Source organism: Streptomyces sp. NPDC046977 (assembly GCF_040644455.1).
Lineage (GTDB): Bacteria > Actinomycetota > Actinomycetes > Streptomycetales > Streptomycetaceae > Actinacidiphila.
This window is the reverse complement of the sequence record NZ_JBEYWO010000004.1, coordinates 223,072-279,992: the sequence shown is the minus strand read 5'-3', so window position 1 is coordinate 279,992 and position 56,921 is coordinate 223,072. Positions and strand designations below refer to the sequence as shown.

The 56,921-nt window shown below is 71.6% G+C and carries 46 protein-coding genes and 1 pseudogene (2 of these 47 only partly in view); 22 read left to right on the top strand and 25 right to left on the bottom strand.

All coding sequences use genetic code 11. The features are described from left to right. Together ABZ883_RS08665 and ABZ883_RS08660 are read right to left on the bottom strand one after the other, a co-directional pair. A protein-coding gene (locus ABZ883_RS08665; protein WP_360903707.1) for an LLM class flavin-dependent oxidoreductase crosses the window boundary here: on the bottom strand, nt 1-572 show its 5' portion. 457 nt of this gene lie to the left of the window's left edge; the window shows 572 of its 1,029 coding nt (coding positions 1-572); its start codon is at nt 570-572; its stop codon lies beyond the left edge, outside the window. An 85-nt stretch (nt 573-657) separates the two neighbouring features. After that, the gene (locus tag ABZ883_RS08660; protein ID WP_360903704.1) at nt 658-1,164 is read right to left on the bottom strand and encodes a molybdenum cofactor biosysynthesis protein; all 507 of its coding nucleotides are present in this window, start codon (nt 1,162-1,164) and stop codon (nt 658-660) included. 163 nt (nt 1,165-1,327) lie between these two features. Between ABZ883_RS08660 and ABZ883_RS08655 the strand changes: the two genes are divergently transcribed. Beyond that, nucleotides 1,328-2,089 carry a polysaccharide lyase family 7 protein gene (locus tag ABZ883_RS08655; RefSeq protein WP_360903701.1) on the top strand — a complete coding sequence of 254 codons (762 nt, stop codon included), beginning with the start codon at nt 1,328-1,330 and terminating at the stop codon, nt 2,087-2,089. Nucleotides 2,090-2,131: 42 nt separating this feature from the next. Here the strand turns inward: ABZ883_RS08655 and ABZ883_RS08650 are convergent, their stop codons facing one another. Both ABZ883_RS08650 and ABZ883_RS08645 read right to left on the bottom strand, forming a co-directional pair. After that, nucleotides 2,132-2,797: a maleylpyruvate isomerase family mycothiol-dependent enzyme gene (locus ABZ883_RS08650; RefSeq protein ID WP_360903698.1), complete on the bottom strand. Its 666-nt coding sequence runs from the start codon at nt 2,795-2,797 to the stop codon at nt 2,132-2,134. Between the two features lie 108 nt (nt 2,798-2,905). Further along, a complete protein-coding gene (locus ABZ883_RS08645) occupies nt 2,906-3,367 on the bottom strand; it encodes a GNAT family N-acetyltransferase (protein WP_360903695.1) in 462 nt (153 codons plus the stop codon). Nucleotides 3,368-3,745: 378 nt separating this feature from the next. Here ABZ883_RS08645 and ABZ883_RS08640 point away from each other — a divergent pair, with 378 nt between their 5' ends. After that, nucleotides 3,746-5,650 (top strand): hypothetical protein, encoded by a 1,905-nt coding sequence (locus tag ABZ883_RS08640; RefSeq protein ID WP_360903692.1) that lies wholly within the window; start codon nt 3,746-3,748, stop codon nt 5,648-5,650. Between the two features lie 55 nt (nt 5,651-5,705). Here ABZ883_RS08640 and ABZ883_RS08635 read toward each other — a convergent pair whose 3' ends face one another. Beyond that, nucleotides 5,706-6,329, bottom strand: a complete 624-nt coding sequence (locus tag ABZ883_RS08635) for a TetR/AcrR family transcriptional regulator (RefSeq protein ID WP_360903689.1) — start codon at nt 6,327-6,329, stop codon at nt 5,706-5,708. A gap of 55 nt (nt 6,330-6,384) precedes the next feature. Next, complete coding sequence (locus ABZ883_RS08630) at nt 6,385-6,873, bottom strand: carboxymuconolactone decarboxylase family protein (protein WP_360903686.1); 489 nt, start codon at nt 6,871-6,873, stop codon at nt 6,385-6,387. A gap of 91 nt (nt 6,874-6,964) precedes the next feature. On the opposite strand from ABZ883_RS08630, the gene ABZ883_RS08625 reads away from it, so the two are divergent. Beyond that, the gene (locus tag ABZ883_RS08625; protein ID WP_360903683.1) at nt 6,965-7,960 is read left to right on the top strand and encodes a pirin family protein; all 996 of its coding nucleotides are present in this window, start codon (nt 6,965-6,967) and stop codon (nt 7,958-7,960) included. A 61-nt stretch (nt 7,961-8,021) separates the two neighbouring features. Here ABZ883_RS08625 and ABZ883_RS08620 read toward each other — a convergent pair whose 3' ends face one another. From ABZ883_RS08620 to ABZ883_RS08605, 4 genes are all read right to left on the bottom strand, one after another. Then, nucleotides 8,022-10,898, bottom strand: coding sequence for an FAD-binding and (Fe-S)-binding domain-containing protein (locus ABZ883_RS08620; protein ID WP_360903680.1), 2,877 nt, complete (start codon nt 10,896-10,898; stop codon nt 8,022-8,024). A gap of 61 nt (nt 10,899-10,959) precedes the next feature. Then, entirely contained in the window at nt 10,960-12,144 is a 1,185-nt protein-coding gene (locus ABZ883_RS08615; protein ID WP_360903678.1) for an anhydro-N-acetylmuramic acid kinase, read from the bottom strand. A gap of 131 nt (nt 12,145-12,275) precedes the next feature. Then, nucleotides 12,276-13,850, bottom strand: a complete 1,575-nt coding sequence (locus ABZ883_RS08610) for a sodium:solute symporter (RefSeq protein WP_360903675.1) — start codon at nt 13,848-13,850, stop codon at nt 12,276-12,278. A gap of 2 nt (nt 13,851-13,852) precedes the next feature. Further along, a complete protein-coding gene (locus ABZ883_RS08605) occupies nt 13,853-14,881 on the bottom strand; it encodes a BadF/BadG/BcrA/BcrD ATPase family protein (RefSeq protein WP_360903672.1) in 1,029 nt (342 codons plus the stop codon). A gap of 215 nt (nt 14,882-15,096) precedes the next feature. On the opposite strand from ABZ883_RS08605, the gene ABZ883_RS08600 reads away from it, so the two are divergent. Together ABZ883_RS08600 and murQ are read left to right on the top strand one after the other, a co-directional pair. Beyond that, nucleotides 15,097-16,056, top strand: a complete 960-nt coding sequence (locus ABZ883_RS08600; protein ID WP_360903669.1) for a MurR/RpiR family transcriptional regulator — start codon at nt 15,097-15,099, stop codon at nt 16,054-16,056. A 58-nt stretch (nt 16,057-16,114) separates the two neighbouring features. Next, on the top strand, nt 16,115-17,020 hold the full coding sequence (gene murQ, locus ABZ883_RS08595) for an N-acetylmuramic acid 6-phosphate etherase (protein ID WP_360903666.1): 906 nt from the start codon (nt 16,115-16,117) through the stop codon (nt 17,018-17,020). A 97-nt stretch (nt 17,021-17,117) separates the two neighbouring features. On the opposite strand, the gene ABZ883_RS08590 is transcribed toward murQ, so the two are convergent. After that, the gene (locus tag ABZ883_RS08590) at nt 17,118-17,972 is read right to left on the bottom strand and encodes a hypothetical protein (protein ID WP_360903663.1); all 855 of its coding nucleotides are present in this window, start codon (nt 17,970-17,972) and stop codon (nt 17,118-17,120) included. Nucleotides 17,973-18,110: 138 nt separating this feature from the next. Further along, entirely contained in the window at nt 18,111-19,082 is a 972-nt protein-coding gene (locus tag ABZ883_RS08585; protein ID WP_360903660.1) for a TIGR03557 family F420-dependent LLM class oxidoreductase, read from the bottom strand. A gap of 285 nt (nt 19,083-19,367) precedes the next feature. Between ABZ883_RS08585 and ABZ883_RS08580 the strand changes: the two genes are divergently transcribed. Next, nucleotides 19,368-19,541 (top strand): CsbD family protein, encoded by a 174-nt coding sequence (locus tag ABZ883_RS08580; protein WP_360903657.1) that lies wholly within the window; start codon nt 19,368-19,370, stop codon nt 19,539-19,541. Between the two features lie 627 nt (nt 19,542-20,168). Continuing rightward, nucleotides 20,169-22,799, top strand: a complete 2,631-nt coding sequence (gene rph, locus ABZ883_RS08575; protein WP_360903654.1) for a rifamycin-inactivating phosphotransferase — start codon at nt 20,169-20,171, stop codon at nt 22,797-22,799. Between the two features lie 46 nt (nt 22,800-22,845). Here rph and ABZ883_RS08570 read toward each other — a convergent pair whose 3' ends face one another. Beyond that, nucleotides 22,846-23,943 carry a hypothetical protein gene (locus ABZ883_RS08570; RefSeq protein ID WP_360903651.1) on the bottom strand — a complete coding sequence of 366 codons (1,098 nt, stop codon included), beginning with the start codon at nt 23,941-23,943 and terminating at the stop codon, nt 22,846-22,848. 77 nt (nt 23,944-24,020) lie between these two features. Between ABZ883_RS08570 and ABZ883_RS08565 the strand changes: the two genes are divergently transcribed. Then, on the top strand, nt 24,021-24,443 hold the full coding sequence (locus tag ABZ883_RS08565) for a MarR family transcriptional regulator (RefSeq protein ID WP_360903648.1): 423 nt from the start codon (nt 24,021-24,023) through the stop codon (nt 24,441-24,443). Nucleotides 24,444-24,573: 130 nt separating this feature from the next. Here ABZ883_RS08565 and ABZ883_RS08560 read toward each other — a convergent pair whose 3' ends face one another. Next, complete coding sequence (locus ABZ883_RS08560) at nt 24,574-25,200, bottom strand: methyltransferase domain-containing protein (protein ID WP_360903645.1); 627 nt, start codon at nt 25,198-25,200, stop codon at nt 24,574-24,576. 62 nt (nt 25,201-25,262) lie between these two features. On the opposite strand from ABZ883_RS08560, the gene ABZ883_RS08555 reads away from it, so the two are divergent. After that, nucleotides 25,263-25,925, top strand: a complete 663-nt coding sequence (locus ABZ883_RS08555; protein ID WP_360903642.1) for a helix-turn-helix domain-containing protein — start codon at nt 25,263-25,265, stop codon at nt 25,923-25,925. 228 nt (nt 25,926-26,153) lie between these two features. Next, nucleotides 26,154-28,517 (top strand): glycoside hydrolase N-terminal domain-containing protein, encoded by a 2,364-nt coding sequence (locus ABZ883_RS08550; protein WP_360903639.1) that lies wholly within the window; start codon nt 26,154-26,156, stop codon nt 28,515-28,517. Nucleotides 28,518-28,623: 106 nt separating this feature from the next. On the opposite strand, the gene ABZ883_RS08545 is transcribed toward ABZ883_RS08550, so the two are convergent. From ABZ883_RS08545 to ABZ883_RS08530, 4 genes are all read right to left on the bottom strand, one after another. After that, complete coding sequence (locus ABZ883_RS08545; RefSeq protein WP_360904060.1) at nt 28,624-29,223, bottom strand: hypothetical protein; 600 nt, start codon at nt 29,221-29,223, stop codon at nt 28,624-28,626. Nucleotides 29,224-29,322: 99 nt separating this feature from the next. Then, entirely contained in the window at nt 29,323-29,781 is a 459-nt protein-coding gene (locus ABZ883_RS08540; protein WP_360903636.1) for a hypothetical protein, read from the bottom strand. A gap of 334 nt (nt 29,782-30,115) precedes the next feature. After that, nucleotides 30,116-31,042: a phosphotransferase gene (locus tag ABZ883_RS08535; protein ID WP_360904056.1), complete on the bottom strand. Its 927-nt coding sequence runs from the start codon at nt 31,040-31,042 to the stop codon at nt 30,116-30,118. Nucleotides 31,043-31,428: 386 nt separating this feature from the next. Next, nucleotides 31,429-32,148, bottom strand: a complete 720-nt coding sequence (locus ABZ883_RS08530; RefSeq protein ID WP_360903633.1) for a DinB family protein — start codon at nt 32,146-32,148, stop codon at nt 31,429-31,431. 1,408 nt (nt 32,149-33,556) lie between these two features. Between ABZ883_RS08530 and ABZ883_RS08525 the strand changes: the two genes are divergently transcribed. The 6 genes from ABZ883_RS08525 (at nt 33,557) to ABZ883_RS08500 (ending at nt 40,002) form a co-directional block, all read left to right on the top strand. Next, nucleotides 33,557-34,693, top strand: a complete 1,137-nt coding sequence (locus ABZ883_RS08525; protein ID WP_360903630.1) for an FAD-binding oxidoreductase — start codon at nt 33,557-33,559, stop codon at nt 34,691-34,693. Nucleotides 34,694-34,720: 27 nt separating this feature from the next. Further along, nucleotides 34,721-34,894: a BBE domain-containing protein gene (locus tag ABZ883_RS08520; RefSeq protein WP_360903627.1), complete on the top strand. Its 174-nt coding sequence runs from the start codon at nt 34,721-34,723 to the stop codon at nt 34,892-34,894. 361 nt (nt 34,895-35,255) lie between these two features. After that, nucleotides 35,256-36,797: an alkaline phosphatase D family protein gene (locus tag ABZ883_RS08515; RefSeq protein WP_360903625.1), complete on the top strand. Its 1,542-nt coding sequence runs from the start codon at nt 35,256-35,258 to the stop codon at nt 36,795-36,797. Beyond that, nucleotides 36,790-38,052: a hypothetical protein gene (locus ABZ883_RS08510; RefSeq protein WP_360903622.1), complete on the top strand. Its 1,263-nt coding sequence runs from the start codon at nt 36,790-36,792 to the stop codon at nt 38,050-38,052. The genes ABZ883_RS08515 and ABZ883_RS08510 overlap by 8 nt, the downstream gene beginning before the upstream one ends. 180 nt (nt 38,053-38,232) lie before the next feature. Then, nucleotides 38,233-39,015 carry a maleylpyruvate isomerase family mycothiol-dependent enzyme gene (locus ABZ883_RS08505; RefSeq protein ID WP_360904053.1) on the top strand — a complete coding sequence of 261 codons (783 nt, stop codon included), beginning with the start codon at nt 38,233-38,235 and terminating at the stop codon, nt 39,013-39,015. A gap of 327 nt (nt 39,016-39,342) precedes the next feature. Further along, entirely contained in the window at nt 39,343-40,002 is a 660-nt protein-coding gene (locus tag ABZ883_RS08500) for a hemerythrin domain-containing protein (protein WP_360903619.1), read from the top strand. Between the two features lie 114 nt (nt 40,003-40,116). Here ABZ883_RS08500 and ABZ883_RS08495 read toward each other — a convergent pair. Together ABZ883_RS08495 and ABZ883_RS08490 are read right to left on the bottom strand one after the other, a co-directional pair. Continuing rightward, a pseudogene (locus ABZ883_RS08495) lies at nt 40,117-40,467 on the bottom strand (transposase); the annotation flags it as partial. Beyond that, complete coding sequence (locus ABZ883_RS08490) at nt 40,455-40,694, bottom strand: hypothetical protein (protein WP_360903616.1); 240 nt, start codon at nt 40,692-40,694, stop codon at nt 40,455-40,457. The gene ABZ883_RS08490 and the pseudogene ABZ883_RS08495, both read right to left, overlap by 13 nt. Before the next feature lie 499 nt (nt 40,695-41,193). Here ABZ883_RS08490 and ABZ883_RS08485 point away from each other — a divergent pair, with 499 nt between their 5' ends. After that, nucleotides 41,194-41,976: an IclR family transcriptional regulator gene (locus tag ABZ883_RS08485; protein WP_360903613.1), complete on the top strand. Its 783-nt coding sequence runs from the start codon at nt 41,194-41,196 to the stop codon at nt 41,974-41,976. 108 nt (nt 41,977-42,084) lie between these two features. On the opposite strand, the gene ABZ883_RS08480 is transcribed toward ABZ883_RS08485, so the two are convergent. The 3 genes from ABZ883_RS08480 to ABZ883_RS08470 all read right to left on the bottom strand — a co-directional run bounded on the left by ABZ883_RS08480 (nt 42,085) and on the right by ABZ883_RS08470 (nt 46,867). After that, a complete protein-coding gene (locus ABZ883_RS08480) occupies nt 42,085-43,164 on the bottom strand; it encodes a PP2C family protein-serine/threonine phosphatase (protein WP_360903610.1) in 1,080 nt (359 codons plus the stop codon). 180 nt (nt 43,165-43,344) lie between these two features. Continuing rightward, nucleotides 43,345-46,125 carry an AAA family ATPase gene (locus tag ABZ883_RS08475; protein ID WP_360903607.1) on the bottom strand — a complete coding sequence of 927 codons (2,781 nt, stop codon included), beginning with the start codon at nt 46,123-46,125 and terminating at the stop codon, nt 43,345-43,347. Nucleotides 46,126-46,255: 130 nt separating this feature from the next. Further along, a complete protein-coding gene (locus tag ABZ883_RS08470; protein WP_360903604.1) occupies nt 46,256-46,867 on the bottom strand; it encodes a PadR family transcriptional regulator in 612 nt (203 codons plus the stop codon). Nucleotides 46,868-46,937: 70 nt separating this feature from the next. Here ABZ883_RS08470 and ABZ883_RS08465 point away from each other — a divergent pair, with 70 nt between their 5' ends. From ABZ883_RS08465 to lepB, 3 genes are all read left to right on the top strand, one after another. Next, on the top strand, nt 46,938-47,636 hold the full coding sequence (locus ABZ883_RS08465; protein WP_360903601.1) for an ABC transporter ATP-binding protein: 699 nt from the start codon (nt 46,938-46,940) through the stop codon (nt 47,634-47,636). Nucleotides 47,637-47,641: 5 nt separating this feature from the next. Then, nucleotides 47,642-50,443 carry an FtsX-like permease family protein gene (locus tag ABZ883_RS08460; protein ID WP_360903598.1) on the top strand — a complete coding sequence of 934 codons (2,802 nt, stop codon included), beginning with the start codon at nt 47,642-47,644 and terminating at the stop codon, nt 50,441-50,443. Nucleotides 50,444-50,532: 89 nt separating this feature from the next. Then, a complete protein-coding gene (gene lepB, locus ABZ883_RS08455; RefSeq protein ID WP_360903595.1) occupies nt 50,533-51,285 on the top strand; it encodes a signal peptidase I in 753 nt (250 codons plus the stop codon). Nucleotides 51,286-51,306: 21 nt separating this feature from the next. Here the strand turns inward: lepB and ABZ883_RS08450 are convergent, their stop codons facing one another. Continuing rightward, on the bottom strand, nt 51,307-53,751 hold the full coding sequence (locus ABZ883_RS08450) for a SpoIIE family protein phosphatase (protein WP_360903592.1): 2,445 nt from the start codon (nt 53,749-53,751) through the stop codon (nt 51,307-51,309). Between the two features lie 469 nt (nt 53,752-54,220). Here ABZ883_RS08450 and ABZ883_RS08445 point away from each other — a divergent pair, with 469 nt between their 5' ends. Continuing rightward, nucleotides 54,221-54,904: a hemerythrin domain-containing protein gene (locus ABZ883_RS08445; RefSeq protein ID WP_360903589.1), complete on the top strand. Its 684-nt coding sequence runs from the start codon at nt 54,221-54,223 to the stop codon at nt 54,902-54,904. 229 nt (nt 54,905-55,133) lie between these two features. Continuing rightward, nucleotides 55,134-56,129, top strand: coding sequence for a helix-turn-helix domain-containing protein (locus ABZ883_RS08440; RefSeq protein ID WP_360903586.1), 996 nt, complete (start codon nt 55,134-55,136; stop codon nt 56,127-56,129). A gap of 7 nt (nt 56,130-56,136) precedes the next feature. Here ABZ883_RS08440 and ABZ883_RS08435 read toward each other — a convergent pair whose 3' ends face one another. Beyond that, nucleotides 56,137-56,921 carry the 3' portion of an alpha/beta hydrolase gene (locus ABZ883_RS08435; RefSeq protein WP_360903583.1) on the bottom strand. The gene runs 4 nt beyond the window's last position, so only the last 785 of its 789 coding nucleotides appear in the window; its start codon lies off the right edge, out of view; its stop codon occupies nt 56,137-56,139.

Genomic DNA, 56,921 nt, shown 5'->3' with positions numbered 1-56,921 from the left:
CACTGGGCCGACCGCAGGCTGCCGCCGCCGTACCACATGCGGCCACCGAGCCCCGGGGAGTGCGGCTGGACCCGGTCGGAGAAGACCTCGATGCCCTCGACACCGCTGAAGTCGGTGGCGGGCTTGCCCCGGACGAAGTCCAGCAGGCGTTCCACGCGGCGGTAGCCAAAATCCTCGTGCTCCGCCGTGTCGGGGTACAGGGCCTGCTTGACCTCGTCGTAGTGCATGGGCGGGCCGACGCTGACGCCCGGGTTGAGGCGGCCGCCGGACAGCAGGTCCACCGTGGCCAGGTCCTCGGCCAGCCGCAGCGGGTTCTCCCAGCCCAGCGGGATGACGGCGGTGCCGAGTTCGATGCGGCTGGTGCGCTGCGAGGCGGCCGCCAGGACGGCGACGGGCGAGGAGATGCCGTACTGGAGGTGGCGGTGGCGCACCCAGGCGCTGTCGAAGCCCAGCCGCTCCCCCAGTTCGATGATCTCCAGCGTGGACTGGTGGCCGCGGCGGGGATCCGCCTCGTCGAACAGCCCGATGGTCAGGAAGCCCAGCTTGCGCAGCGGCCTGGACGTCGGCGGCACGGCGTTTCCTCCCTCGTACGCGATGTCCGCGGCACCCGAGGCCGCGACTCCGTGATTGTGCCCGCCGCAGCGCGCGGGCGGGAGGTCACCCCTGCGCGGATGGTGCCACGACCGTGAACTCGGCGGGCCCGACGGCGAGTTCGCCGTCGGTCAGCGGGGTGCACCGGACACCGCCCTTGCCGCGCAGGGCGCGTTGCGCACCGGGGCCGATGACGGCGTCCATCCACGCGCACGGCCGGGCCGGGCGCCGTACCGCCAGCAGGACCGGGCCGGCGCCGGTGTCGAGCGACACCGTCGCGCCCACGAGCGCGTCGATGTCGACGCCCCGGAGCAGGACGTTGCGGCGCGTCTGACGGAGGTCGACCGCCGGGTCGATGTCCACGGGAAGGTTCTCCGCGGCCATGAGTGTGACCGCGGCGTCGCGATGGGCGGGACGCCCGTAGTAGCGGTCCCCCACCAGGCCGAGGTTCGCCCGCACCTGGGCACGGAGGACGATCTCGCCGTCGTGCGCCGGGGACGGCCCGTCGGACGGCCGCCCCATGTACCGGTGCGCGGGCGAGACCAGGAGCTGGACGACTTCCACCGCGGACATGATGGCCACCAGCCTACGGCCGGCCGGGCCCGGACGGTACGGCCATTGGTACAGACCTTGACGCGACCACGCCACGAGCCTACCGTCTCGACGTGACCCGGCGTTCACGTCCACACACATCGTTCATTTACGTGAACGCCCCGATCCCGCAGGAGGTCCCCCCATGCGCACGCGTACGCTGCTCGCCTCCCTCGCCGTCGCCACCGTCGTCCTCGGCGCCGGCCCCGCCTTCGCCGCCGACCCCAAGGTCGCGCCCGGCGGGAACTTCGACCTCTCGGTGTGGCAGCTCCAGGAGCCGGTCGGCTCCCCGGGCTCGCCGACCACCATCTCCTCGTCCCGGCTCCAGGGCCCGAACGGCTACCAGGACGCCTACTTCTACACCGACACCCGCGACGGCGCGATGACCTTCTGGGCGCCGGAGAAGGGCGTCACCACGCCCAACTCCAACTATGCCCGCTCCGAGCTGCGCGAGATGAACCGCAGCGGCAGCGCCGCGGACTGGGCGCTCAGCGGCACCCACCGCATGAACGCGACCCTGCGCGTGGTCTCGGTGACCTCCAACGTCTGCGTCGGGCAGATCCACCTCGGCTCCGGCGGCTCGTCCACCAAGCCGCTGCTGGAGCTGTACTACCGCTCCAGCGGCGACATCGTGCTCGGCACGGAGAACTCGCCCTCCGGCGGCCAGACGCTGCACACCGTCGGCCACGTGTCCGTCGGCAAGACGTGGACGTACACCATCGGCGTCTCGGGCGGCCACACCATCGACCTCACCGTCAACGGCAGCACGACGCACTACGCGATCCCGTCGTCGTTCAACCCGTACAAGCAGTACTTCAAGGCCGGCTCGTACAACCAGTCGTCCTCCGACAGCACCACCCGCGGCGCGCGCGTCGCCTTCTACGGCCTCACCGTCTCCCACAGCTGAACTCCCGCTCCCGCCGCGGGCCGCGCGCCCGCGGCGGGGCGCTCACCCCTGCGGGCAGCGCTCACGCAGGACCGCGACCCCGTCGCCCGTGAGGTCGTCGCAGTACGCCGCGCGTCCGGTCATGGCCATCACGAGCGCGAGCGTCGGGCCCGACACCAGCGCCCCGGAGCCGCAGGTGAACGGGCCGTCGTCCGCGACGAGCCGCAGGCCGCCGATGCGGCCCTTGGCGAGCACCACCAGGTCCGAGCCCCCGTAGTAGCCGGCGACGTGGGTGAGCGTCCCGACCGGATGGTCGCGGCGCAGCCCCAAGGGGCGCCGGATGTCCTCCCCGTGCACGATCACCTCACCGAGCAGGGCGACCACGGGCAACGGCGGCTTGGTCCTGCTCGGCACCGTCCCCCGGAACCGCTCCAGCGTCTCCGCCGGGGTCGCGCCCAACTGCTCCGCGAGCCGGACGGCGACCATCCGGTCGAAGTCGAAGCGGCAGCGGATCACCCCGGCCATCCACCGGGCGGGGTTGAGCCGCGCCGACGCGGTGAGGTGCGCCAGCACCTCCCGCACGGTCAGCCCTTCGCACAGGGACGGCGTCGCCCACCCCTTCTCGTCCAGGCCGGCCAGATCGGCCGCCAGCGCCGCCCGTTCGGCCTCGACCAGGGGCCACAGCCCAGCGCCCCTGCCCCGCTCCGCGGTCGCGTCCTTGCCGCTCATCGTGTTGAGGTCTCCCGTCAGGCCGCCGCTCGCGGTGACCGGCCGGACGCCGGTCCCGTACGAGAGTAGGACCGGCGGCAGGCGGCGAACTCATCGCGGTCCAGCCCGTCACCTCACCAGCTCCGCGATGTCCCCCGTCATCCAGATCAGCCGCTCGCCCTTGTGAACCGTCTCGTTCCGGCCGACCATGCCCATCCGCAGGTAGAAGCCCTCGGCGCGCGGCTCCGCGCCGACGCCGAGCACGCGCGCGCCGAGCGCGGCGGCCCGCCGGACCAGATCGCCCCACAGCAGGCGCCCGACACCCGTGCCGATGAACGGCCGGTCGACGAAGAACAGCCCGATCCCCAGGTAGTCCTCGTGTTCGTTGAGGGTGTAGAGGCCGATGGGGGCGCCGCCCCTGTCGGCGACCGTGGCGTGCCGGGTCGCGATGTCGGCCTGCGTGAGCTTCGGCGTCACGGCCGGAACGTCCTCCGCGCGGCCGCCCGTCCAGTGCGACTTCGACCGCAGGATCAGCGCGTCGAGGAACGGCAGTTCCGCGGGCCGGGCCGGGCGGATCGAGACACCCTCCATGCCACGAGGGTGGCACGGACCGGCCCTGGCGTCAGCCTGCCGGCCACGCTCCGGGAGCGCGTCACACGGTACGGCGCCGCCGACCGCGGAGGCGGCTCCGGACCCTCAACGTCCGCTATTGGTACGAACCTTGGGCCGCACAACCGTAGCGCGAGCACCCGTTCGCACAGTAGAAACTTCAAGCACGCTCGGCTTGCCGCGGACCGGGCGATCCCGGGCGATCCGTCGCCCGCGGTGTCCGGTCCCGGCGTCCCTGGGGAGGGGTGTCGCGATGACAGGGGGTCGGTCGTACCCGCCGAGAGAGCGCTCTCACCTCCCCATGGACCCGCCCGCCCCACCCACTTCGCTCCGCGCCGCCCAGCGGAAAGGACGAACTCCATGACGACCCTGCCTCCCGGCACCGCGGGTCACCCGTCCCAGCGCCCCGCCCGCCGCCGCCTCGGCCGGGTGTTCGCGCTCGCCGTCGTCCTGGCCACCTGTGTCATGACGACCGGAACAGCCGCCGTCGCCGGGCCTCCGGGCCCCGGCGCGGCGGACGCCGGCACGTCGGAACTCGGGCCCAATGTCACCGTCTTCGACCCGAGCATGCCGGTCGGCGACATCCAGGCGACCCTCGATGCCGCGAACGCCGCGCAGGTCGGCAACGAGATGGGCACGACGCGTCACGCGTACCTCTTCAAGCCCGGCACGTACGGCACGGCGCAGCACCCGCTCCAGGTCAAGGTCGGCTACTACACCGAGATCGCCGGCCTGGGCGCCTCGCCCACCGATGTCGTCATCAACGGCAAGGTGGAGGTCTACAACCGCTGCCTGGACGGCGGCGGAACGAGCAACTGCATCGCGCTGACCAACTTCTGGCGCACCCTGTCCAATCTGTCGATCAAGATCAACGCGACCGGTCAGGGCGGCTGCCAGGCGTCGGCGAACTTCTGGGCCGTCTCCCAGGCCGTGTCCATGCGCCGGCTGGACATCAGCGGGGGCAACCTCTCGCTGATGGACTACTGCAGCGCCGGTCCCCAGTACGCCAGCGGCGGCTTCATCGCCGACTCCAAGCTGCCCTCCGTCACCAGCGGATCGCAGCAGCAGTGGCTCACCCGCAACACCGAGATCGCCGGCTGGTCCAACGGCGTGTGGAACCAGGTCTTCTCCGGTGTCGTCGGCGCCCCGGCGGAGACCGGCTTCCCGAACCCGCCCTACACCACGCTCGACACCACCCCGGTGAGCCGCGAGAAGCCGTACCTGTTCGTCGGCACGGACGGGACGTACAACGTCCGCGTGCCGTCCGCCCAGAAGAACAGCCGTGGCGTCTCGTGGTCCGGCGGCCTCACGCCGGGCCGCACGATCCCGCTCGGCGACTTCTTCGTCGCGACCCCGTCGGACTCCGTGCACGACATGAACAAGGCGCTGTCGCAGGGCAGGAACCTGCTGCTCACACCCGGCGTGTACGACATCGCCTCGACCATCAGGATCAAGCGCGCCGACACCGTGGTCCTCGGCCTCGGGCACGCGACGCTCACCGCGGTCGACGGCGCGACCCCGATCCAGGTCTCCGACGTCCCCGGAACGGTCATCGCCGGTGTCACGATCGACGCGGGGACGAAGGAGTCCCCGGTGCTCCTGCAGGTGGGCAAGAAGCCCGGCAACAACCACAAGAGCTCGCCGGACGACCCGACGACCCTGTCCGACGTCTACTTCCGCGTCGGCGGTCCGCACGTGGGCAAGGCCGACGTCGCGCTCCAGGTCAACAGTGACGACGTCCTCATCGACCACACCTGGGTCTGGCGTGCCGACCACGGGGTGGAGGGCCTGACCGACACCCAGCGCTGGAACACCAACACCGGCCTCAACGGCGTCGTCGTCAACGGCGACCACGTGACCGCGACGGGCCTGTTCGTCGAGCACTTCCAGCAGCACAACACCGTCTGGAACGGCGACGACGGCACGACGGTCCTGTACCAGAACGAGTTGCCGTACGACCCGCCGACGCAGGCCGACTGGATGAACGGCGACACCGAGGGCTGGGCGGCCTACAAGGTCGACGACAGCGTCAGGACGCACCGCCTGTACGGCGGCGGCGCCTACGTCTACAACCCGAACAACCCGGCCGTCCACACCGAGAACGGCTTCGAGGTCCCCCAGACCCCGGGGGTCAGGCTGCACCACATCATGACCGTCAACCTCGGCGCCGGGACGCTCGACCACGTGGTCAACGGCCTGGGCGGTCCGGCGGACACGACGAGAGTCGGTTCGCCGGTGTACGTGACGGACTACCCCGCCCCGTAGGGCACCGCACAGGGGACCGCCCGCTCCGGTCGGCACCGGGGCGGGCGGTCCCTTCTCACGTCCCGTACGGGACGGAGGGCGACGACAGCTCCGTGCGCAGCTGCGCGATGCCCAGGTCGAGGACGGCCTCCAGGTGCGTGAGCGAGCCGGTGGCCATGAGGATCGAGACCCCGCCCTGGATGCCGGCGAGCAGGGCCGCGGCCGCCTGCTCGGCGTCCAGCGAGGCCGGGATCTCCCCCTGGTCCTGCATGCTGCGGATGCCGGCGGTGATGTCGGCCTGCCAGGCGGACAGCAGTTCCCGGGTCACGGCCTGCGCGCCGGGGGTCGTGCGGCTCAGTTCGGACGTGAGCACTCCCAGCGGGCAGCGCGGTCCCTGCTCGCGATAGCGGTCGACGACGGCGTCGCGCCACCGCTGCCAGGCCTGCCAGGAGCTGAGGTCGCCCAGGTGCGGCTGCTGGTCGGAGAGCACCCGGGCCGCCTCGTGGGACGCCACCGCGAGCAGCAGGTCCTCCCGGCCCCCGGGGAAGTAGTGGAAGAGCTGGCTCTTGCTGGTGGCGGTGTGCGCCCGGATGTCGTCCAGGGTCGTGTCGACGAGGCCCCGCTCGCGGATCACCGTGGCCGCCCCCTCGATGATCCGCTGCCGGGTGGCGGCGCCCTTGGCCGTGAGTCGTGACGTCATGGCGTCATTCTCCGCCCGGCTTTTTGGACACGCCAGTCCAATCCGCGGCGGGGGATCACTGCCCGCGCGGGGCGCGGACCGGGTGCTTGCTCATGATGGACACGCGGTTGAACGCGTTGATGGTGATGGCCACCCAGATCACCGCGGAGATCTCGTCGTCGGTCAGCACCTCGCGGGCACCGGCATAGGCCTCGTCCGCGGCGGCGGTGTCCGCCGGGGTGGTGGTCGCCTCGGCGAGTGCCAGCGCGGCGCGTTCCCGGGGGGTGAAGAGCTCCGTGTCCCGCCAGGCGGGCAGCACGCCCAGCCGCTGCGGGTCCTCGCCGGCGTGCAGCGCGGCCCTGGTGTGGGTGTGCAGGCAGTAGGCGCAGGCGTTGATCTGGGAGACGCGCAGATTGACCAGTTCCACGAGAGAGCGCTCGAGTCCGGCGTCCGTCGCGGCGCCCCGGATCGTCTCGGCGGCGTCCCGCATGGCGCGGTAGGACTGCGGTGTCTGCTTGTCGATGTATATCCGCCGGCCCTCGGTGGCCTGCGTCACCTCGCTCACCTGGGCTCCTTAGGGGTGCTCTGCGCGTTGTCCTCTACGATCGAGGATGATAGTTGAACGTGGAACTTTGCGCCGAGAGGGGCGTCACACAATGAGCAGTACCGAGGCCGACCTCACCGCACCGCACCCCGAGCCCGGTGCGGAGGGGAACGGGCAGTCGGCGTCGCCGATCGACGTCCTCACCCCGAGGAACGTCCCCCTCGGCGGCCCGCGCGCGATGACCGTGCGCCGGACGCTCCCGCAGCGGGCCCGGTCCTTCATCGGCGCCTGGTGCTTCGCCGACCACTACGGCCCGGACAACGTCGCCGACAGCGGCGGCATGGACGTGGCACCGCACCCCCACACCGGTCTGCAGACCGTCAGCTGGCTCTTCAGCGGCGAGATCGAGCACCGGGACAGCCTGGGCACCCTCGCGTACGTGCGCCCGGGCGAGCTCAACCTGATGACCGGCGGCCACGGCATCTGCCACTCCGAGGTCTCGACGCCCTCGACCACCGTCCTGCACGGCGTCCAGCTGTGGGTGGCGCTGCCCGAGGCCGACCGGAACGCGCCCAGCGCCTTCCAGCACCATGTCCCGCGTCCCGTCGCCCTCGACGGCGGCGAGGTGCGGGTCTTCCTCGGCTCCCTGGCCGGCGACACCTCGCCCGTTCCCACCCACACCCCGCTGCTCGGCGCCGAACTCACGCTGCTCCCGCACGCGACCGTCACCCTCGCCGTCGACCCCGCCTTCGAGCACGGCGTGCTCGTGGACCGGGGCGAGGTGCTGATGGCCGGAACGGCGCTGCGCCGTGCCGAACTGGGCTACCTCGAACCCGGCCACGCGACGCTGACCCTGACCAACACCGGCGACACCCCGGCCCGGACGGTGCTGCTCGGCGGGACCCCGTTCGGGGAGCAGATCGTGATGTGGTGGAACTTCATCGGGCGTTCGCACCAGGACATCGCGGAGGCGCGCGAGGCGTGGGAGAACGCCGACGGCCGCTTCGGCGCGGTCGAGGGCTACCCCGGTGACCGCCTCCCGGCCCCCGTACTCCCCAACGCCACCCTGGCACCGCGCGGCAACCCGCCCCTCAGGCAAGGCGCCTGACGAGGCCTCACGCAACGCGGCGGGGCCTGGCAGGCCCCGGCGCGTGCGTTCCGCAGCACGCTCAGGCGGTGGCCTCGTCGAGGAGTTCCAGCACGTGCCGGTAGGGGCGGCCGGTGGCTTGGCTCATGCCCATCTCGCAGGTGCGGTTGCAGGAGGCGTACGCGTCGTACGTGCCCGCGGTGATCTCGGCGGCCTGTGCGGCGGTGGCCGACGCGGTGATCTCCGGGTGCAGCAGGCCGCGGTCGCCCGCGAACGCGCAGCAGCCCCAGTTGTCCGCCACCGTGACCTCGTCGCTCACGGCGGCCGCGACGGTGCGCAGGGCGCCGTCGATGCCCAGGTGCGCGGTGGAGCAGGTCGGGTGCAGGGCGAGGCTGCCCAGGCGCCGCGGCTCGGGCAGGGCCGGGAGCAGGTGTTCGGCGGTGAAGGCCACGCTGTCCACGAAGCGCAGCGCTGAGAAGCGGGCCCGGTCGGACTCCGGCAGGGCGCCGGGCAGTTGCTCCAGTCCGTGCGTGCAGGACGAGGCGTCGCTGACCACGGGCAGCCGGCCGTGGTCGCTCGCCTCCCAGAGCACGTCCAGGGTCCGCTCGGCCATGGTGCGGTGCCCGTCGGTGTAGCCCTTGGACTGCCAGGGGGTGCCGCAGCACAGGCCCGCCAGCCGGTCGGGGACGGTCACGGCGACACCCGCGCGCTCGCACAGCCGCAGGAAGGCCGCCGCGGAGCCCGCCGACCCGTCGGAGGGCCCCTCCGGGGCGAAGACGCTGCCGATGCACGCGGCGAAGAACACCGCCCGGGCGCCTTCGGGCCGCCGCCCCGCGGGACGGGCCGGTCCGCCCTTGGGGATGTCGCCGGCCCAGGCGGGGACGAGCTCGGCCGCGCCGAGCCGCCGGATCGCGCCGGTGGCGGCGCGCAGGGCCGGGTCGGGCAGGACGTGGGCGGTGTTCAGCGCGGCCCGCACGCCCTTGACCGCGGTCCCCCAGTGCCGGGCCGTGGCAGCCCCGGCCCGCTGCGCGGCGGGCCCGTGGCGTTCGGAGCGCAGGCGCTTCATGACCGCGCCGGTGTCGATGGTGACGGGGCAGGCCGTGACGCACAGGCTGTCGGCGGCGCAGCTGTCGACGGCGGCGTAGGCGTAGTCGGCCTCCAGGGCGCGGCGGCGTTCCTCGTCGCCGGCCGCGGTGGCGAGCGCGATCTCCCGGCTCAGCGCGATGCGCTGCCGGGGCGTCGTGGTCGCGTCGGCGGTGGGGCAGACGGGCTCGCAGTAGCCGCACTCCACGCAGGCGTCCACGGCGGGGTCGACCTGCGGGACGCTCTTGAGGCTGCGCAGGTGCGCGGCCGGGTCGTCCTCCAGGAGAACGCCGGGGTTGAGCACGTTGTGCGGGTCGCACAGGCGCTTGACCTCGCGCATGACGTCGTACAGTTCGTCGCCGTACTGGCGGCGCACGAAGGGCGCCATGGCGCGGCCGGTGCCGTGCTCGGCCTTGAGGGTGCCGCCGGCGTCCAGGACGAGGTCGACCATGGCGTCGGTGAACCGGGCGTAGCGCTCGGTCTCCGCGGCGGAGTCGAAGTCCTGGGTGAGCATGAAGTGCAGGTTGCCGTCGCGCGCGTGGCCGAAGATCACCGCGTCCTGGTAGCCGTGCCGGTCGAACAGGCCGATCAGTCCCTCGCAGGTGCCGGTCAGCCGCTCCATGGGCACCGCGATGTCCTCCAGCAGGGCCGTGGTGCCGGGGCGGCGGGCGCCCGCGACCGCGGTGTACAGGCCCTTGCGCAGGTGCCACAGCCGGGCCCTGACCCGGGGGTCGCGGACGAGCGCCGTCCCGGTGACGGCGGGCAGGCGGTCCAGGACCGGCTGCGCGTCCGCCACCCGCGCATCCAGCAGTTCCGCGCTGTCCTCCGCGAACTCGACCAGCAGGGCGGCGTGTCCCTCCACCCGCAGTCCGCGCAGTTCCTCCACGGGATCCGGGGACTGCTGGGCGACGCGCAGCGACGCCGCGTCGAGGAGTTCGGCGGTACGGGCACCGGCGGCCAGCAGCGCGGGCAGGGCGTCGGTGGCCTCCGCGAGCCCGGGCAGCACCAGCAGGCCGGTGGCGGCGTGCGGCAGGAGGGGCACGGTACGGAAGACCGCCTCCCCGACGAAGCCGAGGGTGCCCTCGCTGCCGATCATCAGGTGGGCGAGGATGTCGGCCGCGCCGGAGTGGTCGAGGAACGAGTTGAGCCCGTATCCCATGGTGTTCTTCATCGCGAACAGCCGCTCGACGGTGGCGCGCGAGGCCGCCGAGGCGCGGACGCGGTCGCGCAGCCGCAGCAGCCCCGCGTGGAGTTCGGGCTCCCGGGCGCGCAGCGCCTCGTCCGCGTCGGGGGCCGCGGTGTCGACCACGGTGCCGGAGGGCAGCACGAACTGCAGGGACTCCATGGTGCGGTAGGCGTTGTCCCGCGTACCGCAGTTCATGCCGCTGGAATTGTTGGCGACGAGCCCGCCGATGGTGCAGGCGCTCTCGCTGGCCGGGTCGGGGCCGAGCCTGCGGCCGTACCGGGCAAGCCGCGCATTGGCCTGACGTACCGTCAGACCCGGTTGCAGCCGGATGCGTTGCCCCTCGTCCAGCACCTCCGCGCTGCGCCAGTGGCTGCGGACGTCCACCAGGATCCCGTCGCCGCCCGCCTGCCCCGCCAGGCTGGTGCCGCCCGAGCGCAGCGTCAGCGGCAGGCCCGCCGCCCGCGCCCCGGCCATCAGCGCGCCCACCTCGGCGGCGGACGCGGCCCGGACGACGGCCTGCGGGGTGAACAGGTACGGCGACGCGTCGTGGGCGGCCGCGACCCTGCGGGGCACGTCGGTGGTGACCCTGGCCGGGTCGCCGACGCACGAGGCCAGGAGCCCGGCCAGATCGGGGGCCCGGTCCGCGGTGGACGGCGCGGTGGAGGGTGCGGCAGCGGCGGAGTGGCTCATGGGTCCTCGGGGGCTCGGGTCCTCGGGTGCGGGGACGGACGGCGGTGGCGCGACCGGGCGGTCAGTGGGCGGGGCCGGTGACGCGCATCAGGCGGGGCGCCCGCTCGGCGGGCTCGGGCAGGCGCAGCGGCGACAGCCCGGGGGTGATACTGCCGAGCAGCGTGGCCCGGCGGGCGCCGGTGCCCGAGGGCAGGGCGCCGGGCAGGCCGTTGACGGTCAGGAAGCCCAGCACCGCGAACGCCAGGGCCTCCTTGGCGTCCGACGGTATGCCCAGGTCGTCACTGGGGCGCAGCGGCACGCCCGGCAGCTCCCCGGCGATCATGTCCATCAGGACCGGGTTGCGGACGCCGCCGCCGGAGACGACCAGTTCGGTGACGCCGTGGGCGCGGCAGGCGTCGGCCACGGTGACGGCGGTCAGCCGGGTCAGGGTGGCCAGGACGTCCTCGGGTCCGGGGGCGGCGACAGGCAGCGCATCGAGGGCCCGCAGCAGATAGGGCAGGTGGAAGAGTTCCTTGCCGGTGCTCTTCGGGGCGGGCCTGCGGTAGTAGGGGTCGTCCAGGAGCAGGGCGAGGAGTTCGGGGCTGGTGCGGCCGGCGGCGGCCCGGCGCCCGTCCTCGTCGTAGGCCGCCGCCCCGTCGGTGAAGTGCCGCACGGCGGCGTCCAGCAGCGCGTTGGCGGGCCCGGTGTCGAAGGCCAGTGGCTCGGCGCCGGGCGCGACGACGGTCACATTGGCGATACCGCCGAGGTTCAGCGCGGCGGGGGTGCCGGGCAGCCCGCGCAGCAGCAGGGTGTCCGTCATGCCGACCAGCGGGGCGCCCTGGCCGCCCGCGGCGACGTCGCGGCTGCGCAGGTCGGAGACGACCGGGAGGCCCGTGGCCTCGGCGATCCAGGCGGGTTGGCCGAGTTGGAGGGTGCCGCGGACGGTGCCCTCCTCGACCCAGTGGTGCACGGTCTGGCCGTGCGAGACCACGAGGTCGGCCGCGCCGTCGCACAGTTCGCGCAGGGCGCGCCCGGCGGCGCCGGCGAAGGCCTGGCCGATGCCGGTGTCGAGGGCGCAGATGTCCTGCGTGGTCGTGGACGCGGGGGGCAGGGTGGCGGCGATGAGGTCGCGCAGGTCTTCGGGGTAGTCGGCGGAGAGGTGCCCGAGCGGCCGCAGCAGCAGGGTGTCGCCGTCCAGGTCGAGGTCGGCGGCGGCCGCCTCGATGGCGTCGTAGGAGGTGCCTGACATGAGGCCGATCACACGCACGGTGCCTCCTGACGCGGGTGCCGCGGGCCGGGCCGGTTCGGCATGACTGACTTCTCCCTGTGCTGGTCCTGAACGGGGGCGGTGCGGGGCCGCCGCGGTGGGCGGCCCCGCACCTCATGGGTGGTGCGTGCTCACTCCCGGCCGGCGACCGCCGCGACGCGGTCCGGGCCCGGGCCGGACTCGCCGTCGTCGCCCGCGGGCAGCGCGGCGGTCTCGGGGGCCCGGTGGAACAGGCTCATCAGGCCGCCGACCACCAGGGTGACCACCACGCCGATGGGCACCAGCCACTGGGCGGCGATCGCCGTCGGCACGGTCGCGCCGGCCACGGTGACGTCGATCTTCACCCCGCGCACGATGTACGTCATCACACCCACCGTGACCAGGAACGCCACGATGGAGTCGATCTCGTTGGCCCGCCGGACGAGCCGTCCGAGCAGGAACGCTCCGAGCAGGGCGCCGTAGGTGTAGCCCGCGATGGTCAGACCGGTGAGGTAGACGTTGCCCGTGTTCGCGCTGAAGGCGCAGGCGAAGACGGCCATGAGCACCGCCCACACCAGGGTCATCACCCGGGCGAGCTTGAGCAGGTTCTCCTCGGAGGGCGAGCTGCGGAAGAAGCTGTGGATGATGTCCGACACCGTCGAGTTCGACATCGAGTTCAGCGCGGAGGACAGCGAGCCCATCGCGGCGCCGAGGATGCCGGCCACGAGCAGACCGGAGATCACCACGGGCAGGCCGTGCAGGATGAAGTTCGGGTAGAGGTTGTCGGAGCTGGCCAGACCCAGGTCCGCGAAGCCCTTGCCCTTGTTGTAGGACCACAGGAGCGCGCCGACCAGCGAGAAGGCCGCGAACTGGACGGTGACGAAGACACCGGAGGCGATCATGGCCTTCTGGCCGTCGCGCAGGGTGCGGGTGGTCAGGATGCGCTGGACGATCAGCTGGTCCGAGCCGTGGCTCGCCATCGCGAAGATCGCGCCGCCGATGATCGCCGTCGGAAGGGCGAACGGGCTGGTGAGGATGTGCGCGAAGTCGAAGTTGGTGTCGAAGAGCTTGAAGTGGCCCGAGTGCAGGGCGTCGGAGAAGCCGGAGCCGCCGACGTGGCCGGAGAGCACGGCGATGGCGAGGATCGCACCGCCCAGGTACAGGCCCATCTGGATGGCGTCGGTCCAGATGACCGCCTTGATGCCGCCCAGGTAGGTGTAGATCACGGTGATCACCGTGAGCACGACGATGATGACGCGGTAGTCGGCGTGCACACCGAACTCGTCCAGCAGCAGCTTGATCGGGATCGCCGAGGCGAACAGCCGGACGCCCTCGGCCAGGAGCCGGGTGAAGACGAACGTCACCGAGGCGAGGCCCTGCAGTTTCAGCCCGAATCTGCTGCCCAGGTACTGGTAGGCGCTGACGAATCCACCGCGCTTGTACAGGGGGATCAGCACGGTGGCCACGATCACGCGGCCGATCACGTAGCCGAGGGCGAGCTCGACGTTGCCGAAGCCCTGTCCGCTGTAGGCGCCGCCGGGCACGCTGATGACGGTGAGCACGCTGGTCTCGGTCGCCACCACGGAGAACGAGACGGTCCACCACGGCATGTGGCCTTCGCCGACGAAGTAGTCCTTCGACGTTTTCTGCCGTCCGGCCTTCCGCAGTCCGATCACGGCGATCGCGATCAGATAGACAACGACCACCACAAGGTCGAGTTGGCGCACGCTCACTCCTGAATAACGGCCGGCGAGGTCACCGGCAGGGTGGGGACAGTGGGGAGGTCGGTCGTCCGCCGTACACGGGCGACGTGGGGTTCGTGCGGTGCCGAGGCGTCGAGCGCCAGCAGGCGCGCGCCGTCCAGCGGATCCCCGAGCGGGGGGCGCACGAGGAGGGGGCGCGGGGAACCGCCGAGTGCCGCGGTGAGCGGCCCGGTGAGCGGTTCGCCGAGACCGGTCAGGCCGCCGGTGACGGTGACCGGGAGTGCGTCGTCGCCGGCGATCCGGCGTGCGGCCGTGAGCACGGCCTCGCCGAGCGCGGCGGCGGCGTCCGTGATGATCGTCGCGGCGATGCCGTCGCCCGCGGCGGCGGCGCGGGCCACCTCCGGGGCGAAGGACGCGGCGGTACGGGCCGGGTTGCCGTCCCTGCCGAGGGCCGCGGGCAGCCGGTCGGGGTCGCCGAAGCGTCCGACGGCGGCGGCCAGCAGCGCGGTGTGCGGTCCGCGTCCGTCGTGGGCGCGGAGCGCGGCGCGCAGTCCCGCGGCGCCGATCCAGGCGCCGCTGCCCTCGTCGCCGAGCCAGGGTCCCCAGCCGTCGACACGGGCGAACGATCCGTCGTCCCCGATGCCGATGGCGACGGAACCGGTGCCGATCGCCAGCACCACGCCGGTGCGGCCGCCCAGGGCGCCCGCGTGAGCGGTCACGGCGTCGCTGGTGACGGCCACCTCGTCGGTGGGCAGGTCGTCGAGGAGCAGTCCTGCCAGGGCGCGGGCCGCCTCGGGGGCGGTGGCCGCCCCGGCGGCGCCGACGCAGACCGCGTCGAGCCGGCCGCCATGTCCGTCCTCGAGGAGCGGGAGGAGCGGGAGGACGGCGGCACGCACCGCCGCGCGGGCCGCGGCCACGCCGTTCTCGGCGGCGAGTCCGGGGGCCCCGGGCACCTCGTGGACGTCGTGGGCGACTCCGGTGTCACTGGTACCGCCGGTCCACAGCACGGCACGGCAACCGGTCTTGCCCAGGTCCACCGCCACTGCTGCTGTCATTCGGCACGCCTTCGTGTCTGCAGGGATCCGACGCGTCGGGCGGTCACGGGACAGCCGGAGGGCCGGGTGACCGGCGCGGATCGCGGTGCAGCGAGTATCGGAAGGCCGACCTCCGTATGTCAATAAGTAACTTCGCGTAATGACTTTCGTAAGTTTTTGACGCACCACTGATGCAGGGTTAATGTGGCGCCCACCCCACAGGAGGGACCGCCCCCATGGCCCGCCAGGAACCACCCCGCGCACCGGCTCAGCAGCCGGCACCCCCGGCGGACGACGCCTCCGCCGTCGGCACCCTGGCGCGCATCCGTGCGGCCCTTCCGTCGCTGGCTCCTTCGGAACGCCGGGTGGCGGACGCGGTCCTGGCCGACCCGGCGCAGGCGAGCGAGCTGTCCATCAGCGCCCTGGGCGAGCGGGCGAACACCTCCGTCGCCACCGTGATGCGCTTCTGCCGGGCGATAGGCATCACGAACTACCCGCAGCTGCGCCTGGCGCTGGCCGCGGCCGCCGCCCGCGAGGACGCGCTCGGCGGCGAGCGCCCGGCACCGGGCACCGACATCAGCGCCACCGACACGCTCGACCAGATCGTCAGCAAGATCGTCTACAACGAGATCCGCGCCCTGGAGGACTCCGGCGCCGAACTCGACATCGAGGTGCTGGCCCGCGCGGTCGACGCCGTCGCGGGCGCCCGCCGGGTCGACATCTTCGGCATCGGCGCCAGCGCGTTCGTCGGCCAGGACCTGCACCAGAAGCTGCACCGCATCGGCCACATGGCCTTCATCTGGACCGACCGGCACGCCGCCCTCACCGCGACCGCCCTGCTCGGCCCCGGTGACGTGGCCCTGGCCATCTCCCACTCCGGGGAGACCGAGGACACCGTCGAGCCGCTCCAGGCCGCCGCCGAACGCGGTGCCACCACCATCGCCCTCACCAACGTCGCGCGCTCCTCCCTCGCGGAGAGCGCCGACCTCGTGCTGACGACATGCGCCCGGGAGACCCCCTTCCGGTCCGGCGCGACCGTCAGCCGCATCGCCCAACTCGCGCTCATCGACTGCCTGTTCGTCGGCGTGGCCCAGCGTTCCTACGACGCCACGACCGCCGCGCTGCAGAAGACCTACGGGGCGGTCCAGCGCCGCAAACGCCCTCAGCCGCCGCGCCGCACCCCGGCCGCCGACTGACCGCCGGCCCTCCCCCAGCACCACCCCTGAGCACCACCCCTGAAAGGACGACCGCGCCGTGGACCTCAGCACACTCGGCACCCTCGGTACCGAGATCCGTAACGACCGGACCGCCGAACTGGACCGCATGCCGGTCTCCGAACTGCTCTCGGTCATGAACGCCGAGGACCAGACCGTCGCCCTCGCGGTGCGGGACGCGCTCCCGCAGATCGGCGACGCCGTCGAGGCGATCACGCACTCCCTGCGGCGCGGCGGCCGGCTGATCTACATCGGCGCCGGCACCAGCGGCCGGATCGGCCTGCTCGACGCGGTCGAGTGCCCGCCCACCTTCGGCACCCCGCCGGAGCAGGTCGTGGGTCTGCTCGCGGGTGGCCCGGGGGCGTTCATCGTCGCCGTCGAAGGTGCCGAGGACGAGCCGGCGCGGGCGGTCGCGGACCTCGACGAGATCGGCGTGAACGAGCGGGACACGGTCGTCGGCCTCGCCGCGAGCGGCCGCACGCCGTACGTGGTCGGCGGACTGCAGCACGCCGCCGCCGCGGGCGCCGTCACGGTGTCGGTGGCCTGCAACCGCGACGCTCTCGTCAGCCGCTACGCCGACATCCCCATCGAGGTTGTCACCGGCCCCGAGGTCCTCACCGGCTCCACCCGCCTCAAGGGCGGCACCGCCGAGAAGATGGTCTGCAACATGCTCTCGACCGCCTCGATGGTGCGTCTGGGCAAGGTCTACGGGAACCTCATGGTCGACATGCGGGCGACCAACGGCAAGCTCGTCGACCGGGCCCGCCGCATGGTGTCCCAGGCCACCGGCGCCGACGCGGACTCCGTCGCCCGGGCCCTCGACGCCGCGGGCGGCCACGCCAAGACCGCCATCGTCATGCTCCTCGCCGGCTTCACCGCCGAGGAGGCCGCCCAGCGTCTCGCCCAGGCGGAGGGCGACACGCGGACGGCCGTCGGACACTCCTGACGTACCTGACACGCCAGGAGCCGCACGCCGTGCGGGCGTCCCCGCAAGCCGGGGCGCCCGCACGGTCGTGCACCGCGGCGCGCCGCGATGCGGAACGTCACCGACCCGACGCGCGCACGTCAGTGACGGCCCGCAGGACCTCGGCGCGCCGGGCGTGCGCACGCTCGTAGCCCTCGATCCACGCCAGTTCCGTCGGCGACAGGCCGCGCAGCCGGCCGGCGATCTCCCCCGTGGACAACCGGCCGTAGCGGGCGATGGGCAGCGCCTCCTCCCGGCTCGCGGCGCCCTGCGCGTTGTCGGCCACCTGCCGCACCCCGGCCAGGCCCGCCACCACCCAGTCCCCGGTCGCGCGGTTCCACAGGGCCGTGGCCTTGCGGGCGACCGCGCCCAGAACGCCCCCGAGCGGCGCCTTGCCGCCGCCGTCGGCGAGGGCCGCGGCGTGTTCGGTCAGACTGGCCCCCAGGATCTGCAGGACCTGCTGGTTCTCGCGGCGCAGGGAAGCGAACAGCTCCAGCGCGACGTCGTCATGGGCGTGGGCGGCGACGGTCTCCCCCGCCTGGCTGCCGGCCAGGGCGCGGGCGGTGATGCCGTACTCGTCGGCCGTGTTCCTCAGCAGCCGCTTCTCGTCGGCCGGCCCGCGCCCGCGCAGCACGGCCGCGCCCATCCGCGAGGCCATGACCAGGGGCATCCGTCCCACCAGGGCGGCGTCCTGAGCGATCCGCCGGGCGGGGCCCAGCAGGTCCGTACGCACCCGGCGCCCCCGCAGCCGCTGGAGGCAGCCGTCCATCACCGCCATGCAGGCCTGCGCGTAGGCCACATGGTCCTCCAGCACCTGCCGGTGCGGCCCCGCCGGGGTGACCGCCAGATCCGCCACGAAGCGCTCGATCACGGCGGAATGGGCCCGCCGGGCATCCTCCAGCACGGACGTGAGGGCATCGGTCGTTGCAGCCATCGCAGGTCCTCGAATGCGTCGTGAGGCGGGCCGTCGGCACACCGGCCGCCGCCCCGAGGGGCCCGCGCTGCCGGCTCCGCTCCATCCTGCGGGCAGCCATGGCAATCCGCGCGGCGAGCGCGCGCACGGCTCGCGGCGTCAGTCGACGGACATGCCGTCCCGCAGCCGGGGAAGCACCTCCGCGCGGTAGAAGTCGAAGAACTGCTTCTGGTCGGGGCCGATCTGACTGACGTAGACCTCGTCGAAACCGGCCTCGGAGTAGGCCCTGACCGCCGCGACATGGTCCCCGGTCGCATCGCCGCAGACGACCGCGTCGGCGACCATGTCCTCGGTGACCAGGCCGGCCGCCTGCTCGAAGTGCTCCGGGGTGGGGAGGATCTGGGCCAGTTCGCCCGGAAGCTGCTCGCTGGGCCACAGCCGGTGCGCGGTCTTCACCGCGCGCGCCCGGTCGGTGTCCCAGCACACCTTCAGTCCGCCGATGACCGGCTTGCCCCCGCCGCCGGCCCGCCGGAACTGCTCCACCAGCGTCGCGTCGGGTGTCATCGTCACGAAACCGTCCCCGATACGGCCGGCCAGCGCCGCGGCCTCGGGCCCGAAGCCGGAGACGTACAGCGGGACCGGCTCCGCGGGGAGGGTGTACAGGCGGGCGTTCTGCACGGTGTAGTGCGTGCCGTGGTGGGTGACGCGCTCCCCGGTGGAGAGCTTCCTGATGACCTGCACGGCCTCTTCGAGCATCTGGAGGCGCTCCGCGGCCTCGGGCCAGGCGCCGCCGAGGATGTGCTCGTTGAGGGCCTCACCGCTCCCCAGGCCGAAGCGGAACCGGCCACCGGTCAGGACGGCCGCCGTCGCGGCGGCCTGGGCGTTGATCGCCGGATGCACGCGGACCGTGGGGCAGGTGACCAGTGTGGTGATCGGCAGCGACGTCACCTGGGACAGGGCTCCGATCATGGACCAGACGAACGGGCTCTGCCCCTGCTCGTCGTTCCACGGGTGGAAGTGGTCGGAGACGGCCAGCCCCTCAAAACCGGCCTGCTCGGCCATGCGGGCCTGGTCGAGCAGTTCCGCTGGGGTGAACTCCTCGGAGGAGAGGAAGTATCCGTAGGCGGTCATGCGTATCCCTTCCGGCAGGTTGAAGACCAGACGGGACCGGGTCGGCGAGAGTGCTCCCCCACGGGCGCCCGAGTGCGCCGCTTCCGTGGCCCCACCCGATTCTCCCCACGGGGCGTGCTCGCGGGCGCAGGCACGCTACGGGCGCGGTCCGGTTAGGCCGCAGGGGTCAGGGACAGCCGCCCGCGACCCCCTCCGCTCCGCGCGCCATCTCCCCATGTTTGCGGAGGCTTTCAGTGGTCAGACGAACCCAGAGCACACGACGTCGACGCCAGGGAAGGTGACAGCATGGCCGGCAACGAGAAGGCCAGGGCCAAGACCGAGCAGACCGTCGGCAAGGTCAAGAAGACCGCCGGTGAGGCCGTGGGCAACGAACGGCTGACGGCCGAGGGCCGCGCCGAGGAGGCCATCGGCGACGCCCGTGAGGCCAAGGAGAAGATCAAGGACATCGGCCGGCACTGACCGCCGGCTCACGGAGTTCATCGCGTTGGGGGCGGCCTCCGCAGGGGGCCGCCCCCCACGCGTGCCCGGATCCCGGCGCCCGCGCGGCGCGAGGTGCCGCCGATGGGGTGAAAGCGCGGGGCGGCCCGCCGCGCCAGGTGGGCACGTCACCCCCGGTCGACTTCAGTGGAGGCAGCGCACCGGTGTCATCGTCGCTGTCGGTGCGCATCGCGGAGCCCGTCAGGCCGTCACAACCCCGAGCGGGCTCCGCGCCTGATCACCGCTCCCCGGAACATGCCCCGTGCGTACGGCAATGCCGCGCCCGCCGGGTCCGGTTGGGCCCTCCTCCGCCCTCCCGCGGACGTGAGCCGGTCGCGGGCCCGATGCCTGATCGTGCTTCACCCGCACACGTGACACGGGCGACGCCGCGCGCCGACCCCGGGCGGCCCTCGGGGACAGGCGCTCCTCGCGGAGGATCAGCCGCGGCGCCCAGGGGGACGCGCGCCGAGACGGGGCGGCAACAGCAAAGGCAAGGAGAGAGCTCTCCTTGCCACTCTCAACTTATAGCGCACTGGGGGGCTTGCGGCAAGGCCCCGGTCGTGCCGCAGAATCGTCGGCCGACGTCAGAACGTGCGGAGATGAGGGTGCGTGCGGGATCAGCAGGGCGACAAGGCAAGCAGGGACGAGTACGTGCTGGGTCTTCAGGAGGTCGACGAGACGCAGGTCGCGGTCGTCGGCGGCAAGGGAGCGCACCTGGGCGGGCTGTCGCGGATCGAGGGCGTCCGTGTGCCCGACGGCTTCTGCGTGACGACGGCCGCTTTCCGGCGGCTCATGGCGGACGTACCGTCGCTCGGCGACCGGCTCGACGAGCTGTCGCGCGTGGACCCGGACGACCGGGCGGCGATCAGGACGCTCAGCGCGGCGATCCGCCGGGCCGTCGAGGAGACCGCCGTCCCGGACGGTCTCGCGGCGGCGATCACCGACGCGGTCGCCGGGCTCGGTGAGCAGGCGGCGTACGCCGTCCGGTCCAGTGCGACGGCGGAGGACCTGCCGACGGCCTCCTTCGCCGGCCAGCAGGACACCTATCTGAACGTCGTGGGGCCGGCGGAGATCCTGCGGCACGTCAGGCGCTGCTGGGCCTCGCTGTTCACCGAGCGGGCCGTGACCTACCGCCGGCGCAACGGCATCGACCACCGCACGGTCCACATGGCCGTGGTGGTGCAGCGGATGGTCTTCCCGGATGCGGCCGGCGTTCTGTTCACGGCCGATCCCGTCACCGGCAACCGGAAGGTCGCCACCGTGGACGCGGGCTTCGGTCTCGGGGAGGCCCTGGTCTCCGGACTGGTCAACCCGGACGTCTTCACGGTGCGGAACGGCGAGGTCGTGGCCAGGACGATCGCCGCCAAGGAGCGTGCCGTGCAGCCCCTTCCGGCGGGCGGTACGCAGGAAGTCGCGATCGACGCGCGGCGGCAGGAGCAGCCGGCGCTGACGGACCCGCAGGCGGTGCGGCTCGTGGAGCTCGGGCGGCGGATCGAGGCGCACTTCGGCCGCCCGCAGGACATCGAGTGGTGCCTGGTCGACGACGGTTTCCGGATCGTCCAGAGCCGGCCGATCACGACGCTGTTCCCCGTTCCGGAGGCCGGCGACGAGGAGAACCACGTCTATGTCTCCGTCGGCCACCAGCAGATGATGACCGACCCCATGAAGCCCCTGGGGTACTCCATGTGGCAGCTGACGGCCATGGCGCCGATGCACGAGGCCGGCGGGAGGCTGTTCGTCGACGCCACCCGGCGCCTGGCCTCCCCCGCGAGCCGCGCCGCCCTCCTGGACGTCATGGGGAAGGGGGATCCCCTGGTCAGGGACGCCCTGGAAACCGTCCTCGACCGGGGCGACTTCGTCCCGTCGCTCCCGGACCCGGCCCCGGCTCCCGGCGGGACGCCGGCCGGGGGCACGCCCGAGCCGATCGGGAACGATCCGGTCGTCGTCACCGACCTGATCGAGCGCAGCCGGGCGTCCGTCGCCGCCCTGGAGCGCGACATCCGGGCGAAGACCGGACCGGCGCTGTTCGACTTCCTGCTGGAGGCCTTCGCGGAGCACAAGCGGGCCCTCGGTGATCCCTTGAGCATGCAGGCGATCATGGCGGGGATGGAGGCCACCTGGTGGCTCAACGACAGGCTGCAGGAGTGGCTGGGCGAGAAGAACGCGGCCGACACGCTCACGCTGTCCGCCCCCGACAACATCACGTCGGAGATGGGACTGGCGCTGCTCGACGTCGCGGACGTCGTCCGCCCGCACGCCGAGGTGGTGGCGTTCCTCCAGGGCGCCTTGGACGAGGGCTTCCTGGACGAACTGCCCAAGGTCCCCGGCGGGACCGAGGCGCGCGACGCCGTCGAGGCCTACCTCGACCGGTACGGCATGCGCTGCGTCGGCGAGATCGACATCACCAGGCCTCGCTGGCGCGAACGCCCCACCGCCCTCGTGCCCGTGATCCTCGACAACGTCAGGAACTTCGAGCCCGGCGCGGCCGGGCGGCGCTTCGAGGAGGGGCGGCGGAAGGCGGAGGAGAAGGAACGGGACGTGCTGTCGCGTCTGCGGGCCCTGCCGGACGGGGAGCGGAAGGCCGACGAGGCGAAGTGGATGATCGACCGGGTCCGTACCTTCATCGGCTACCGGGAGTACCCGAAGTACGGCATCGTCAGCCGCTACTTCGTCTACAAGCAGGCCCTGATGGGCGAGGCCGAGCGCCTCGTGCGGGAGGGTGTGCTGCCGGAGAAGGAGGACGTCTTCTGGCTGACGTTCCAGGAGTTCCACGAGGCGGTGCGCTCCCGGCGGGTGGACGGCGGGCTCATCCGGCAGCGCAAGGAGGCGTTCCGCTCGTACGCCGCGCTCACACCGCCCCGGGTGCTCACCTCGGACGGCGAGGCCCTGAGCGGGGCCTACCGGCGCGACGACGTACCGGCCGGCGCCCTCACCGGTCTGCCGGTGTCCGCCGGGACCGTCGAGGGCAGGGCCCGCGTCGTCCTCGACATCGGGGACGCCGACCTCGCAGCGGGCGACATCCTGGTCACCACCTTCACGGACCCGAGCTGGTCGCCGCTGTTCGTCGGCATCGCGGGACTGGTGACGGAGGTGGGCGGCCTGATGACGCACGGCGCGGTGATCGCCCGGGAGTACGGCCTGCCGGCCGTCGTGGGCGTGGAGAGCGCCACCCGGCTGATCCGGGACAGGCAGCGGATCCGCGTGCACGGGACCGACGGGTACGTCGAGATCCTGTCCTGACCGGCGGCGCGGGCCGTGGCCGGGTCCGGGGGCCGGGATCCGGGCGTCAGACGGCGACGGCCTCGCCGATCTCCTCCTCGGCCTCCCGCTCCACCGGGGGCAGCGGGGCGGGCGGCGCACCGGCCCGGCGGGTGCGTCGTTCCGCCGCGTCCGCCGCGGCCAGGGCGACGAGTCCGGCACCGAGCCACAGGACCAGCGAGGTGACCCGGCCGGCCAGGCCGGCGCCGGAGGGGAAGTAGAGGATGCTGCGGACGCCCTCGACGAAGCCCGCGCCGTTCCAGAAGGCGTGGAGGGCGCCGAAGAAGCCGTTCTGGAGTTCGGGGCGGAAGATGCCGCCCGAGGTGGTGAAGTTGAGCATGACGAAGAGGGCCATCATCGTCAGGGTGGTCCACCGCTTGAGGAAGGTGTGCAGGCCGACGCCGATGGCGATGATGCCCGCCGAGTAGAGCCAGGCCATGGCCCACACGGCGGCGAGGTCGTGGTCGACGATGTCGAACACCGGCCCCGCGAGCACGGTGCCGATGAAGCTCACCACCAGTGAGGTCGCCAGGCCGATGGCGGCGCGGGTCCACAGCCGCAGCGCGGCGCCGGCCGCGCCGATGGCGGCGACGCTGGCGTAGGAGCCGATGCTGATGGTGACCAGGACGAAGAAGAGCCCCTGCCCTGTCGGGTCGCCGTGCGAGGTGGGCGCGACGTCCGTGACGTCCAGGGCGGTCCCCTTGCGGTCGGCCACCAGGCGGAAGACGGTCTCGGCGGCCGTCGCGGTCGTGTCGGAGTTGGCCTTGGCGACCAGCAGCCGCGGATGGTCCGCGGACGGCAGGTAGGCGCCGGCCAGGTCGCGGTCCATCAGCTGGTGCACGGCGGCGCCACGCGTGGGGACGGTCGTGACGTCCAGCGCGTCGCCGGCCTTGTCCTTGAGGGTCTGCGCGAGGACCTGCGCGCGCGGCCCGGTCCCGACGACCGCCACCTTCATCCCGTGCGGCTCGGGGGCGTGAAAGGCACCCAGGTAGGCAAGGCCCATGCCCAGGCACATCAGCAGCGGTGTCACCAGGTGGAGAACGATGTGCCCCACGCTGTGGCGCGGGCCGGGGGCCGCGTGGGCGTGGGCCCCTCCCGAAGCGGCGGCGGCCGAGGATGCGGTCATGGGGAACGTACCTCTCGATGTGATTGGTAAATACAACCTTCTTTCTTGTATAGTACATCTACATGGAGGAGGCCCGGATGCCCGCACGCGAGAGCGCCATCGACACGATCCAGCGCGAACTCACCGCGTTCGCCCGCCGCGCCCGCACGCGCGCCGCGCAGATCCACCCCGAACTGTCACTGGTGGCGTACGGCATGCTCGACTACATGACGGAGCGCGGCGGCTGCCGCGGCACCGACCTGGCCTCGCACTTCCTGCTCGACAAGTCCACCGTCAGCCGCCAGACCGCGGTGCTGGAGCGCGCCGGCCTGATCGTGCGCGCCGCCGACCCGAACGACCAGCGCGGGCAGATCCTCCGCCCCTCCGAACAGGGCCTGCGCCTGCTGGCCGAGGCCAATGAGCGCCGCCGGCAGGCCTTCGCCGGACGCTTCGCCGACTGGGACGACACGGACGTGCAGCAGCTGGCCGACCACCTCCAGCGCTACAACGCGGCCGACTGACCCCTCACGCAGAGCGACGCCGTTCAGGCCCGCAGTGTCGGTGTGTGACGGGGCCACGGCCTGCCGGATCCGCCGGGCGGGCGGATCCGGCCGCGTCAGCGACGCCTGCCGTGCGGGGGCACGGCGGCCCTCACGCCGGTGCGGAAGTGCGGCGCAGCATGAACCAGAACGTCGGGAAGGGGTTCGTGCCGGGGGTCACGTCGGTCAGGTGCCACCCGGCGAACCTGGTGCGGAGTTCGTCCGCGGTGACGCCGGGGACCGGGTCGTCCAGGGCTCCGGGGCCGTAGCCGAACATCAGCAGGCGCGCTCCCTCCGCGGCCCGCTTCGTGAGGCCGGCCGCGTAGGCGTCGCGGCGGTGCGGGGGGATGCCGCAGTAGCAGCTCAGGTCGAAGAAGAGGTCGTACGGGCCGGGCACGCCCACCTCGTCGAGCCGGGTGGCGTCCCCGCACAGCACCGCGACGTCCACCCCCGCCGCGTCGGCCTTCTCGCGGGCCTGCCGGACCGCGCGGTCGACCAGGTCGACGGCCTCGACGTGCCAGCCGTGCCGGGCCAGGTACACCGCGTTGGTCCCGGTGCCGCAGCCGAGTTCGAGGGCGCGGCCGGGCGGGACCGCGGCCGGGCCCTCCACGAGGGCGATCAGTTCGGGCGGCGTGACACCGCTGTCCCACGGTGGCTTGCCGTCCCGGTAGTAGTCCTCCAACGCGCGGCGCAGGGCCGCCTCTTGGTCGAGTTCCGCAGCGGTCCGAGGTTCGCTCACGACTGCCCTCCAGAAATCTAGAGTCCAACTCTAGTGACTGACTCCAGAGATAGACTTCCCCCATGGACGCGGTCAAGGGTTCCGGCCAACGCACCGTCAAACTCCCCGACAAGCGGGCCGAACGCTCGCGGCGCACCCGCGAGAGGATCGTCGCGGCGGCGCGGGAGTTGTTCGTCGCGCAGGGGTACGGGGCGACGAGCCTTCAGGAGGTCGCCGACCACGCAGGGGTGGCCGTGCAGACCGTCTACTTCGTGTTCCGCAACAAGCGCACGCTGTTCAAGGACGTCGTCGACACGTCCATCGCCGGCGACGCGGAACCGGTCGCCACGATGGACCGGCCCTGGTTCCGCGCGGCGTGCGCCGAGCCCACTGCCGCCGCTCAACTGCACGCCCACGTACGGGGCGTCGGCGGGATCCTCGGCCGGGTCGGCCCGATCATGCCGCTGATCGCGGCCGCCGCGGCCACCGACCCGCAGATCGCCGCGGAGTGGGCCGCCGACCCGGATCCGCGGTACACCGTCCAGTACGCCGCCGCGGAGGCGCTGGTCGCCAAGCCCGACGTCCGCCCCGGCATCGATGCGGCCCGCGCCGCCGACCTGCTGTACGGGCTGCTCAGCCCCGAGCTGTACCTGATCTTCGTGCGTGACCGGGGCTGGCCCCCCGGGACCTGGGAGGAATGGGCCCGCGCAGCGCTCACCGCCGACCTCTGCATCGTCCCGGAGTAGCCGCGCTCGGCACCACACACCCCAGACATCCGATCTACTCCCGTGAGAGCGCCCCGATGCTGGGTCTATCGTGCCGAAATCACGGACTAAATAGGGACAATACCCGCACCGGCCACAAGAAAGGTCGGACTAATTTGGTCTCCAGGCGTTGACGTGCCCAAGGCGAGTTGATTATTTATGAATACTTCTCGTGGGCTCCCCGCAACCCCCTGGAAAGGACCCCTTGCCGTGTCCGCTTCCTCCCGCCGCGACTTCCTCCGCATCGCCGGCGTCACCAGCGGAGGTATCGCCCTGTCGGGCGGCCTCTACCCGTTCGCCGCACACGCCGCCCCCGCCCGCCCGACCAGCGTGGACCTCGTTCCCGACGGCCAGGCCACGACGCTCTGGTACCGCACGCCCGCCAACGAGGGACGGATCATCCAGGAGGCCCTGCCGGTCGGCAACGGCCGGATGGGCGCGCTGACCGGCTGCGACCCGGCGGACGACTTCCTCTACCTGACCGACGGCGCGTTCTGGACCGGCGGCGCCAACGACACCCCGACCGACGACGGGCAACTCCCCTACGGTCCGGACGACTTCGGCAGCTTCGGCCTGCTCGCCAAGCTCCGGATCGCGCTGCCCGGCCACTCCGGTGACGCGGTCACCAAGTACCGCCGCCAGCTCGACCTGAGCAACGGCGTGGTCTCGGCGACGTACCTCCACAACGGCAACGTCCACCGCCGCGAGGTCTACGCCAGCCACCCGGACGACGTCGTCGTCATCCGCCTCTCCGGCGGCCCGCACACCGGCACCGTCTCCCTGGCCGGCACCCACGGCGAGACGACCACGGGCGGCGGCGGCCAACTCGCCTTCAACGGCACGCTGAAGAACGGCCTGCGCTACGCCGCCGCGGTGACCGCGGTCAGTTCCACGGGCCGGGTCAGTGTGGACGGCGACAAGCTGTCCTTCGCCGGCTGCCGTGAGCTGCTGATCGTGGTGTGCGGCGGCACCGACTACTCCCCCGACGCCGCGAAGGACTTCCGCGAGCCGGGCACCGATCCCCTGGCCGTGGCCCGCGCCAAGGTCACCGCCGCGGCGAAGGTCTCCGGCAACGCGCTGCTGCGGACGCACGTCTCCGACTACCAGCGGCTCTACAACCGGTTCGCCATCGACCTGGGCGAGTCGTCGGCGCTGCAGCGCTCCCTGGACTCGTGGTCGCGCATCGCCGTCAGGTACACCGACGCGACGACGCCCGACCCGGAACTGGAGGCCGCGTACGTCCAGTACGGCCGCTACCTGACGATCACCGGCTCCCGCGACTGGCTGCCGATGAACCTGCAGGGCATCTGGGTGCACAACAACAACCCGGACTGGTACGCCGATTACCACACCGACATCAACATCCAGATGAACTACTGGCTCGCCGACCCGGCGGGCCTGGGCGAGAACTCCCTCGCCCTCGCCCGGTACTGCGTGTCCCAGCTGCCCGTCTGGACCGACGTCACCAAGCGGCTGTTCAACAGCGACCGCAACCGGTTCCGCAACAGCTCGGGGAAGATCGCCGGCTGGGCGGTCGCGTTCTCCACCAACATCCACGGCGGCAGCGGCTGGGCCTGGCACCCCTCAGGCAACGCCTGGCTGTGCAACTCGCTCTGGCGGCACTACGAGTACAGCCAGGACCGGGAGTACCTGGAGCTGATCTACCCCGTCCTCAAGGGCGCGGCGGAGTTCTGGCAGGCGCGGCTGATCACGACCACCGTCAAGGACGAGGACGGGACGTCGCGCGAGGTCCTGATCGACGACACCTCCTGGTCGCCCGAGCACGGCCCGGACGGGAAGGGCAACACCTACGGCCAGGAACTGGCGTGGGAGCTCTTCGAGGAGTTCAAGACCGCCTCCCGCGTACTCAACCGGGACACCGGGATGGCCGCCGAGCTGGACGCGATGCAGGCCAGGCTCTACCTGCCCCGGGTGAGCCCGAAGACCGGCTGGCTCGAGGAGTGGATGACCCCCGACAACCTCGGCGAGGTGACGCACCGTCACCTGTCCCCGCTCATCGGCTTCTACCCGGGCGACAGGATCGCCTCCGACACCGCTGCGCCGGCGCTGCTCGACGGGGTGCGCGCGCTGCTGACGGCCCGTGGCATGGACAGTTACGGCTGGGCGTGCGCATGGCGCTCGCTGTGCTGGTCCCGGCTGAAGGACGCCGAGAAGGCCTACCAGCTCTATCTGACCGTGCTGCGGCCGTCCATCACGAACAGCAACGGCACCTCGGCCAACTGGTTCGACATGTACAGCCAGGGCAGCTACACGATCTTCCAGATCGACGCGAACCTGGGCGGTGCCACCGCGGCGCTGGAGATGATCCTCTACTCGCGGCCGGGCGTCATCGAGCTGCTGCCCGCGCTCCCCGACGCCTGGGCGGCGAAGGGGTCGGTGACCGGGGTCGGCGCCCGCGGCGGCTTCGAGGTGGACCTCGCCTGGCGCAACGGCAAGGTGACCGAGGCGACCGTCCGCAGCACCGGCGGAACCACGACCGAGCTGCGCGCGGGCGCCTTCCGCAAGCAGCTCACCGTCAAGCCGGGGAAGTCCGTGACGGTACGGATCCCGTAGCGTCCCCGGCGGGTACGGGGGGGGTGTGCTCCGGTCGGTCGGAGCACACCCCCTCGGCCGTCGCGGCCAGAGCATGCGAGCCGATGCGGTCGGCCGGGGCGTGGGCTCAGCCCAGCGGGGGGCCGATATCCAGATCTTCAGCGAGCTTGCCCGCAAGAGCCGGGGCGAGCGCGGGGACGTACCGATCCGCCCAGAGCTCAACGAGAGAGAGAAAGCCGCTCAGCTCGGTGTGCACGGTCTGAAGCATGCCCAGCAGGTCAGCAGTGGGTATTTCGATGGGCTGCGCATCGGCGCTGTCGGCCCACAGCCGCACGAGCGAGCCGGCGTGCTCGACTCGCGGCGTGGGATCGTGACCGAGCCAGGGCTCATCACCGCCCGCGAGGGAAAGCCACTCTCTCCAGTCCTCCAGCCCGGAACAGCAACCCGGAACCACGACAGCGCCACTATCGGTGTCGCGAACCCGCAGGCCGCCCGGCGCGATGACTCGTTCGACTTCGGTCACACGGCGAACCTGCTCGACGGCGTCGATCGCCGGGGTGTCGTTGCCCGAAGCCGCCGCGTTGTAGTTCGTCAAGGTGGCCATGGTCGCCCCGACCTCGAGCGCCGACAGGTGCGGGGAGAGGCCAAGGAACCGGTAGGCGGGCACGTCGGCAACGGGCCACAGCCCGAAGTCCGCGATGTCACCGATCTCCAGCACGGCATCCATGATCAGCACCGCTCCAGTGTCGCTGCCGGCGCGAGGCAGCGCCTCATATCATCTGTACGGGCCGGATCCGCCGCCCAGCGGCATCTGTAACGCTCGGATCTACGTCTCATTCCCACGGAAGTAGGAGTACGGCGCTATGGACACGCCCTCTGAAATGACGCGTTCATCGTCCTCGCCGGCTGTTGGATCGAGGTCGCCTGCCCACAATGAGTGCATAGACCACACTGCGAAGCCGGCATGGAAGTCGTGACCGATGTCGGAGCGGATACTGGTGTACCCGCGGGCATGGAGTTCAGAGACGACATCATCGAGAAAGCGGTACGTCAGCTGGACTCCGTCGAACTCAGCTTCGGCATCCCCTCCCCCGCCGCTGTGGCTGATCTCAACGAGTTCGACTGTGCCGTCCGCCGCATAGGTGATGACCAGCATTGGCGAGGTGTTGTAGACCGCGCGCTCGCCGCCGGGCCCATGATGCGGCAGCCCGATGCGCTCCTCGACTCGCGAACGGTGCTCGCCGATTTTGACGAGGTCGACACCACGTCCGGGGATGATCTCCATGTCGCCATTCTCCCAGGGGCCGGAGCCGGGGCCGAGATCCCACCTCTGGCACTCACCAACAGACAGCAATCCGACACCAGCCGCCGACATCAACAGCAGCGGGCGAAAGCGGCGTCGGGTGACCGAAAACGGCCGTGCCTCGCACGGTCACCTGCTCAGGAAGCCACACTGCATCGAACTCCTCATACTCCAGGCATAGATCCTGATCTTCAGTGGTGTCAGTCAGTCTGGGCCGGGATGGTTGGCATGTTCGTCGCGCGGCAAAGTCGACTGCGTGCTCGTACAGGCGCGGTCAGTGGCATGGGCCGACGTTCATTGCTTGCCACAGCTGGTATCACTGGGTGTGTCGCCACCAGTAACGTCCGACGACGAGCTCCTCGAGTTCACGAAGTCTCGCGGCAGCCATCTGCGCGGAGGTATCAGGGTGTTCCAGCGCGGTGCGGAGGTCGGAAGCGAGATAGGTCGCCTCGCGGACCTCGCATTCTGCTCGAAGAGTCTCCGGAGAGGTCGTCGTCGCGCGGGCGATGACGTCGAGCACGGTCTCCATGTGCGGCCCGCTGAATCGCGCCAGGAAGAACCAGTCATCGACCGGTTCGCCGAAGCGAGCCCATTCGAAGTCCAGCAGGGCCGTTACGCTTTGGTCGCAGGCGAGCCAGTTGCCCCAGTGACAGTCCGCATGAACCGGAACAACTGCTCGTGCATGCAGCGGTGCCCGCTCCGCGATCGCCGTCAGGCCGTCGAGCAGACGGCGAGGCACGGTTCCGTGCTGGTCGAGGGCAGCGAGGCTCTCAACCTCGGCAAAGAGCGCGGCCCGGCTGGTGAACCCACCATGGTCGAGAGATTCTCTGAGCGTGCGTTCGACGTGGCCCGTGGGCATCCAGCTGTGCAATGCGTCGAGCCGCCGGACTGCTTCCTCCGCCAAATGGCGGGCCGTCACGCCGTCGATGCCGGGCATGCCCATACCGGGAGCCGCCCCCGACATGCGGGCGTAGCAGGCGTAGCGAACGTCTCGAGTCCCCAGGTGATGAAGCCCGCTGCCGAGCAGAGGGGCCGTCAGGCCGACTGGTAGGTGGGGCGCGAGCGTGATCTCCCGGTTCAGTCGCGAGTGGCCGTCGGCATCGATGATCTTCACGACGACGTCCGAGCTGACAAACACGTGATGGGAGCTGCTCTCAGCGGTGGTCATGACGCCGGGGTCACGCCCGAGGGTCGCTACCGCGATCGCGCGAGCGGTATCGTGAGCCTGCCGCAAGTCGGTCATCAGTACTCCAGCCATTGACGGTGATCTTGCTGGTGAGTTCGACCAACAGGCGGTGGCGCCACCATTGATCATCGGTGCGTGAAGACTGACGATCAAGCGCTTGCCGCGGGTCACAGCGTAGTGCCCGCCTGTTGGCGGGGGACGATCGATCACCTGATGGGCCGCATCGCGGGCCGGTTCGTGCGAGTCGAACCACGTCGGCGTGCAACAGCCTTGGTGCTCGGCCGCTGTCCAACTTGCCGAGGAGGAACTGTTGGACCCTGGTTGAACATGCCCGCGATACCTCCGGTGTGCGGTCGGCCCGGACGGGTCGAACCCAGGTGGCAGTTGCCGCCAGGTACACCCCGCCGTGGCCAAGAAGCCGCCGGCCGAGCTCACAGCCGGCCCTACTCAGCGTCCTGTGCTTCGATCAGGTCGAGGTCACGGACGCAGAAGCCGTGGTGCTCAAAGGTCTCGTTGAGCACCGTGCGGAGGCACTGCCGCACCAAACGGCCCCGGGCGTAAGGCGGCCAGACATCGTCGTCGGGCACCGGCGCTCGTGCTTCGAGCTGCACAGCGGTGACCTCGTCGAGCCAGACCTCGAGCTCGGCGGCCTGCGCCTCGCGCACGCTCACGATTTCGTCGAGGTCGGGATCGAGCGAGAGGTCGAGCCCGTGCGCTTCACGGTAGGGCTCAACGGTCGTCCCGATGCCCATCGGCGTGAACAGCTCCGTTGAGCCCCGGCAGCAGCGGCGGAACCACGAGTCGTGAACGAAGACCAGGTGGCGCATCGTCTGCACCGCCGACCACTCGTCGTTCACGCTGCGGCGCTCGATGCCGGGCGTACGGCGGATTCGCTCGATCGTCGCGGCCCAGCCGGCATGGAGCTGACGCGACGCCTCGCGCAGATCAGCCGGGTCCTCAGAGCGGATCAGCACCCGCACGGGATGACGCCGGTCGAGCTCTGCCTCGACGTACTCGGTGACCTCGACACCGTTCACCACAAGGTTGGTGACGAGCCCGTCGATCACGGCATCCTGCATGACGACGCCGATCAGGCGCGCCCCGGTCAAATCACATTCGCGGAACTCCACACCGTGCAGATCCTCGTCAACATACCGCGTCATGTTCCGCATACTAGATCCGAGCACCGACAAGCCGGCATCCCCTGATCGCGACGTACGGGACAGGCATCAGACCCAATAGGTGCCCGAAAGTGGCGGCGAGGTCATCAGAGACCTTCTGCTGCGGATCGACGGCGATACCGCACGCTTCCGGTATTGAGCCGCGTCGGGCCGCCCCTGGGCCGTCCGAGGCAGGCCGACGTTGACAGACGACAACCGAGGCTGACGGTGTGCCCTCAGGTCACGATGGTCGACCAGGAGGGCCGCCTCTACTATGTGCAGCATCTGCCTGGGTGGCCTGCATGCGACCGTTCGTTCTGGCCGGACACCGAAGGGTTCCATACGCTCACGGAGGCCGTAGCTGCAGCAGAAGCCGCCGTTCCCGGCCCGATCTCATGGCGGTAGGGATTGTTCGCGCCGCCAGATCGACCGAGCAGATCGCAACGGCCGTCCCTCCCATAGGTCGCATCGAGGGGCGCGTGCCACACACGTGCCAGGGCCAGGTCAGGCGGACCCGCGCGGGGACCCACGGGGAACGACAGCAAAAACGCCGCAATCTCCCAGGTGAGCATCTGGCCGGGTGGAGCAGGGTCCGCAGCCTCAGTGACGGCAGCAGGATTGCCCTGGAACACCGGCACCGACACCGAGTAGGTTGCTTCCATGGTTACCAACCGAAAGGGCAATGCCGCGTAGGCGCCCATCAGACCTGCGGAGCGAACTTCCCGTCGACGTCCGCAACCGTCGTCCCCGCTTCCCGGCGATCGACCGGTTGTCGGGGGCGTGTCTGGCGGAGATCCGCAAGCTGGAACGGACTCGCTTCTGGCCGGAGGCAACCGCGGCAGCCTTCTGGCACTGGTCTGCCCTGGCCCACGGTCCCTTGAGGGGGATGGCAGATCCCTTCACAGCAACCCGGTGTGACGTCCCGGAATGTGCCTGCGATCCGAGCCGCTTTCGTGATCATCTCGAAGAAGTGCTGCACGCCCTGCCCCGGAGCTCCGCTCGCGAGCTACGCCGGCTCGTATGGACGCTCGACGCCAAGATCCTCAGCAGAGCCGAGGTCATTCGTGCCGACTCCCCCGACGTCCGGTGGTGGCCAGGTCAGGTCTAGGCACACACGCCTGACGCTGAGCACTCCGCGACGTGACGAAGGCCCCGGATCAAGAGGCCTACTTGATTGCGTCAGCCCCACCCCCCCCCAATGTCCGGATTGAAGTATTTTTGGGCTGAATGGGCGTGGCTACTCAGGTCGGGCGATGTGAAGGTGGGGAGCGAGTGCGGGGCTTCCGGGTGTGTCCGGGTGTCGCGGCTCTGGAGTATTCACACGAGTAGCGGGAAGTGTGCCATGGCTTTCAGCGATTCATCCATTTCACCGGTCCTGTCGGCGGATGCCGCGGCGGCCCTCGATGCCGCGGTGACAGGTTCGGTTCTGCTGCCGGGCGACGCCGGATACGACGACGAACGCGTGGTCTTCAACCTGAATCACGACCTCATGCCCGCGGTGATCGTGGTGGCGGAGAGCGCGGCCGATGTCCAGGCGGCCGTCACGTTCGCGGCGGGACAGCACCGTCCGGTCGCGGTGAAGACGACCGGCCACCAGACGGTCGGCCCGGCTCTCGGCGCCGTCGTGATCGCCACTCGCCGGATGAACGACGTGATCGTCGACGCGGCCGGCCGCACGGCCCGAGTCGGCGCCGGAACGGTGTGGTCCGAGGTTGTCAAGAAGGCCGCCGCGGCCGGGCTGGCTCCGCTGAACGGGTCCAACCCCACAGTGGGCGTTGCCGGTTACACCCTGGGCGGCGGGCTCAGCCCGACTCTCGGCCGCTCCCGAGGCTACGCCGCCGACCACGTCCGCTCCCTCGACGTGGTGACCGCCGACGGCGCACTACGGCATGCCGACGCGCGCTCCGAACCCGAGTTGTTCTGGGCACTGCGCGGCGGCAAGGGCAACTTCGGCGTGGTCACCGCGCTGGAATTCGACCTGTTCCCGGTGTCCCGGCTCTACGGCGGCGCCCTCTACTTCCCCGGTGAGCGGATGGCCGACGTACTGCGCGCCTGGACCGCCTGGCACCCGGGCACGCCGGAGACCATGGTCTCGTCGTTCGCCGTACTGCGGCTTGCCGGGCAGACCGAACTGCCCGTGCCCCTGCACAGGGAGTTCCTGGTGTCCGTCCGGATCGCCTTCAACGGCACGACCTCGCAGGGCGAGCGGATGGTGGCGCCGCTGCGGGCGGCGGCCCCGGCCGTCCTGGACACCGTTGCGGACATGCCGTACACGAAGGTGGCGACGATCCACAATGAGCCGGCCGAACCAGTGCCCTACTACGAACGAAGCATCATGCTGCGGGAGTTCCCCTCGCCGGCGCAGCACCGGCTCGTCGACCTCGCCGGCCCGGGCTCCGCGAGCAGCCTGACGATGGTCGAACTGCGCGCTCTGGGCGGCGCATGGGACCGGGAGCCGGCCGTGCCCAACGCCGTCGCGACCAGGGGCCTGCCGTACGTCCTGCTGGGTGTCGCGGGCGGTCCGGTCTCGCGGGAGCAGCAGCTCTAGGACTCCGTCGCCGTACTGCTCGACGGCATGGGACCCTGGCGGGGCGACCGGCGGTTGGTGAACAACCTCGCGCCGGACGAGGCTGCCGACGCCCCCGCGATCTATGGACCGGAGCGTTACGAGCGGCTGGCGGCGGTCAAGAAGACCTACGATCCGGCGAACACGTTCCGGCTCAACCACAACGTGGCGCCGGCCGCCTGATCGGACACTGCGCGTGGCGCTGACGGCGGGCCGGGAGGCGCGTTCCGGACGGCCTCGGCGCGACCTGCCGTCCTCCACGGCAAGCGACACGACGGCCTGTCAAGACATGCGCCCATTGGCCGAGGCACGCCAAAAGGTGAAGGACGGGTTGCGTGCCGGGGCCGTCATTGGACGGGTGGTTAACGGGCGCCGGGAATGTGAACAGCGCGGCTGAACCGCAACGGCTGATCAGCGGCGGAGTCCCCGTTCCGGCGCCCGTGACATCCCCATAAAAGCCCACCAACTCACGGCCTGGGCATGTCACTTGACTGCCCCCGCCGCAGGGCGGGAAGTTCACCCGGGTCCACGAGCATCGGCGCCCATGAGCAACCTCAGTCGCCGCATCTTCATCCTAGGCGGGCTCACCACAGCGAGCGTCGCAGCGCTCCAACTCGGGGCGATGGCCCAGCCGTCGGCCGCCGCCGCCACTCCCTTCCCCTTCACGCTCGGTGTCGCCTCCGGCGAACCGGACGACAACAGCGTGGTGCTCTGGACGCGTCTGGCTCCCGCACCGACCAACGCGGACGGCCAGGGCGGCATGCCCAACGCCGACGTCGCCGTCGACTGGCAGGTGTCGACCAACCAGAACTTCACCACCCTCGTCAGCTCCGGTACGTTCACCGCGCGCTACGCCCAGGCCCATGCGGTGCACGTGCTGGCCGGCGGACTCGCTCCGGACTCCGAGTACTACTACCGGTTCCGGGCGCAGGGATTCATCTCCCCGGTCGGCCGGACCCGCACCGCGCCGGCCGTGAACACGGTCGGGCGCGACTTCACGATGGCCTTCGCCTCGTGCGCCCACTACGAGCAGGGCTACTACACCGCCTACCGCCGGATGGCCGACGACCGCCCCGACCTGATCCTGCACCTGGGCGACTACATCTACGAGGGCGGCGCCACCTCCGGCGCCGTGCGCCAGCACCTCGGCAGCGAGATCGTGTCGCTGGCCGACTACCGCCGCCGCTACGCGCTCTACCGCAGCGACCCCGACCTGCAGGCCGCGCACGCGATCGCGCCGTGGCTGGTCGTGCCGGACGACCACGAGGTGGAGAACAACTACGCCAACATGGTCCGCGCCGACAGCAGCCCCGCGCTGACGGCGGCCCAGTGGACCGCGCGCCGCACCGCCGCGTACCAGGCCTACTTCGAGAACATGCCGCTGCGCGCCGCCGCGACGCCCTCCGGCAACAGCATCCAGCTCTACCGCCGGGTCCGCTGGGGGACCCTCGCCACGTTCCACATGCTCGACACCCGCCAGTTCCGCGACGACCAGGCCTGCGGCGACGGCACGAAGGTCTGCGCCGACGCCGATCTGCCGTCCCGTTCGATCACCGGCGCGGCTCAGGAGGCGTGGCTGCTCGACGGACTCGGCCAGCACCTGAGCACCTGGGACCTCATCGGCCAGCAGGTCTTCTTCGCCCGCAACGTGAACTCGGCCGGCGCGATGAACATGGACGCCTGGGACGGGTACCGGGGCAGCCGGGCGCGGATCCAGCAGGGCATCATCGACCGCGGCGTACGCAACCCGGTCGTCCTCACCGGTGACGTGCACGCGTCGTGGGGCAACAACCTGAAGGCGGACTACGCCAATCCGTCGTCGGCGACGATCGGCTCCGAGCTCGTCTGCACCTCCATCACGAGCACCGGCAACGGAAGCGCCACCACGACGATCCCCAACGGATCGCTCAACCCGCATCTGCGCTTCTACTCCGACCGGCGCGGCTACGTCCGCACGCACATCACGCCGTCGCAGCTCACGGCCGACTTCCGGTCGGTGGCGACGGTGACCGAGCACGGCGCGGCGGCGACGACCGCGCGGACCTTCGTCATTCACGACGGACAGCCGGGGTTGGCCGATGCGTAAGCTCTCCGTACTCGGCGCGGCCGTCGCCGGCTTCGCCGCGGTCCTCGCCATGACCTGCCCGGCCTCGGCGGCCGGGCCCTCGTCCTGGGCGACCGCGAACAGCGACTCCGCCGGTGACCAGGACACCTCCTCGATCGCGGCCAACCGCCTCGGCGACACCGCGGTGGTGTGGGAGGACGACCGCGACTCGACCAACCCGGGCGACAACGCGCACAGCGACGTGTGGGTGCGGATGTACCGCAACGGCGTCTCGGCCTACGAGAAGAAGCTCTCGGCGGGCGGGACCGCGGGTGTGGCCTGGCGGCATCTCGAGCCCGACGTGGGCATCGACGACCGGGGCAACACCGTCGTCGTGTGGGCGGAGGACCCGGACGGCAACGGGTTCTACAACATCACCTACCGGGTGCTCTCCCCCGCCGGTGCGCTCCTCGGCTCCGGCCAGGCCAACGCGAGCGCCGACGGCCAGCAGATCCATCCGCGTGTCGCGGTCGACCCGGACGGTGCGCCGGGCAGCACCACGGCGGTCGCGTTCTCCGTGGTGTGGGAGGACATCCAGGGCACGGCGGCGGCGACGGTGAAGGCCGCCGGGTTCACCGGGACCACGACCAAGGCCTACGAGGTGACGGTCAACGCGGCCGGCGGTGCGCACCACAACCCCGACATCGCGACCTCCGCCTCGGGCGACGCCGTCGTCGTCTGGGACGAGGACACCGACAACAACGGCTTCTACCAGATCGGCCTGGTGAAGCTGGCCAAGGCGAACGGGGCGGTCACCCTCAGCCGCCGCAGTGCCAACAGCCTTGGCGACGGGCAGCAGCAACGTCCGGCCGTGGCCGCGAACTTCAACGGCGACTTCGCCGTGGCGTGGGAGTCCGACCACACCGGGACCCGTGGTGTCTGGGCCCGGTCGTTCACCGCGACCGGCACCGCCGGCTCGGCCGAGGTCGAGGTGTCCGGCGGAACCGGCGCGGGCCACCCCACCGTCGGCATCGACGACCAGCGCGACGCCGTGGTCGGCTGGAGCGTCGCCGGCAGCGATCCGGCGGTCTGGGCCCGGGGCCTCAACCCCGACGGCACCTTCGCCGGCCGGTTGCCGGCCCAGTCCGTCAGCCAGGTCACGACCGGCCGGCAGGAGCAGCTCTCGCTGACCTCCTCCCCGTTCGGCATCCTCTCCATGGCGTACACCGACGACAACGACGGCAACACCTTCGACCAGGTCCTGCTGAGTCTGGGGGCGACCAACTCGGACTGGTGACGTCCAACCGGGCTTTCCCGGAGGGCAGATCCGGCAGCCGGTTCCGGAACCGCGCAAGGGAGCGCGGTTCTCCGGCACCGCTGCCGGATCACCTCCGAGCGCCGGGCCGCACGCCCGTGACGGGGCGGCGAAAACCGCTGTCCCGTCGCCGGAACACCGTGGTAGACAACCGGCGTGAACATGACCTTGGAGTTCCCCGATCTGCTGCGGCTGATCGACGAGCGGGCCGCCGCCTTCCGCGCCGTCGTCGCCTCCGCGCCCAGCCTCGACGTACAGGTGCCGACCTGCCCCGAGTGGACGCTGTTCGATCTGGTGCAGCACATCGGCGAGGGGCGCTACGCCTGGGCCGCCACCGTCGCCGCGGGACCCGGAGCCCCGGGGAAGGCCGTACCGGCCGACGCCCCTGACGTGCCGCATGAGCGCGAGGCGCAGCAGGCCTGGCTGGCAGGCGCGACGCGGGAGTTGCTGGACGCCCTGCGGGAGGCCGGCCCTGACCGCGGTTGCTGGACGTGGTGGGGGGATTCCCAGTCGCCGCAGACCTGCGGCGCCGTCGCCCGGCACCAGCTCCAGCAGCTCGCGGTGCACACCTACGACGCCCAGCTCACGGTGGGCGCCGCCGTGCCGCTGCCGGTCGAGGTGGCACTCGACGGGGTCGACGAGTTCCTGTCCACCTGCTGCGCCACGACGAGCGCCTGGCCGCACGAGCCCGCCACCGTCGAATACCACGCCACCGAGGGCCGCTCCTGGCGGCTGTGGCTCTCCGCCGACGGCGCGCGGGCCGCCCGCATCCCCACGCCCGGCGCCATGTCCGCGACCCCGGACGAGACGGTCGACGCCTCCGCCCGGGGCACGGCCCACGAGCTGGTCATGGCCCTGTACGACCGCATTCCGATGGACTCCCTGAAGCTCGAGGGCGACCCGCGCCTCTTCGACCTGCTCCAGGAATGGGACCCGGGCGCCTGAGGAACCGACGGCAGCGTCGAACGACCCGGGCTGCCCCCCGCACATCAGGGCTGTTCGACCCATGCGGTGGTTCGGCACCGCTGACACAGTGGCCTGGGCAGAGGGGGCCGCGACGCATCACCGCTCGGCTCCGCCGACCGCCTCGTACGGCGTTCCCCCCTCCTGCCCGGCGGAGACACCGAGAAGAGCCCGGCATCGCGCCGCGACGCCGCGGGCCGTCGTGGGCACGTCGCGCGCAGTCCCCCGTACCGGCTGCGCGGCGTTGTCCGCGACGCCGCCGGGCAGCACGACACGGAAGAGACAATGGCTCCACTCGTCAATGAACCCATGGCCGACACCCGTGGGATGAGCGCCGTGCACACCGCGCTGCACCGCGAATTCAGGCTGCTTCCCGACCTCGTCCGGTCCGTCGTCCCCGGCGACACCCGTCGCGCCGAGATCGTCGGTGCCCACGCGGCGCTGCTGTGCCGGATCCTGCACACCCAGCACGAGGGCGAGGAGCTGCTGCTGTGGCCCAGGCTCCTCGAACGCGCCGGTGTGGAGGCGGAGATCATCGTCTCGACCGTGCGGCAGCAGCGCCGGGCCATCGCGGGTCCGCACGCGGAGGCGACCGGGCTGCTCGCGGACTGGCGCACCACCGGGCGGAACGGCGCCGGGCTCGCGGGGGCGTTCGAACGGCTCGCGACCCTGCTCATCAGGCACATGGCCCTGGTGGAGAAGGAGGTGCTGCCGCTGTCGGAGCGGCACATCACCGCGGCCGAATGGCACGAGCTCGGCGTGCACGGGATGGCCGGTATGGCGAAGAGGGACCTGCCGCTGGTCTTCGGGATGGCGTTGTACGAGGGGGATCCGGAGGTCGTCCAAGCCGTCCTGGCGAACGCCCCGTTGCGCGTCCGGCTCGCCGTCACCGTGCTGGGGCGGCGTCGTTACGCGTCCCACGCCCGGCAGGTCCACGGAACGGTCACGCCTTTTCGCGTCGGTTCCTGAAGCACCTGCGGCGGCGGTGGCGCCGCCGTCCGCCGCGCCGCTTCAGTGAACGGCGATCTCGCGGTGTGCGGGTGGCGGCGGCTGGGCATCGGGGACGCCGGTCCGCGAGCGCCCACCTTCCGCCGCACGGACACTGACGGCGTCGATCGCGAAACACGGCCAGTCGAGTCCGCTGCGGGCGCTGAGCTCGTCGAGGAGGACCTCGCGGAGCCGTGCCCAGACCCCGTCCCGGCTCCACTGGGCGAAGCGCCGGTAGACCGTGGGCCAGGCGGGCCCGAACACCGGCGGCAGTTGCCGCCACGCACACCCGGACGTGGCCACGAAGATGATGGCGGCCAGGGCCTCGCGGTCACCGGCCCGCCTCCGGCCCCCGCCCTGCGCGCGCTCCACCTCGGTGGGCGGCACGACCAGCCGGAAGAGAACCCACAGCTCGTCCGGGGCCAGCCGCGTCGTCAGGTCTGCCATGGCCGGCCCAACTCCCGCACGTCACCGGCCCAGACCCAGAGGCGGGTCAGCACCACCGCCACCGCTCCCGCGGTGGCCGGCGGCGCGATGCCGTGGGCGATGCCCGGGATCAGGCACAGCGCACATGCCGCGCAGACGGCCAGGGCTCCCAGGACGGCCAGGTGGCGGCCCGGCCGCCCGTCGTCCCGTGCCGCTTCCATCTCTGTCGTGTCCTCCACGTCCGCCATCGGCGTCGTTCCTTCCCGATCGTTCCCGGGCCTGTGCGTCTCCACCGTAGGCAGCGGCCCCGCCGCATTCCTTGTCCGAGGGCGCATGAAGCCTTGCCTCTGCGTGCGCCCGGAATAATCGGGAAGCGGGAGAAGTCACCGGACGGGCCCTGTACGAACGCCCAGGGAAAGGCGCCAAAGAAAACACGCCCATAAAGCATTTCGCAGGGTAGACACGGAAAGCCGACGGGCACCATGAAGGCATGGACCGCCGCCGGTCCTTCCGGCTCCCGCAATGCGGCGGAACGCGGTACATCAGCGGCACGGATCAACAAGGCCGAGGAGATGGCCTGTTCACCAGTGCCCGGCAGCAGCGGAGACACCGAGCGGCGATTCGCTCGGTCCATGTCATCATCTGCAGTCATCATCTGCAGTCATCAAGTGACTACTTGAATGATGCACCAGTCTATCACCATCGACGCTTCGATCCCGGCGGAATTTGCGCGCGGAGGATACGAACATGAAAAGCCATCACTCAGCCGAACCACACCCCGCACCGCAGATCCTCCGGGAGGCCTTCAGAATTCTGGACTGCTTCTCCGTCGACACACCGTGCCTGCACCCCTCGGAAATCGTCCGCATGACCGGCATGCCGTCATCGACGCTGACCGGGATCCTGCACGCGCTCGTCGAGGAGAACGCGCTCCAGCGCGAGGGTGCCTTCTTCTGTGTCGGTCTGCGCGTGATCCGGTGGTCGGCGTCGGCGGACGTGGCCTCGGACCTCATCACAGCGGCCAGGCCCGCGGTCGCGGCACTCCGGGACAGGACCGGTGAATGCTGCGGCCTCCACATCCGCCGGCACGGCAACCAGGTCACCGTGGTGTGGGCGAACTCCACGCGCCCGCTCACCCCTCACGGCTACGTCGGCCAGGTCAGACCCCTGTGCGGCAGTGCGGCGGGCAAGGTCTTCATGGCCTACGAACCCCATGCGCTCCGGCTCGTCCTGGACGCGGGGCTGACCGCCTACACCCGCAGGACGGTCGTCCAGCCCGAGGCCCTGCACCGGCAACTGGACGAGATCAGGCTGCGGGGCTGGACCTTCGTCTGCGAGGAGCACGAAATGGGCCTGAACGCCCTGGCCGCCCCCGTCTACGCCACCGACGGCACCGTGACGGCCGCCGTCACCCTCGGGGGGCCGACGCAGCGGCTGACCTCGGACCGGGTGGAGGAACTCGCCCGGCACGTGACGGACTGCGCCCTGGACATATCGCGCTTCCTGGCGACGAGCCGGTGGTCCGGGTGAGTCCGCCCGGCCCGGCCCGGCGGCGCCGCCCGTCCCGGGCACGACGAAGCCGGCGTCCCGCGGGGCAGTTCCCCGCGGGACGCCGGCCCGCTCCCCCGCCCGGCGGCCCTACCCCAACCGCCCCCTCTCCTCGGAACGGGAGTCGCCGGCCGGCCCGGTGAGCGCGGCGGCATCCGGCTTCTCGACCCGCGTCAGCGCGACCATCGCCAGATCGTCATCGGGAAGCGCCCCGGTGTGCGCGACGAGATCCTGGAGGATCTCCGACAGCGCGTCGGGCAGGCAGACGCGACGAGCCGCGCTCTGCCGGGTCCACTCCCACGCCGTCGCGCGCTCCAGCAGCGGGTAGCAGTGCCCGGCGGCGTCGCGGGCCTCGATCAGCCCGTCGGTGTAGAGCAACAGCGCGTCCCCTGCCGCCAGTTCGAAGCGCTCCTCGATGGCACCCACGTCCTGGAGGCCGTGCAGGCCCAGCGGGGGCGACGAACAGCCGGAGACCAGGGCCACGGAACCGCAGTGGGCCCGGACCGGCGGCGGATGGCCCCGGTTGACCATGCGCACCTGCCGCTCGCCGTCAGGGACTTCCAGGAGCAGAGCGGTCACGAAGCGTTCGTCCCGAACCCGGGTGCCGTCGGTGCCGTCGTCGGTCTCCGCCAGGTGGCGCAGGAAACTCTGCTCCAGGCGCCCCGACAGCTCGGTCAAGGTGGCGGTGCAGGGAGCCCATTCGCGGAAGGCCCCGAGCACGGCCGCGACGTCCTCGAACGTGGGCAGGCCCTTGCCGCACACGTCACCGATGATCAGGCGTGTCGCACCGCCCGTCCGGGCCACGGCGTACAGGTCGCCGCCCACCTCGCCCCGGCCGCCGCACGCGCGGTAGACGGAGGCGATGCCCAGGGCGCCGATACGCCTCGGCAGCGGCCGCAGCAGCACTCGCTGGACGGTGTCGGACACCGCGCGCGCCTGCGTGGCCGTGGAACGGTACCGGTTCTTCAGTCGGGCCAGGACCGCCGCCACCACCCCGGTGGTGACCACCGGGGCCAGGCCGCACGCGTAGCTCGGATGGTGCAGCGGCAAGATCGCGCAGAGCGCGCTCACCCCGCAGACGGCCAGGGCCCCCAGGATCCCTGCCACAGCCAGATGGTGTCCCGGCTGCCTTTCGCCCCGCTCCTCCTCGAACCTGTCCATATGCGTCATCTGCGTCACTCCTTCACGGTCGTCCCGGCTCCACTGAGGGTGGGCCACTGTCGACCGTAGGTTCGTGACAGGTCCTGCTCCTTGCTCCGTGGCGCACGGTGCCTTGCCCGTCCCTGCAGCCCCCGGAACACCGAGGCGCCGCCGGCACGTGCCCGTCCGGCGGCGCTCGACGCGCGCGGTTCAGCGCTCGCCGAGATTGATCAGGGCGTCGCGCAGTGCCGCGCGGGAGGCGATCCCGAGTTTGGGGAAGATGCGGCCCAGATGGCCCCCCACGGTGCGCGGCGAGAGGTAGAGACGCTCGGCGATCTGCTTGTTGGTCAGACCGGTGGCCGCGAGACGGGCGATCTCCAGCTCCTGCGGGGTGAGCATGACGGGCTCCGGCCCTTCGGCGCGCCTGGTCATCCCCCCGCTCGCCTGCAGCGTGCGTGCCGCCCGGTCCGCCCAGGGCCGGGCACCGAGTTCCTCGAAGGCCGCGAGGGCAGCGCGCAGCGAGGCCCGGGCCTCGGTGGTCGATCGCGCCTTGCGGAGGCGTTCGCCGTAGGCCAGGGTCACGCGTGCCCAGTCGAAGGGCCATTGCTGGACACCGGGGTGGGACAGGGCCTGCTCGAACAACTCGATCGCGGCCTCGTCCGCTTCCGCGGCCATGGCGGCCGCGGCGTCGACGAGCATGGCCCTGCGCGGGGAGAGCCGGGCGATCCCGGCGCTGCGGACCGCCCGGACATGGGCGGCCGCCTCCTCCCGCCGGCCGGTGCGGACCGCGGCCTCCACCAGGTCCACCATCACGAGCAGTGCCACGGGGGTGTACGGGGCCAGCTCCCCGGCCGCGCTGACGGCCGCCGCGTGCCCGTAGACGCGCTCGAAGTCGCCCTCCGCCTGCCGGATCAGCACCTGGACGTGCTCGGCCAGGGTCACCAGATGGAACGCGCCGCGCGACGTCCCCCACAGGGCCATCGCCTCGGCCGCTTCCCCGGCGGCCACGGCGTCGCCGCGCGCCGCCGCGACCACGGCCCGGTAGTACACGAAGTACCAGGAGACGGCCTCGAAGGACAGCTCCTTGCACAGCCGCACTCCCTGGTCGGCCAGCGCGGTCGCCTCGTCCCACCTGCCGGTCAGGAACGCGTCCGTGCACAGCAGCGGCAGCACGAAGATCTGCTTGCGCCCCTGGGGCGAGATGCGCGACACGGCGTCGCGCACATCGGCGAACCGGTCGGCGGTGAGGCTGACGACACCGATCCGCGTGATCCGCGCCGGATTGGTCTCCTGGGGCAGCCCGGCGATGAGTTCCTCCAGGTCGCGTTGCGCGGGCAGGGCGGTGCGCGCGGGGTCGCCCTGCGTCGCGACGTAGACGGCCAGCAGCCGGGGGACGTCGGCCCCGAGTCGGTCGAGGATCTTCTCCAGGGGGACCCACAGCTCCTGGCGGCCGCCGAGGCAGCACAGCAGGACCAGGAGGTGGAGCGCCTCGTCCAGCGCGAGATCCCGGGCGTCGTAGGAGCGGTCGAGGCTCTCGATCGCCTTGAGCAGCGTCTGGTGGGCCGTGTCGATGTCGCCCTCGCCGTCGAGCAGCCGGTGGACCGAGACGGCGGCCGAGTAGAGCAGCGCGCGTTCGTCGGTGCCGACGCGCCGGGCGTCGTCGATCAGCCGGGAGGCCGTGATCAACTCACCGGACGCGTCCGCCCGTATGTAGGCGGCCGCGGAGAGCCGGCGCGCGCGGTCGGCGGCGCCGGGGGACAGGTGCGCGGCCTTGGTGAGGGCGCGGATCGCCGCCGTGGCGTCGCCCCGCCGCACGAGGCGGTGGGCGCTGCCCTCCAGCAGGGCGGCGACGCACTCGTCGAGTTCCGTGCACGCCTCCCCCAGGTGGTACGCGCGCCGGTCGGGCCATTCGTTCAGCACCTCGGCGAGTTCGCGGTGCACGGCGCGGCGCTCCGTGGTGGTGGATCCCTCCAGCACCGCGGTACGGATCATCGGGTGCAGGAACCTGAGGCGATGGCCGAACTGGTCGATGTGCACGAGTCCGTGGCACTCGGCGGCCTCGAAGTCCGTGGGACCGGACGCGGAGCAGAGCCTTTGCACGGCCGCCTGGAGCACCGCGACGTCCCCCGTCTCCTCCAGTGCGGAGACCAGAAGCAGTCGGCGGGTGGCCGCGGGCAGCGCCGCCACGCGCGAACCGAAGGCCTCCCGGAGGCGGCGGCTGAACGGCAGCGGGTCGGGCAGGCGCTCCAGCCCGGCGCGCTGCGGTCCGCTGAGCGCGGCCGGGAGTTCCACCAGGGCCAGCGGGTTTCCCTGCGCGGCGGCGATGACGCAGTCCAGCGCGCATCCGGCCAGGTCCGGATGGCGGAGACCGGCCAGCAGCCGTGACGACTCCCCGTCCAGCGGCGGGATCTCGTACTCGGCCCGTCCGCCGCTCTCGAGAGGGCCGCGCTTCCCCCGGTGGGTCGCGGCGAGGAACGTGATGCGACTGCCGGAGAGCCTGCGTGCCACGAACTGCAGCACGGCCGCGCTGGCCGGGTCCACCCACTGGAGGTCGTCGACGATCAGCAGGATGGGCGTCTCGGCGGCCGCGCCGCGCAGCAGCACGAGGGCGGCGTTGGAGACCAGGAACCGGTCCGGCGGCGTTCCGCTGCCGAAGCCCAGCGCCACGCGCAGCGCCTCCCGGTGCGCGCCTTCCAAAGTCCCGGAACTCTCCTCCCAGACGGGGAAGAGCAGCTGGTTGAGGCCCGAGTACGCGACCTCGCTCTCGATGGCCGCGCCCCCCGCGCGCAGCACCCTGGCACCCGCGGTGAGGGCCCGCTGGCCGAGCAGGTTGAGCAGCGTCGTCTTGCCCACTCCGGGCTCTCCCGACAGCAGCACCGCACCGCCGGAATCGACCGAGCCGAGCAGTGCCTCGACCCGCTCCACATCCTCATCACGACCCACCAGTGCCGGAAGGCTGTTTGCGTCGGCCGTGTACACCATGGACTGCATCGGATGGTTCGTGCTCCCTGGTTCAGGCGGGCGCTCTCGATCCGGGACGCCTGGCGTCCGGCAGGGTCGAAAGCATCACCTTCTCACCATGATCTGTACTGGAAAGTGTTACATGACATGAGAAGGGACCTCATGCGGACAGTGTTTCCTTTCGCCCGCTTTGATCCTCACCTTCGGCACTTCCCGACGGGGATGCGTCACCGCGGCTGCCGAGCCCGGTGTTGATGAGTGGGGTGAGCCGCTGCACCGCGTTGTCGATGAGGTTGAGATCGGCTTTGGTGTGGGCGATGGCGGCGTCGACGAGCAGGGCGACGAGGGGGTCGTCGGCGTGGGTGCGGCGCAGGCGCGCGAGTCCGGCGAGTTCCGACACATAGGTCTGCCGCTGCGCCTCGACGAGGGTGTCCAGGGCGTCGGCCCCCAGGGAGGCGGCGCCGAGGAGCTTGAGGAACAACTCGTCGCGGAAGCCGCCGGTGCGGGTCCAGGCGGCGGTGGCCCACTCGGTCAACTCGTCCTGGCCGGTGGGCGTGAGCTGGTAGCGCGTCTTGTCGGGCCGGTCGGTCTGGGCGACCTGGGACCGGGTGACGTAGCCGTCGCGGACGAGGCGGTCGAGGATCTGGTAGAGGTGGCCGATGTTGAGGCCGCCCCATTGCGGGCCGATGGCCTGCTCGAAGCGGCCCTTGAGCTCGTAGCCGTGGCTGGGGCCTTCGGACAGCAGAGCGAGCACCGCATGATGCAGTGGCACTTTCACACCCCCTATGTATTGTGACAATGTACCGCTGCATTGTGGCAATGCAGGAGGGTGGGAGGGGCTCATGGGTGTGACGTTGCGGGGGGTGACCCGCCGTTACCCGGGGATCACGGCGCTGGACGGTGTCGATCTGGAGATCGCCGACGGTGTGTCGGTGGCGTTGACCGGGCCGTCGGGCGCGGGCAAGTCCACCGTGCTCCATGTGATCGGTGGAATGGACCGGCCGGACTCGGGGTCGGTGGAGGTCGACGGGGCCGAACTCACCGCGGCCCGGCTGGACGCGCACCGCCGCCGCATCGGCTTCGTCTTCCAGCGGTTCCACCTGCTGCCCGCACTCACGGCGCTGGACAACGTCCTGGTGCCGGTGCTGCCGCGCCGGGTGGAATTCGACCGGCGGGAGCGCGCGATGGAGCTCCTGGACGCCGTCGGCCTGGCCGGGCGGGCCGGTGCGCTGCCCTCGCAGCTCTCCGGTGGCCAGCAGCAACGGGTCGCGGTGGCCCGGGCGTTGATCAACCGTCCGGGGCTGCTGCTCGCGGACGAGCCGACGGGCAATCTCGACAGTGCGACCGGGCGGGAGATCATCGACCTGCTGCTGGCTTTGAGCGAGCAGTTCGGCATGACGATGCTGATCGCCACTCACGACGCGGAGGTCGCCGCGAACTGCGACCGGATCGTGCGGTTCCAGGACGGCCGGATCACCTCCGACCAGCAGGTGACACCCGCCGCCGACGTGCTCGACCGGCTCGGGGGCCTGCGTCCGTGATAGCCATGATCCTCTCGCAGTTGCGGCGGCACCGCGGCCGCGCGCTGGCGCTGGCCGCCGGCATCCTGGTGGCCGCGACCAGTTTCACCCTGCTGACCTCGACGGTGACGACCAGTCAGGCCCGCACCACCGACACCGTCCGCAAGAACGCCCGCTCCGCCTATGACGTCCTGGTCCGCCCGCACGGCAGTCAGAGCGCCGTGGAGCGGGCCGACGGCCTGGTCGAGGCCAACTTCCTGTCCGGGATCTTCGGCGGGATCACCCTGGACCAGTACAACGCCATCAAGGACATGGCCGGAGTGCAGATCGCCGCACCGGTCGCCAACCTCGGCTACCTCATGGTGCAGGGCACCGTCAAGATCGACGTCTCCAGGTTCCTCGATCCCGGCGCGCCCGCCCAGATGCTGCGGATCCGGCCGACCCTGACCACCGGCCTGAACCGCGTCCCGGCCGCCGACCAGTACGTCTACGTGAGCCGCAACCCGATCAAGCGACCCACCAGACCTCCCCACGACTGGTCGCCGAGCGACCTGCTTCAGGAGGACACGGGCCACGGCGTGTACTCGGTCTGCTGGTACTACAACTACAACAAGACCGACCTGCACATCCAGCGTGCCGACGACGGCGGTTACGAGCCGCTGGAACCCGTTTTCATCCGGGAGGACCGCCGCGAGGAGTCCCCGTTCGACCGCGACATGAACGCGTGGTTGACCTGCCGGACGGGCCACGCCAACGCGACGGCCGAAGTCCCGGTCTCCTACCCGGTGCTCCTTTCGGCGATCGACCCCAGCGCCGAGAACCGGCTGATCGGCCTGGACCGTGCCGTCACCTCCGGTCGCATGCTCACCGACCGGGACAAGCCTGTCTGGGGCAACGGGGAGCGCTGGTCGGCGGAGTCCTCCTACTGGAAGGTCCCGGTCGTGCTCAACGACCGGACGCTGACCGCCGGCACTCTCGACGCCCGTGTCGAACGCCTCCAGGTCGGCGACCCGGCCGCCCTGCCGGCGAAGCTCGGCAGCCCCGCCGCCCACGACTTCGTCAACGCCTTGCGCGGAACGCCCGTCGGACACGTCACCGCGAGGATCGAGAAGGGCTACCCCGAGAAGTTCACCTATCCGCCCATGGCTTCCAGCTACTGGACGATCGGCCCGGTCGACTACCGCCGCACGGCGCACGGCCTGGCTCCGCGGCCTCGTGCCGGCCAGTCGCCCGAGCTCTGGCGGACCAACGAGAACCGGCAGTTCGTCGACCTCGTCCCCGAGGAGAACACGGGCACCCAGTACCGGAAGGTCACCAGCCATCCCGGCACGTTCTGCTTCGGCTACCTCACCTGCGAACGCGAGGACTACGGACGGACCTCGATCCCCTATCTGGTCCCGGTCGGACGCTACGACGCCTCCGAACTGCCGGGCTTCTCCACGCTGTCGCAGGTGCCGCTGGAGACCTACCGCTCCCCGCAGGTCACCGGCGCCGACAAGGCCGCACGGGCCGCGCTGCACAACCGGCCGCTCGCCCCCGACCGCAACCTCGGCGGCTACCTCACCGCCCCGCCCACCATGCTCACCACGATCGACTCGATCCCCGCCCTCACCAAAAGCCGCCGCCAACCCACCCTCCAGGACACGGCACCCGTCAGCGCCATCCGCATCCGCGTCAGCGGCGTCACCGGCGTCGACCCCGCCTCCCAAGCCCGCGTCAACGCCGTCGCCGGACACATCCGCACCACCTTCCCCGGCCTCCAGGTCGACATCACCATCGGCAGCTCCCCGGCACCACAGACCATCACCCTGTCCGGCGTCGACGTCCGCGAGTACTGGACCGCCAAGGGCGTCGCCCTGCACATCCTCAAAGCCGTCGACACCAAAAGCGCCGTACTCTTCGTGCTCGTGCTGGTGGTGTGCGCCCTCTTCCTCGCACAGGCCGCCCTCGCCTCCGTCCGCTCCCGCCGCACCGAGATCGGCACCCTGCGCTGCGTGGGCTGGACCTCCTCCGACATCCTCCGCCTGGTCCTCGGCGAACTCGCCGCCATCGGCCTCGGCGCAGGCGCCGCCGGCTCCCTCCTCGCCTACGTCCTCGGCACCCTCCTCCACCTCCCCGACGCAGGCGTCAAGGCCGCCCTCGTCCTGCCCGTCGCCCTGCTCCTCGCGCTCACCGCCGGCGCGATCCCCGCCTGGCGGGCCACCAGACTCCGTCCCCTGGACGCCATCAGACCCCCCGTCACCACCGGCGGCCGGCCCGCACCCGTGCGCTCCCTGCCCGGCCTGGCCGCGCGCAACCTCCTGCGAGTCCGCGGCCGCACCGTGCTGGGCGCGGCCGGACTCGCCCTCGGCGTCGCCGCGTTCACCGTGCTCCTCGCCCTCACCCTCGCCTTCCGCGGCGAAGTCGCCGGCTCCCTGCTCGGCAACGCCGTGGTCGCCCAGGCACGCACCGCGGACTACCTCAGCGTCGCCCTGTCCCTGCTGCTCGGCGCGGCCGGCGCCGTGGACGTACTCGTCCTGTCACAACGCGAACGCGCCGCCGACCTCGCCGTCCTGCGCGCCACCGGATGGACCACCCGCGAACTCGCCCGCCTCACCGTCTACGAAGGCATCCTCCTCGCCCTGCTCGGCGGACTCACCGGCGCGGTCGCGGGACTCGCCGCGGTCCTGACCATCGGACGGGGCATGCTGCAGGGACACCTGCCGACCGTCGCCGGCGCCGCAGCCCTCGCCACCCTCGCCGCCGTCGCCCTGGTCAGCGCCGCCCTCGCCTTCCCCATCCGCGCCCACTCCCGCATCGCCCCCGCCCACCTCCTCGCAGCCGACTGACCAGCCGTGACGCGAGATGATGATGTCCAGGAGCGCACGGCACCCACCGGGCGGTGCGCCGTACGCCCGTTCAGCGCGAAGGAGCAGCCATGACCGTCGGGGAAGAGGACCGCACCGGCATCGCGGGGTCCGGTGACGACGGTCCGGCGGCACCCGGCCGCAAGCGGCCGCGCAAGGTCCGCGGGCAGCGCCCCTGGTGGCAGGAGCTGCCGATCCTGATCGTGGTGGCGCTGGTCCTGGCGCTGGGGATCAAGACCTTCTTCGTCCAGGCCTTCTCCATCCCCTCGCGCTCGATGCAGAACACCCTCCAGGTCGGCGACCGGGTCCTGGTGGACAAGTTCACCCCGTGGTTCGGCGCGAAGCCGGAACGCGGCGAGGTCGTGGTCTTCCGCGATCCCGGCGGCTGGCTGGACGACCAGCCGGCCCAGCGGAGCGGCCCCGGCCCGAACGCGGTCACGAAGGTCCTGGCCTTCGTCGGGCTGATGCCCTCGGCCGACGAGAAGGACCTCATCAAACGCGTGATCGCGGTCGGCGGCGACACCGTGACGTGCGAGAGCGGCAAGCCCGTCGAGGTCAACGGGAAGCCCCTGGACGAGCCCTACATCTATCCCGGGGCCACACCGTGCGACGATTTCCCGGTCGGCACCGTGAAGGTACCGAAGGACCGCCTGTGGGTGATGGGCGACCACCGCGACGACTCCGGGGACTCCCGCATCCATGTCCAGGAACCGGGCGGCGGCTTCGTGCCCGTGGACGACGTGGTCGGCCGGGCCTTCGCCGTCGCCTGGCCGGTGCCGCGGTGGTCCACGCTTCCGGTGCCCGCCGGCTTCGACGGGGGATGACACCCGGTGGCGCGGCGCGCGTCACGCCCCGGGTGCCACGTCCTGCTCGGCCCAGACGATTTTCCCCTCGCCCCGCGTGTAGCGGGTGCCGCGCCGCCGGGAGAGCCGGTTCACCAGGAGCAGCCCGCGGCCGCTCTCGTCCGTGGGGCGGGCGTGGCGCAGGCGCGGCAGGCTGTCGCTGCTGTCGGAGACCTCGCAGGTCATGACCTGGTCGCGGATCAGCCGCAGGCGGATGGGCCCCCTGCCGTGGCGTATCGCGTTGGTGACCAGTTCGCTGACGATGAGTTCGGTGGACGGCACCAGATGCTCCAGCCCCCACCGCGCCAACTGCCGGGTGGTCAGGGCCCGTGCGCTGCTCACCGCGGCAGGCTGGAGGGGAAGGTCCCAGGAGACGACTTGGCAGGGGCCGAGCGCGCGGGTCTGGGCCAGGAGCAACGTGACGTCGTCGTCGGGCGGGTGTGTCGACAGGGCGTCGACGACGTCGGAGCACTGCACGTCCAGCGAGCGGCCGCGCCGGGCCAGGACCGTCGTGAGGCGGTCGATGCCGGCGTCGATGTCCCGGGTCCGGGACTCCACCAGGCCGTCGGTGTACAGGGCGAGCACGCTGTCCTCGGGCAGTTCGAGTTCCACCGCCTCGAAGGAGGACACGCCTGCCCCGAGCGGCGTTCCGGGGGGAAGGTCCGGGAAGGTGATGCGGCCCTCGGGGTCGATGATCGCGGGCGGCGGATGGCCGGCCCGTGCCATCGTGCACCGCCGTGTGACGGGGTCGTAGACGATGTACAGGCAGGTGGCCCAGAGGACTTGGGCGGGCGGTCCCTGGACGTTCTCGTGCTCCTGGGTGATGCGGGTGACCAGGTCGTCGAGATGGGTGAGCAACTCGTCGGGGAGCAGGTCCAGATAGGCCAGCGCCCGAACCGCGGTGCGCAGCCGGCCCATCGTCGCGGCGGCCTCGATGCCGTGCCCGACCACGTCCCCCACCACCAGCGCCACCCTGGCGCCGGACAGGGGGATCACGTCGAACCAGTCGCCGCCGACCCCCGCGACGATGTCCGCGGGCAGATAGCGCGAGGCCACCTCGACGGCCGATCCGCCGGTCAACTGCCTCGGAAGCAGGTTGCGTTGCAGGGTCAGGGCGAACGCGCGCTCGCGGGAGTAGCGGTCGGCGTTGTCCAGGCTCGGCGCGGCCCGGGCCACCAGCTCCTCGGCCAGCAGCAGATCGCCGTCGTCGAACGGCGCCGGATTCCTCGACCGGGCGAAGACCGCCACGCCCAGCACCTCGTCGCGGGCTCGGATCGGTACTGCCATGAGGGCGTGGATCCCGTATGTGCAGGCCTTCTCCGCCCAGGGGTCCTGCGGGTCGAGGCAGGAGGGCTCCAGGACCGTCCGCGTCGGCTTCCCCGTGGACAGGACGCCGCCGTAGGTCGAGTTCGCGGGCGCGAGGATCACCTCCCCCGGTGTCCACAGGGGTTCGCACGGCCCCTGGTGGACCGAGGCCAGGGCGACCCGGCGGAACACGGGGACGGGCCCGTCCACCAGGGCCGGGTGGAGCAGCACGTCCGGGCCGAGCCCGCCCGGGTCCGCCAGGTCGACGATCGCGAAGTCGGCCAGCGCGGGCACCGCGACGGCGGCCAGTTCCTGCCCGGTCCGCGCGACGTCCAGGGTGGTCCCGACACGGCTGTCGGCCTCGCTCAGGATCGCCAGGCGTTCGCGGGCCCGGTCCCGGTCGGCGACGTCCACCCACATCGAGCACACGCCCACGGGGCTGCCGTCCGCGTCGTCCAGCCGGAAGTACGAGGCCTCGAAGGGGCCGCAGGTGCCGGCCGCCGAGAGCCACTCCGGGTACTCGAGGTCGAGCGCCGGGGTCCCGCTGTCCAGCACCTTCCTCATCACCGCCTCGAGCGCGCCGGACTCGGCACCGGGCCGCACTTCCGTCAGCCGCCGGCCGAGGCGCGTCACGGGCGGTATCCCGTCCAGGAGTTCCGCGGTGTCGTTCACCCACACGCAGCGCAGTCCCGTGTCGCGGACGCAGATCGCGACCGGTGCGCTGCCCAGGAGCGACGACAGCGGGGGCCCGTTCACCGCGGGCGAGTCCGCCACCCCGTCCACGCGGGTCGCCGAGACCAGCCAGCGGCAACCGTCCTGCCGCCCGGACAGCCGCGAGACGCGCAGCCCCACGTCGAGCGCCCGTCCGTCCCTGTGGCGCACCCCGACCGTGCCGGCCCACGCCTGCGGCAGCACGTGGGAGCGCCGGGCGAGCGCGGATGCCGCGGCCCGGTCGCCGGCCGAGGCCAGCATCGCCGCGGCGGGTCGCCCCACCGCGTCCTGCGCGGAGTAGCCGAGGAGGTGCCGGGCGGAGTCGACCCACCCCGACACCGTGCCGTCCGCACCGAGTACCGCGATCGGTGTGCAGACGACCTCCGAGACCCCCCAAAACGCTGCGTCAAGCCGTTCTTTGCGTGCTGTCATCGAAGATTCCTGACTGATGTAGATCCTCGACAAGCCATGGCGTGGGTGTGCTCGCCGAATTGTGCTCGCAGGAATGCGTTCATGTCGCATTCAAGAAGGAGGACTGTGAGTCGGATTACAGTGTGCCCCCGCGGGAACTGCGACGCGGACGATTTCCGTGCCACGGGCGGTGGATTGCGTGGAGGGGCAAGGACCGTGCAGGCAGGAGCAAAGGGCGCGGGACGGACCCGGCGCGGTCGCCCGGCCCGTGGCGGCCGACTCGAACAGCACATGGGCGGCAGGGCCGAACGACCCGGGCACCGGCCGCACACGAAGGGCATTTGACGCATGCGCGACCATCGGCGCCGGTGACACAGTGGCCCGGGCAGCGACACGGCAGGGCCTTCTCGTCCGCGACAGGCATCGCCCGCATGCTCCGTGCTCGCCGCCCGCCCCCACACACAGCAGACGGCAGGACAAGGAACGCACCATGGCACCACACGTCGTTGAACCGATGGCCGACACGCGCGACATGTACATGGCTCACACCGCGCTGCGCCGCGAGTTCATCCTGCTTCCCGGCCTCGTCCGGACCGTGCCGCCGGGCGACATCCGGCGCACGGAGGTCGTCGGTGCCCACGCGGACCTGCTGTGCCGCATCCTGCACACCCACCACGAGGGCGAGGACCTGCTGCTGTGGCCCAAGCTCGTCGAGCGCGGCGGTGCGGAGGCCGCCGCCATCGTGCCGACGATGGAGGAGCAGCACCACGCCATCGACACCACGCACACGGAAGTGACCGCACTGCTCGGAGGCTGGCGCTCCACCGGGCTGCGCGGCGCGGAACTCGCCGAGGCGCTGGAGCGGCTGGCGAGCGTGCTCCTGGAGCACATGGCGCTGGAGGAGAAGGAGATCCTGCCGCTCGCCGAGCAGCACGTGACCGCGGCGGAGTGGCACCGGCTCGGCGAGCACGGGATGACGGCCACGCCGAAGAAGGACCTGCCACTGGCCTTCGGCATGGCGATGTACGAGGGCGATCCGGAGGTCGTCAAGGCCGTGCTGGCGACGGCCCCGCTGCCCGTCCGGCTGATCGTCCCCGCGCTGGCACGCCGCCGGTACGCGTCCCACGCCAAGGTCGTCCACGGAACCGCCACGCCGCCCCGCATCGGTGCCTGAGGCCCCCGCCAGGCCCGCGGACGGATCACACGCGCATCCTCCCGGAGGAGGTCTCCGGAATTTCCCGCAATCCCGTCATCGCATTTCTGCGGGTGTCCCGCAGTCCCGCCCGGAATGCCTTCCGCGACCGCGGCCGGACTTTACGGTGGCAGCGTAAGGGGTTCCCCCGGCATCACGTACCACGCCGGCACTCGGGACCCAATGCCTCCTGGCAATTCGCGAGGGCATCGTGATCCAAGCATTCTCCACGGACATCAAACCGCCCGACGAGAGGACCGACTACTGGACGGACGCCGTGGGCAAGGCGTTCATCCAGCTGGAGGTACGCACCCGGGGCGAGGCCACGATCCACGGCACCATACGGCGGGCCTGCGTCGCGGGCGTCCAGGTCGGGTCCCTCGAGGCGAGCCCGCAACGGATGACCCGGTCCGCGCCGCTCATCGCCGCGGACGGCGACGACTCACTCGTCGTGAGCCTGCAAAGGACGGGGACCGGCGTCGCGACCCAGGACGGCCGGGAGGCGCCGGTCGCCGCCGGCCAGCTCGTCATCCTCGACACCCGCAGGCCGTACGTCCTGGACTTCGCCGGCCCGGTGCGGCAGCACGTCGCCACCGTCCCGCGCGAGATGGTGGACCTCCCCGACTCGGCCCTGCGCCTGGCCACCGGCCGGACCTACTCCCCCGGCCAGGGCATCAGCGGCATCCTCGCGTCGTACGTGAACGGACTCGTCACGATCACGGACAACTGCATCTGCGCACCGGCGCCGAAGGAGTTCCTCAAGCAGGGGATCGTCGACGTGCTGACGGCCCTGATCACCCTGGAGGGGAACGTCAAGCAGGAGGCCACGCCCGCGGTGGAGGCGGCCCTGCTGCTGCGCCTGCGCACCTACATCCGCAGCCACCTCAACGACCCGTCACTCTGCCCGGCCTCGGTGGCGGCGGCGCACCACATCTCGGTCCGCTACCTCTACCAGCTCTTCCAGGGCGAACCCCTGACCGTCGGCCGGTGGATCCAGCGCCTGCGGCTCGAGGCCTGCCGGAGGGACCTCGTACGTCCCGAACTCGCGGGGCAGACCGTGGCGGCGATCGCGCACCGCTGGGGCTTCGCGAGCCACGCCCACTTCAGCCGCACTTTCCGGGCGGTCTACGGATCGTCGCCGGCGGAGTGGCGTCAGGCCGGTCTCCCGCAGGCGGGTCCGGTCCCCGACGCCGTCCCCCGTTCCTGACAGGCCGTCAATTTATAAGACTGCGCTGCCTGGCCGGTCCGAGCACGTAGCGGCCGGCCCACGCGGCGAGCACGGTCGCCACGTACGCGGCGTCGGCGGCCTTGGTCAGCAGGTGGTCGGCCCCGTCGAGAGCGATGAAGGACTTGGGGTGGCGGGCGGTGTCGAAGATGTGCCGCGCGTTGTCGACGCCCACCAACTCGTCCGTCGGCGAGTGGAAGACAAGCAACGCGGCTCTGAGGCCCGCGATGCGCTCGGTCTGGGGCTGGGTGGCGATGTCGTCCAGGAAGTTCCGCTGGATGCAGAAGGTGCGGCCCGCGAGCACGACGTCGGCCTCGCCCTTCCGCTCGATCTCGTCGCGGTCGTCCCCGAGCAGGTGCAGGACGTGAGCGGGGCTGAAGGGCGCCGCGATCGTGGCGACGGCCCGTACCTGGGGGATGCGGTGCCGTGCGGCGAGGACCGCCGCACCACCGAGCGAGTGGCCGATGAGGAGACCGGGGGCCTTGTGATGGGCCTCCAGGTATTCGGCGGCGTGCACCAGGTCATCGGTGTTGGAGCTGAAGTGCGTGTTGCCGAACTCCCCTCCGGAGCCCCCGAGACCGGTGAAGTCGAAGCGCATCACCGCGATGCCGAACTCCGTCAGCGCCCGTGAGATACGGGTGGCCGCGACCTGGTCCTTGCCGCAGGTGAAGCAGTGCGCGAACAGCGCGTACGCCCGCGGCTCGTCCTCGGGCAGTTCCAGCCGCGCGGCCAGCGCGGCGCCCTGCGACCCCGTGAACTCGACCCTCTTGGTGT

What these genes read in the sequence shown, in the direction of transcription:
- ABZ883_RS08530 (WP_360903633.1), bottom strand. Translation starts at nt 32,148, where the DNA reads ATGACGCGGTATGTTGACGAGGATCTGCACGGTGTGGAGTTCCGCGAA.
- ABZ883_RS08655 (WP_360903701.1), top strand. Translation starts at nt 1,328, where the DNA reads ATGCGCACGCGTACGCTGCTCGCCTCCCTCGCCGTCGCCACCGTCGTC.
- ABZ883_RS08635 (WP_360903689.1), bottom strand. Translation starts at nt 6,329, where the DNA reads ATGACGTCACGACTCACGGCCAAGGGCGCCGCCACCCGGCAGCGGATC.
- ABZ883_RS08445 (WP_360903589.1), top strand. Translation starts at nt 54,221, where the DNA reads ATGGCACCACACGTCGTTGAACCGATGGCCGACACGCGCGACATGTAC.
- ABZ883_RS08590 (WP_360903663.1), bottom strand. Translation starts at nt 17,972, where the DNA reads ATGGCTGCAACGACCGATGCCCTCACGTCCGTGCTGGAGGATGCCCGG.
- ABZ883_RS08460 (WP_360903598.1), top strand. Translation starts at nt 47,642, where the DNA reads ATGATCCTCTCGCAGTTGCGGCGGCACCGCGGCCGCGCGCTGGCGCTG.
- lepB (WP_360903595.1), top strand. Translation starts at nt 50,533, where the DNA reads ATGACCGTCGGGGAAGAGGACCGCACCGGCATCGCGGGGTCCGGTGAC.
- ABZ883_RS08540 (WP_360903636.1), bottom strand. Translation starts at nt 29,781, where the DNA reads ATGGAGATCATCCCCGGACGTGGTGTCGACCTCGTCAAAATCGGCGAG.
- ABZ883_RS08485 (WP_360903613.1), top strand. Translation starts at nt 41,194, where the DNA reads ATGAAAAGCCATCACTCAGCCGAACCACACCCCGCACCGCAGATCCTC.
- ABZ883_RS08570 (WP_360903651.1), bottom strand. Translation starts at nt 23,943, where the DNA reads ATGACCGCATCCTCGGCCGCCGCCGCTTCGGGAGGGGCCCACGCCCAC.
- ABZ883_RS08585 (WP_360903660.1), bottom strand. Translation starts at nt 19,082, where the DNA reads ATGACCGCCTACGGATACTTCCTCTCCTCCGAGGAGTTCACCCCAGCG.
- ABZ883_RS08620 (WP_360903680.1), bottom strand. Translation starts at nt 10,898, where the DNA reads ATGAGCCACTCCGCCGCTGCCGCACCCTCCACCGCGCCGTCCACCGCG.
- ABZ883_RS08450 (WP_360903592.1), bottom strand. Translation starts at nt 53,751, where the DNA reads ATGACAGCACGCAAAGAACGGCTTGACGCAGCGTTTTGGGGGGTCTCG.
- ABZ883_RS08500 (WP_360903619.1), top strand. Translation starts at nt 39,343, where the DNA reads ATGGCCGACACCCGTGGGATGAGCGCCGTGCACACCGCGCTGCACCGC.
- ABZ883_RS08535 (WP_360904056.1), bottom strand. Translation starts at nt 31,042, where the DNA reads ATGACCGACTTGCGGCAGGCTCACGATACCGCTCGCGCGATCGCGGTA.
- ABZ883_RS08605 (WP_360903672.1), bottom strand. Translation starts at nt 14,881, where the DNA reads ATGACAGCAGCAGTGGCGGTGGACCTGGGCAAGACCGGTTGCCGTGCC.
- ABZ883_RS08625 (WP_360903683.1), top strand. Translation starts at nt 6,965, where the DNA reads ATGAGCAGTACCGAGGCCGACCTCACCGCACCGCACCCCGAGCCCGGT.
- ABZ883_RS08505 (WP_360904053.1), top strand. Translation starts at nt 38,233, where the DNA reads ATGACCTTGGAGTTCCCCGATCTGCTGCGGCTGATCGACGAGCGGGCC.
- ABZ883_RS08645 (WP_360903695.1), bottom strand. Translation starts at nt 3,367, where the DNA reads ATGGAGGGTGTCTCGATCCGCCCGGCCCGGCCCGCGGAACTGCCGTTC.
- ABZ883_RS08580 (WP_360903657.1), top strand. Translation starts at nt 19,368, where the DNA reads ATGGCCGGCAACGAGAAGGCCAGGGCCAAGACCGAGCAGACCGTCGGC.
- ABZ883_RS08650 (WP_360903698.1), bottom strand. Translation starts at nt 2,797, where the DNA reads ATGAGCGGCAAGGACGCGACCGCGGAGCGGGGCAGGGGCGCTGGGCTG.
- ABZ883_RS08490 (WP_360903616.1), bottom strand. Translation starts at nt 40,694, where the DNA reads ATGGCGGACGTGGAGGACACGACAGAGATGGAAGCGGCACGGGACGAC.
- ABZ883_RS08475 (WP_360903607.1), bottom strand. Translation starts at nt 46,125, where the DNA reads ATGCAGTCCATGGTGTACACGGCCGACGCAAACAGCCTTCCGGCACTG.
- ABZ883_RS08600 (WP_360903669.1), top strand. Translation starts at nt 15,097, where the DNA reads ATGGCCCGCCAGGAACCACCCCGCGCACCGGCTCAGCAGCCGGCACCC.
- ABZ883_RS08480 (WP_360903610.1), bottom strand. Translation starts at nt 43,164, where the DNA reads ATGACGCATATGGACAGGTTCGAGGAGGAGCGGGGCGAAAGGCAGCCG.
- ABZ883_RS08510 (WP_360903622.1), top strand. Translation starts at nt 36,790, where the DNA reads ATGCGTAAGCTCTCCGTACTCGGCGCGGCCGTCGCCGGCTTCGCCGCG.
- ABZ883_RS08465 (WP_360903601.1), top strand. Translation starts at nt 46,938, where the DNA reads ATGGGTGTGACGTTGCGGGGGGTGACCCGCCGTTACCCGGGGATCACG.
- ABZ883_RS08640 (WP_360903692.1), top strand. Translation starts at nt 3,746, where the DNA reads ATGACGACCCTGCCTCCCGGCACCGCGGGTCACCCGTCCCAGCGCCCC.
- ABZ883_RS08545 (WP_360904060.1), bottom strand. Translation starts at nt 29,223, where the DNA reads ATGGATGCCGTGCTGGAGATCGGTGACATCGCGGACTTCGGGCTGTGG.
- ABZ883_RS08555 (WP_360903642.1), top strand. Translation starts at nt 25,263, where the DNA reads ATGGACGCGGTCAAGGGTTCCGGCCAACGCACCGTCAAACTCCCCGAC.
- ABZ883_RS08660 (WP_360903704.1), bottom strand. Translation starts at nt 1,164, where the DNA reads ATGTCCGCGGTGGAAGTCGTCCAGCTCCTGGTCTCGCCCGCGCACCGG.
- ABZ883_RS08565 (WP_360903648.1), top strand. Translation starts at nt 24,021, where the DNA reads ATGCCCGCACGCGAGAGCGCCATCGACACGATCCAGCGCGAACTCACC.
- ABZ883_RS08515 (WP_360903625.1), top strand. Translation starts at nt 35,256, where the DNA reads ATGAGCAACCTCAGTCGCCGCATCTTCATCCTAGGCGGGCTCACCACA.
- ABZ883_RS08520 (WP_360903627.1), top strand. Translation starts at nt 34,721, where the DNA reads ATGGGACCCTGGCGGGGCGACCGGCGGTTGGTGAACAACCTCGCGCCG.